Source organism: Pseudomonas sp. IPO3749 (assembly GCF_013386605.1).
Lineage (GTDB): Bacteria > Pseudomonadota > Gammaproteobacteria > Pseudomonadales > Pseudomonadaceae > Aquipseudomonas > Aquipseudomonas azotoformans_A.
Genome location: NZ_JACARN010000028.1, coordinates 1 through 50,652, shown reverse-complemented (window position 1 = coordinate 50,652; position 50,652 = coordinate 1). Strand labels below are relative to the sequence as shown.

Sequence of the window (50,652 nt, the reverse complement as noted above, 5' to 3'; positions counted from 1 at the left end):
TTGGTGGGGTCAGTAGCGGGGGCCGCAGTGGGGGGAAAGTATGGTGCCAAACTCGCTATCCGAGGCTGTCGTATGTTTTTGGGTATTGCGATGAAGGGACGCGGTGAGATTGCATGCGCAATTATTGGCGGCGCTGCGGGTGGGCAGACCGTAGGTAATGTTCTTGGTCATGAAGGTGCCTTATTGGGTGGAGAGATCCAAGAGGCTAACGGGGATATGATCTTTGTGCCGGAGGGAGCTTAACCGTGTCGTTTTTTCTTGTCTTCACCATTGTGCATTTTGCCGGGGCGTTTGTCGTTTTGGGGATCGGTTTTTTTGCCGAATATACAAAGCTCGACGAGGTGGAGAGTTACTTCCGCCAAAACGAAATGGTCTGCGGCAATAAGCGATTTTGGAGCCGAAACCGGTGGATCGACAGGCAATATCGCATGATGTTGATTGCTGAGTTACTTTCAGATTCAAAGCGCCATCTGAGGGCAGGGGTGGTGAGTGAAGCCGAACTGGCTTCTGTTCCTTTATCGCTTAAACGCTGGGTGGTTTGGCCCTATTACCTTGGGTTCATTTGGTTGATTGCGACAGCTGTTTGGGTCTTCTGGCGCTGGTGGTGCGACATCCCTATTCCATAGCAATGATTATTTTCATTAAAAAATACTGTACATCCATCCAGTCATATTCTACATTCCATCCCAGGTGACCGGATGTCACCTGACCTTCAGTTTTTAACTATGGATGGATAAAAAATGAAATCGAAAAAAGCCTTTATGCTGGGCGCGGCCATGGCGGCCTCCTGCTTCGTTTCGGCCTTTGCCCTGGCTGAGCAAACACCTCAGAAACTCAGCGCCGAAGCGGTCAGGCAGGCCGTGGAAAAAGCGCTCAAATCCGGCGGCACGCTGGACGCGGCGAAGGTGCCGGCCAGCCTCAAGCAAAAACTCCTGGCGGCCAAGACCGGCCAGTCCAAGGCCGTCACCCAGGCGGTCAAATCCGCGCCGTTCAACAGCGTAGTCAGCGAGTTGAAAAAACCGGGCCAGGTCGAGCCGAAAAGCGCTGCCGTCGCCGACTTTGTTCCGCTGTTCCCCACCCTGGATATCAATACCCTCTACACCATCGACGGTGTGGCCCAGGGTGAAGAGTTTGCCTACCACTTCAACCTCCCACAGAACGCGCGGGTCCAGGTGCAACTGGTCAACCAGAGCGCGGGCACCGACATGTCGCTGACCCTGTTCCAGGACGACGGCCAGGGCAACCTGAGCGTGGTGGGCTCCTCGGATGCCGCTGGCAATGCCGATGAGTATCTCAACGGCGTGCTACCGGCCGGTGATTACTACTGGTACATGGTCGCCAAGGTCGCCAATAACTCGCAATTCAGCTTTGGCGTGGCGGTGGATACCAACATCGACGCCTACGAACCGAATGACACGCCGCAAACCGCCTTTGTACTGCCGGACTCGATGAACAAGGTGACCGGTAACCTCGACAACGCCAACGATGTCGATTACTTCGACTTCAAGGCGGTGCGTGGCCAAAGCGTGAGCATGTACCTGGCCGGTGACGCGAACGGCAGTCGCAATCAGTGGATTTTCGATCGTTTTGACGGCGTCAATTGGGTCACCATCCCGGCCGGGTCGACCTCGACCTACCCGAGCGTTACGCCAGGTACTACGGTGAAGGTGCGTGTGCGGGCCAACCCGGCCGTGGTCCAGGATCCGACCAAGCAATACCAGTTGAGCCTGGGCTCCACGCCGCGCCTGAACACCTCGGATGTGAAGGGTGACAACATCGTGCGTGTACCTGCGTCGATCTTCTGGATGGCGACCCAGGCGGGACGTACGGTGAACTGGACCACCAACTGGTCCGACTCCACAGGCGCACCGCTGTTGGGTGTCACACCGGTCCTGCGCATCGACAAGCGCTTTGACGGTGCCGAGTTCCACTGGACCGACTTCAAGGCCACCACCAACAGTGCGGGCACTTCCCAGGCCAGCGCCGGCATCGGTGACTGCTTCGGCGAATACCGTGTGCAGTATCCGGATAACAGCACCGGCGTGACGTATAACTGGGACACCACCTTCAACTTCGGCGGCTGGCGTATCGAGCTGGACGAGTTCCCCGGTGTGGGCGTGGGTGGCGAGAACGTGCCTTACGTGACCTTCGGGCACATCTGCACCCAGAACATCGTTCACTGATCCCAAAGCGTGAGTGAGAAGGGGCAGCCTGACGAGGCTGCCCCTTTTTTATTCGCCCGCCAATGCCAGGTCCAACGGTAGCCGCGCCATGCTCGTGCCTTTCAACGAGCCCAGGTACAACCAGTTTCCATACTCCCGCGCGGTGGTGATCGGCGAATAATTCCCCGGGCTGCCATCCTGCAGGTTGGCGATGACCTTGCCCTCGGTATCCAGCCCCAGCACGAAGGCTTTGCGTTCGATAGGCTTGGGCACCACCATCAGCGCCCGCACCATCACCTTGCGCAACATCGGATAGCCGGCAAAGCTGTCCAGCAAGGGATTGCGTGGCGAATACAGCGCCACCCAGAAACGGTCCTGGCCGTTGAAGCTGAGGTTGTCCGGCAGGCCGGGCAGGTTGTCGATAAACAGGTCATGGGTGCCGGCGCGCTCGCCTTTGAGCCAGTAACGGCTGATGCGGTACGCGCCGGTTTCATTCACCAGCACGAAGGTTTCGTCCGGTCCTAATGCAACGCCGTTGGCGAATTGCAGTTGGTCGAGCAGCACGTCGGTGCTGCCGTTGCTGAAGTCATAACGCAGCAGCCGACCGTCGCCGCCATGCTCGATTACCGCTTCGCCATCCTGCCCATAGCCCCAGCGGCTCGACGCATCGCTGAAATAGGCATAACGCCCGCTGGCGTCCACGGTGACGTCATCGGTAAAGCCAAAGGGCACGCCGTTGGCGCGGGTGCTCAACGTCGTGAGTTGATGTTTTGCATCCAGGGCGAGCAAGCCCTTGATCCCGTCGGCAATGATCAGGCGCCCATCCGGGTGCAACGCCAGGCCCAGGGGCCGCCCACCGGTATTGGCCAATACTTCCAGGCTGCGGCTGTCGGGCGAGGTGCGGATGATACGTCCGTCATGTAAACCACTGATCAAAAAGCCCTGGGCATCCAGCAGCAAGGCTTCGGGCCCGGCGATGTCCTGGGCGCCGATTTTCTGCACGCCCTTGAGGCGCTGGTTCTCGGCGTAAGGGCCGCTCTTCATCGACGGCGCCTTGGGTGGCGTCCAATTCACCGGTTGCACCTTTGTGGGCATCAACAGCAGAAAGGCGACCACCGCCAGCAACAGGACAAACAACAGATGACGCAGTTTTTTGGGACGGGTACTCATGACGATTCCTGGTTGTCGTGGGGGCTCGGCTCCCAGTGCAGGGTGCCGAACAGGTAATCCATCAGGGGAAGGACGATGTTGAAGTTGCGCCCCTGCATCAGTTCACGGCGGTGATGCAGGGCGTGCAGTTGATGCATCTGGCGGATCCATGGCAGCCGTGCCACCGGGTGGCTGGCGGGCAGGTGCTCGCAGGCGTGAAACACTTCGTAAAGTAAATATCCGAGGATCATGCACCCGGCGAACAGCCCGGCGACATTGGGGCTCACCTGCTTGAGCAACCACCAGGCGGGCAGGGTGATTGCCAGACTGTGCAGCACGATCAGCCAGGCCGGGAACAGGATGACGCGCCAGTCGCGGGGGCTGTCGTAGGTCATGTGGCCGGGGGTGAAGAAACTGTGATGGTCGCCGGTGTGGCGTGCGTAGAACAGCCGGCCCAAAGCGTGCTTATGGTGGCCGAGGTGACGGTGCACGAGGTAGATGCAGAGGTTGAAAAACAGCAGGGTCAGCGGCACGGTCAGCCATTGCACAGCGCTGATCTGATGCGTGGAAGACCAGGCCAGGGCGATGCACACAAGGCCGTAGCCGAACACGAAACCAGCGTGCAGCCAAGGGTTGTAGCGGGGCGCGACAGCGGCGCGGTAGCGCGCGCGAAAGGTCTCGGTAGGGTGGTCCATTGCGGCTTGCTCGGTGTTTTTTTGTTGGAAAGTGAGCTTAGTTGGCGCCAGGGAATGTGCGAGTTTTGCAGTGACCGGCTTACCCGAAGCGACCAATGGGGGCTTGCACACCCCCCATTTCCTTGTTAGCTTCTCGCAAAATGTTAACGATAACATTTGCTCTAACAATAAAAACAAAACAGAGAACCACGCCATGAAAATGCTCCCGAAAACCCTGTGTTTATTGGCTGTAAGCATCACCCTAGGCACCGTCTCCCCGGCATTTGCCGACGCTGCCAAGCCGATCCGCATCGGCGCGTCCTTCCAGGAAATCAACAACCCCTATTTCGTCACCATGAAAAACGCCCTCGAAGAAGCCGGGGCGACCATCGGCGCGAAACTGATCATCACCGACGCCCGTCACGACGTGTCCAAGCAGGTCAGTGACGTCGAAGACATGCTGCAAAAAGGCATCGACATCCTGCTGATCAACCCCACGGACTCGGTCGGCGTGCAATCGGCGGTCAAGTCTGCCCACGCTGCCGGTGTCGTGGTCGTCGCGGTAGACGCCCAGGCCGACGGCCCGCTGGACTCCTTCGTCGGCTCGAAAAACTTCGACGCCGGCTTCCAGGCCTGCGAATACTTGGCCAAGAACATCGGCGACAAAGGCAATATCGCGATCCTCGACGGCATCGCCGTGGTGCCGATCCTGGAGCGTGTACGCGGTTGCAAAGAGGCCGTGGCCAAGCACCCGGACATCAAGATTGTCAGCATCCAGAACGGCAAGCAGGAACGTGACCAGGCGCTGACCGTCACCGAAAACATGTTGCAGGCCCAGCCCACCCTCAAGGGCATTTTCAGCGTGAATGACAACGGCTCCCTCGGTGCACTCTCGGCCATCGAAGCCAGTGGCCTGGACGTGAAGCTGGTCAGCGTCGATGGCGCGCCGGAAGCGATCAAGGCGATCCAGAAACCCGGCAGCAAATTCATCGCCACCTCGGCGCAGTACCCGCGCGACCAGATCCGCTTGGCCCTGGGCATCGCCCTGGCCAAGAAGTGGGGCTCGCAAGTGCCGGCCACCATTCCAGTGGACATCACCCTGATCGACCAGGCCAAGGCCAAGGACTTCAGCTGGTAAATCACCCAGGCCCCACGCTGTCCGTGGGGCCCAGGTCATCCTTCTGAATATGAGGTCGGCGGTATGAGCAGTCTTCTGAAGTTGGAAAACATCTGTAAGCGCTACCCGGGCGTACAGGCCCTCAAGTCCATCAACCTGCAAGTCGAGCGCGGTGAGATTCATGCCTTGCTCGGCGAAAATGGCGCGGGCAAATCGACGCTGATGAAGATCCTCGGCGGCGTCGAGCATCAAGACGAAGGCCAGATCCTGATCGATGGCCAGGCGCAGCAGTTCGCGACCTATCGCGACGCAATCGCCGCCGGCATCGGCATCGTGTTCCAGGAATTCAGCCTGATTCCCTACCTCACGGCGGTGGAAAACATCTTCCTCGGCCATGAGCTGAGTAACCGTTTCGGCCTGTTGCGCAAGCGCGAAATGGTCGAGGCCAGCGAGGCCTTGTTCAAGCGCCTGGGCGTGACCATCGACCTGCAATGCGCGGTCAAGCACCTGAGCGTGGCCGAGCAGCAGTTTGTCGAAATCGCCAAGGCGTTGGCCCTGGATGCGCGCCTGCTGGTGCTCGACGAACCCACCGCCACCCTCACGCCCAGCGAGGCCGAGCTGCTGTTCGAGATCATGCGCGAACTCAAGCGCCAGGGCGTGGCGGTGATTTTCATTTCCCATCACCTGGAGGAGATTTTCCAGGTGTGCGACCGCATCAGCGTGTTGCGCGACGGCGGCAATGTCGGCGTCACCGATGTGGCTGACAGTGATATCGACCGGCTGGTCGAGATGATGGTCGGGCGCCGCCTGGAATGCAGTTTTCCACCCAAACCCAGCACCGAGCGCGGCCCGCTGTTGCTGGAGGTCAAAGATATTCAGCTGGTGCGCAACGGCCCTCATAACAGCTTCCAACTGCACAAGGGCGAGATCCTCGGCTTTGCCGGGCTGGTCGGCTCCGGTCGTACCGAGTTGGCCCTGGGCATGATGGGCGCGCTGCCGTCGGTGAGCAAAGACGTGTGGCTACGTGGCGAGAAAATCACCCTAGACGACCCGGCCCAGGCCCTGGCCCACGGCATCGGCCTGCTGCCGGAAAGCCGCAAGAGCGAAGGGCTGATCACCGACTTCAGCATTCGCGAAAACATCTCGCTGAACAACCTGCCCAAATACCAGAACGCCTCGGGGCTGATCGACAAAAACCGCGAATGCGCCAGCGTCGAAGGCCTGATGAAGCAACTGTCGATCAAGGCCCCCAGCAGCGAAAGCCGGGTGTTCAACCTCAGCGGCGGCAACCAGCAAAAGGTGGTGATCGCCCGTTGGATCAACCATCACTGCGACGTGCTGGTGTTCGACGAACCCACCCGTGGCATCGACGTGGGGGCCAAGGCGCAGATCTACGCGCTGATGCGCAGCCTCACCGAACAGGGCTACGCAATCATCATGATTTCCTCCGAATTGCCGGAAGTCATCGGCATGTGCGACCGCGTCGCCGTGTTCCACAAGGGCGCCATCGTCAAGGTACTCGAGGCGTCTGCCGTCAATCCTCAAGAGGTCATGCGCCATGCAACAGGGGGCTCAAGTGAATACGTCCATTAGGACCGGCGACAGCAGCCGGTTGCGCCTGAACCTGGCGCGACTGGTGCGCTCGCCGGCGTTTTATCCGTTCGTGGGGCTGGTGGTGGTGACCCTGGTGATGATCCTCGCCAGCGACACCTTCCTCACCGCCAGCAACCTGTCGAACATCGCCCGCCAGGTGTCGATCAACGCGATCATCGCGGTGGGCATGACCTGCGTGATCCTCACCGGCGGCATCGACTTGTCGGTCGGGCCGGTGATGGCCTTGTCCGGCACGCTTACGGCCGGGTTGATGGTCGCGGGCCTGCCGCCCGGCCTGGCGATTGGCGCAGGCATGTTGATCGGCGTGGCCTTCGGTATCGGCAACGGTCTGTTCGTGGCCTACCTGCACATGCCGCCGATCATCGTGACCCTGGCGACCATGGGTATCGCCCGTGGCCTGGGCCTGATGTACACCGATGGCTATCCGATTTCCGGGCTGCCGGACTGGTTTGCGTTCTTTGGCCGCGAAAGCCTGTTCGGCATCCAGGTGCCGATCCTGATCATGTTGCTCACCTACCTGGCCGCCTACGTGCTGCTGCAACACACGCGCATCGGTCGCTACATCTACGCCATTGGCGGCAATGAAGAAGCGGTGCGCTTGTCCGGCGTGCGTGCGGCGCGTTTCAAGTTGCTGGTGTATGGGATCAGTGGCCTCACGGCGGCGATTGCCGGGTTGGTCCTCACCTCACGCCTGATGAGCGGCCAGCCGAATGCCGGTGTGTCGTTCGAGCTGGATGCGATTGCCGCCGTGGTACTCGGCGGCGCCTCGATTGCCGGTGGGCGCGGGGTGATCGTCGGTACGTTGCTCGGCGCCATGCTGCTCGGCGTGTTGAACAACGGCCTGAACATGCTGGGCGTGTCGCCCTACGTTCAGAGCGTGATCAAGGGCGCAATCATTTTGCTGGCGATTTTTATCAGCCGTCAGCGCCACAAATAAATACCTAACAAGAACAGGACCCGACACCATGGACAAGCACACCGAAATGCAAGCCGTCGTCTGCCACGGCCCGAAAGACTATCGCCTGGAACGCATCGGCAAACCCCAGGCGCGCGCCAATGAACTGGTGATCCGCATCGCCGCCTGCGGCATCTGCGCCAGTGACTGCAAGTGCCACTCGGGCGCCGCAATGTTCTGGGGCGGCGACAACCCGTGGGTCAAGGCGCCGGTGGTACCGGGGCACGAATTTTTTGGCTATGTGGTGGAAGTGGGCGAGGGCGCCGAAGAGCACTTCGAAGTCGCGGTGGGCGACAAGGTGATCGCCGAGCAGATCGTGCCGTGCGGCAAGTGCCGTTTCTGCAAGTCGGGCAAGTACTGGATGTGCGAAGTGCACAATATCTTCGGCTTCCAGCGTGAAGTGGCCGAAGGTGGCATGGCCCAGTACATGCGCATTCCCAAGACCGCCATCGTGCACAAGATCCCCGAGTCGGTGTCGCTGGAAGACTCGGCGCTGGTGGAACCGATGGCCTGCTCAATCCATACGGTCAACCGTGGCGATGTCCAGCTCGACGACGTGGTGGTGATCGCCGGCGCCGGCACCCTCGGCCTGTGCATGGTCCAAGTCGCTGCGTTGAAAACCCCGAAGAAACTGGTGGTGATCGACATGGTCGACGAGCGCCTGGAACTGGCGAAAAAATTCGGCGCCGATGTGGTGATCAACCCGTCGCGCGACAACGCCCGCGAAATCATCAACGGCCTGACCGACAACTACGGCTGCGACGTCTACATCGAAACCACCGGCGTGCCGGCGGGCGTGACCCAGGGCCTGGACCTGATCCGCAAGCTCGGGCGTTTTGTCGAGTTCAGCGTGTTTGGTGCCGAGACCAGCGTCGACTGGTCGATCATCGGCGACCGCAAGGAGCTGGACGTACGCGGCGCCCATCTCGGCCCGTATTGCTACCCGATCGCTATCGACCTGTTCGAACGCGGCCTGGTCACCTCCAAGGGCATCGTCACCCATGACTTCCCGCTGGACGACTTTGCCGAGGCCTTCGCGTTGGCCAATTCGACTAAGTCGATCAAGGTGCTGTTGAAGCCGGTGGCCTGAAAATGAACTACGTGATGGGTGTCGATATAGGAACCCAGAGCACCAAGGCGCTGCTGGTGGATGGTCAAGGCACGATCATCGCCCAGCACAGCCAGGGGTATCGCGTGGATACCCCGAAAGTGCGCTGGGCCGAACAATGGCCGCAGGTCTGGCTCGATGCCGTAGAGGCCTGTGTGGCGCATTGCATGGCCAAGGCCGGTGTGGCGGCGGAGCAGGTCAAGGCGCTCTGCATCAGCAGCTTGTACGGCGGCTCGGGGATTGCGGTGGATGCGCACATCACGCCGCTGCACCCGTGCCTGATCTGGATGGACCGCCGCGCCAGTGAGCAGGTGGCCTGGGTGCGCGAGCAGGTGGACCTGGAGCGGCTGTTCGCGATCACCGGCAACTCGGTGGACAGCTACTACGGCTTCACCAAGATGCTCTGGCTCAAGCAGCACCAGCCCGAGGTGTGGGCCAAGACCCGCTACCTGCTGCCGCCCAACAGCTACATCAACTGGTGCCTCACCGGGGCGTTGGCGGTGGACCACAGCAGTGCCGGCAACATCGGCGGCGTCTACGACGTGAAGGCGCGCGGCTGGTCTGGCGAAATGCTCGATGCGCTGGGCATACCGCAGGCGATGATGCCGGAGCGCCTGGTGTATTCCGGGGAAGTCGTCGGTGGGTTGCTGGAGGGTTGGGCTGAGCGCCTGGGCCTGCAGGCGGGCACACCGATTCTGGCCGGTGGCGTCGATGCGGCCATGGCAACCTTGGCGGCGGGTGTGACGCAGCCAGGCAACCACGTGGCAATGATCGGCACCAGCATGTGCTGGGGTTACCTCAACCAGCAAGTGGATGCGCACCATGGTTTGGTGAGCATGCCCCACGTCTACAACGGCCACCGCGACCTGTACATCTTCGGCGGCGCGATCACCGCCGGTGCCTCGGTCAGCTGGTTTCGCGAGCAGTTCTGCCAGGCCGAAGAACAGCAAGCCAAGGCCACCGGCCAGGACAGTCTGGTGCTGCTGGAACAGCGAGCGATGAGCATCCCGGCGGGCAGCGAAGGCCTGTTGTTCCTGCCGTACCTGATGGGCGAGCGCAGCCCGGTGTGGGATGACCGCGCCAGTGGCAGTTTTGTTGGCTTGAACCTCTACCACAGCCGTATTCACCTGTATCGCGCGGTGCTGGAGGGGGTGAGTTTTGCCCTGCGACACAACATCGAAGCGGGCACACGCGGCGCGCATTCCCTGGACCCACGCTTGATCGTGGTGGGCGGGGCGAGCCATTCGGATCTGTGGATGCAGATCATCGCGGATGTCACGCGCTACCCGGTGTACACCATTGTCCAAGAGGTGGAAGCGGCGTTGGGGGCGGCGTTGTTGGCGGCGCACACGGTGGGGTTGGTGAGTGACGGAGAAATGGACCAGGGCTGGGTGCAGCTGGAGTTACGGGCTGAGCCCAAGGCGGAAAATGTCGAGGCGTATGACCGGGCGTTTGCCGAGTACCTGAAGCTGTATCCCGCCCTGAAACCGATCATGCACAGCCTGCAGGAGAACTGAATGAACGCAGCCTTCGACTTCACCCACCACCGCATCCTCGTCACCGGCGCCAGCAGCGGCATCGGCCGCGAAATCGCCTTGCAACTCATCGCCAGCGGCGCCGATGTCTTTGCCCTCGGCCGCGACGCCCAAGCCTTGGCCGAACTCGGCTGCCACAGCTTGTGCCTGGACATCGCCGACAGCGTCGCCCTCGACAAGGCCCTGCACGACCTGCCGCCGCTGCATGGCCTGGTCAACTGCGCCGGCATCTCGCGCCTGGAGCCGGCTGCCGCCATCAGCGCTGAAGCGTTCGATCAGGTGATGCAAGTCAACGCCCGCGCCGCCGCGCAAGTCGCCAGCCGTGTAGCGGCCAAAATGATCGAAGCACAGATCGCTGGCAGCATCGTCAATGTCTCCAGCCAGGCCTCGCTGGTGGCCCTGGACGATCACCTCGGCTACTGCGCCTCCAAGGCCGCGCTGGATGCGATCACCCGGGTGCAATGCGCCGAGTGGGGCCGCTTTGGGATTCGCGTCAACAGCGTCAACCCCACGGTGACGCTCACGCCGATGGCGGCCATGGCCTGGTCCGAACCGGCCAAGCGCGACCCGGCACTGGCGGCGATTCCCCTCGGGCGTTTTGCTGAAACCGTGGAAGTCGCCCTGCCGGTGCTGTTCCTGCTGAGCCGCGCCGCCAGCATGATCAGCGGCGTCAGCCTGCCCATCGACGGCGGCTACACCAGCCGCTAACCGTTTTCCAACTGGCCGGCGATCACCACTTTATCCCGTGGCTTGAACGGGTCTTCCAGGCGGTCGAGCAACAGGCGCACCGCGCTGCTGCCGGCCAGGGACGCATCGTGGGCCACGCAGGCGATGGGCACGCCGAAGATATCGGCGAAGGGCAGGCGGTCGATGCCGCAGATGGTCAGGCTGTCATGGGCGATGTTGTGCATGCGCAGTGCGCGCAAGGCGCCGAGGGTGATCAACTGGTTGAAGCCCATGATCGCGTCCGGCGCCGAGTGTTCGGCCAGGTAGTCGAGGGTGTGCAGGTAGGACGGCATCAGCGTGTAGTCGCCGGCCTGCACTTCGACCTGCACCTGCGGGTGCTCGGCCAGCACTTCGCGCAGGCCCTTGAGGCGTTCGACGGTGATGCGCGAGTGCTCGGGGCCGGTCAGCACCAGCAAGCGCTTGAGGTTCGGGGTCTGGCGCAGCAGGTAATGCGCGGCCTGGATGCCACTGTGGTAGTTGTCGAGCACCACGCGGCTGAACGGGCTGTCGTGGAGCGTGCGATCGAGCAGCACTACTGGGGTCTTGCCGTTGCCCAGGCGTTCGAGATAGTCGGGCTGGTAGCTCGGCTCATCCGAGACCGGGGACAGAATGATCCCCGCCACGCGGTAGCCCAACAGGGTGTCCACGGCCTTGCTTTCCAGCTCTTCCAGCTCATCGGTGTCCACCAGCATGATGGTGTAGCCATGCTGTTTGGCCTCGCGGGAAATCGCCTTGATCATTTCGCTGTAGAACGGGTTGTCCACGGAGGCGGTGATCACGCCGATGATCAGGCTTTCACTGCGCTTGAGCCCGCGCGCGAAGGCGTTGGGTACGTAATCCATCTCCCGCGCCACTTCGAGGATGCGCGCCAGGGTGGCCGGTTTGACCAGGTCGGGTTTGCTCAGTGCGCGGGACACCGTGATGGTGGTCATGCCGACCCGCTTGGCGATGTCGCTGATGGTGACGGACTTTTTCTTGTTCATCGGTCAGGCTGCTAAAGGAAACACCCGCAGGCTAGCATGCGCGGTGCAGATTGTTGCTTCAAATCAGTGGGTCCCAACGCTGCGACCAGTCGCTTTCGGCCTTGACCACTTCACGCAGCAACCCCAGCGCCTGCTGCAACACCGCCGAATCCCGCGCCCGTGAGTACACCAGGTACGTCGGGAAGCTGAATTCCGGCGCCTTGGGCACGCGCTGCATCACGCCGCTGTCCAGGTAACTCTGTACCACGCGGGTGCGGAAATAGCCGGCGCCGCCGTTCTCAAGGATGTATTGCAATGCCAGCGGGCCCAGGTTGAAACTCAATGCGGCACGGGCCTTGTCGGGCAGGGCGGCGTCGTGTTGTTGGCGAAAGCCCGGTCCCCAATCGATATACACGTAGGGCGCTGGGTTGCTCACCAGCTGCACCAGGATCAGTTTTTCTTCCAGCACCTGTTCCACTTGCAAGCCTGGCCAGTATTGCGGCTGGAACACCAATGCAGCGTCGAGTACGCCCAGTTCCAGCTGGCGCAACAGGTAGTCGCCTTCGCGCACTTCGGTGCGCAGGGCATGGCCGGGGATGTGTTGGCGTAACGCCTGGGCCCAGGCGAGCATTAGCGGGTTGCACAGGCTGACTTCGCCACCGATATGCAGCACGTTGCGATAACCGTCCGGCAGCGGCAGGTCGCGTTTTGCGGCTTCCCAGGTTTGCAGCAATTGGTTGGCGTATACCACGAAGGCCTCGCCGTCGGCGGTCAGCCTGGCGCCTGCGCGGTTGCGCACGAACAGTGTGCTGCCTAGTTGGCTTTCGAGGCTCTTGACCCGTGCGGTGATGGCGGTCTGGGTGACGTGCAGTTTCTCGGCGGCTGCGGCCAGGCTGCCGCAGCGGGTGATTTCGAGGAAGGTGCGTGCCAGTTCGATGTCCATGAAGGCCCCTGGGAATGAATGGGGACAGTGTAATGGAATGTGGTTGAAACTGTGGGAGCTGGCTTGCCTGCGAAGGCGGTGGTGCTGTGTACATATCCGTTATTTAGGTAACGGCGGCTATGGGTTCCGCCCTTACGGCGGGTCACTTTGGAAAAGAGCCGGAATGCCGGCCCAGCCCAAAGTAACCAAAGGGNNGGGGGGCGCCGCCACGCGCCATCCATGGCGCGGGGCGGCTAAACCGGCATCCCTGCCGGTTTACCCCCCAAATCCCTGTCAGATTCCGGCCAGCGTGTTTGACGGGGCGCCTGAGATCAAGATCAAGATCAAAAGCAAGAGCACGGCGCCTGATAGCCGGCCTGAGTGGTTGGGTCAAAGGCAACTGCTGCAGGGCAGTGTATTTCAGGTTGAGGTTTGTGGGGCTTGGAGGTGCTGGGTTGGGAAGGCCTTTGTGTAGGCGTGGCACACTCGCAACACCTGCTCGTCGGCAAATCGCGCGCCTACTACATGCAACCCCACGGGTAAGCCATTTGCCGCCAACCCACACGGCACCGATGCCGCCGGTTGCTGCGTGAGGTTGAAGGGATAGGTAAACGGCGTCCACTCGGTCCACTCCTGCAAATCCGAGCCCGGTGGCACATCGTGCCCGGCAGTGAACGCGGTAATCGGCATCATCGGCGACACCAGCACATCGTAGTGCTCATGGAATGCCGCCATGCGTGCTACCAATGCGGCGCGGGCTTCGAGGGCTGCGTTGAAGTCGTCCAGGCTCAAGCGTTCGCCGCGTTGGGCGATGCGCAGCAGGCCGGGGTCGAGCAGTTGTTTTTGTGCCTCGCTCATGGCGCCGGTCAGGCGTGCCGCGCCGGCTGCCCACAAGGTGCTGAAGACGTCCAGCGGGTCGCTGAAACCGGGGTCGATCTGCTCGACGTGGGCGCCCAGTTGTTCCAGGCCTCGCACCGCCTCCGCGACCACCTTGGCCACTTGTGGGTCGACCTTCACGTAACCGAAGTTCGGACTGTAGGCCACGCGCAACCCTTTCAAATCCGTACCCGGCGTCAGCCATGGTGTGGTGCGTGGCGCACCGATCAAGCCATCCCGTGCGTCCGGCTGGGCGATGGTCTGCAGCATCAAGACGCTGTCTTCCACCGTACGGGTCATCGGCCCCAGGTGCGACAGGATGGTCATGGAACTGGCCGGCCATTGCGGCACATAGCCGAAGGTCGGCTTGATGCCGAAGGTGCCGGTAAAGGCACAGGGAATCCGGATCGAACCGCCCGCATCGCTGCCCTGGTGCAGCACGCCCAGGTTCAACGCCGCCGCCGCGCCTGCGCCGCCGGATGAACCGCCTGCCGTGGTGCGGGTATCCCAAGGGTTGCGGGTGATGCCATACAACGGGTTGTCGGTGACGCCTTTCCAGCCGAATTCCGGGGTAGTGGTCTTGCCCAGCAGCACCGCGCCTGCCTTGCGCATGAAGGCCGGGAAGGGCGCGTCGATGTCCCACGGCCCCTCGGCGGATGAGGTGCGTGAGCCCTTGCGGGTCGGCATGCCGTTGGTCAGCGTCAGGTCCTTGATCGAAGAGGGCACGCCGTCCAACGGGCCGCAGGGCTGGCCGTTGAGCCAGCGCTGTTCCGAGGCGCGCGCGGCGTTCAGCGCACCTTGCGGGTCCACGTGACAATAGGCGTTCACCACCGGATTGAAGCGTTCGATACGCAGCAGGGCATCCTCGGTGACTTCCACCGGCGATAGGGTCTTGTCGCGAAAATGCTGCAGCAGTTGCACCGCCGTCAGTTGGCCGATCTCGCTCATGCGATTTCCCCCTGTGCCGCATTGACCATGGCGCGCAGCAATACCGCGCATCCCGCCGCCAGGTCATCCGGCGCGGCGTTTTCGATTTCGTTATGGCTGATGCCGCCTTCGCACGGCACGAAGATCATCCCGGCCGGGCCCAGTTCAGCGACGAAAATCGCGTCGTGGCCGGCACCGCTGACGATGTCCATATGGCTCAAGCCCAAGGCTTCGGCGCCCTCGCGCACGGCGTTGACGCAGGCTGGGGCGAAGTCCAGCGGTGGGAAGTCGGCGGTTGGCGTCAGTTCATACGCCAACCCGTGCCTGGCGGCGGTGGTTTCGATTACGCCGCGCACTTCATCGACCATGGCGTGTAGTTTGTCTGCATGCAGGTGACGCAGGTCGAGGGTCATGTGCACCTGGCCGGGAATCACGTTGCGCGAACCGGGGTGCAGGCTCAGGCAACCGACCGTGCCGCAGGCGTGGGGTTGCTGTTGATGGGCGATGCGGTTGACCGCGCTGACCACCTCGGCGGCGCCGACCAGGGCGTCCTTGCGCAGGTGCATCGGCGTCGGGCCGGCGTGGGCTTCGACGCCGGTGAAGGTCAGGTCGAACCACTTCTGGCCCAGGCAGCCCATGACCACGCCGATGGTAGTGGCCTGGTCTTCCAGCACCGGGCCCTGTTCGATATGTGCTTCGAAGTAAGCGCCGACCGGGTGGCCGAGCACGGCGCGGGACCCTGCATACCCAATGCGTTGCAGTTCGGCGCCCACCGACAGGCCCTGGTCATCGACTTTGTCGAGGGTGTCCTGCAAATCGAACTTACCGGCAAACACCCCGGAACCCATCATGCACGGCGGAAAACGCGAGCCTTCTTCGTTGGTCCACACCACCACTTCAATCGGCGCTTGGGTTTCGATGTTCAAATCATTCAGGGTGCGGATCACTTCCAGTCCGGCCATTACCCCATAACAGCCGTCGAACTTGCCGCCCGTGGGTTGGGTGTCGATATGGCTGCCGGTCATCACCGGGGGCAGGGCCGGGTTTTGCCCGGCGCGGCGCGCAAAGATATTGCCGATGGCGTCGACCGTGACGCTGCACCCGGCGGCCTCGCACCATTGCACAAACAGGTCGCGGGCCTGGCGATCCAGGTCGGTGAGGGCCAGGCGGCATACGCCGCCTTTGGCGGTGGCGCCGAGTCGGGCCAGGTCCATCAGCGACTGCCACAGGCGGTCACGGTTGATCAGCGGGGCGTTGCTCTTGAGCGGTTGCGCAAAACTATTCATCAGCAGTCTCCGGTCAGGCACTCAGGGCCAGGTAACGGTTTTTGATGGTCGGGTCGGCGCGGAAGGCTTCGGCGCTGCCCTCGTAGACCACGCGGCCCTGTTCGAGCACGTAATGGCGGTCGGCGAGCTTGTCGCAGACCATCAGGTTCTGTTCCACCAGCAGCACCGGCAGGCCGTCGTCCTTGACCTTGCGCAGGATCTTCACCAACTCGTCGACGATCACCGGGGCCAGGCCTTCGGTGGGTTCATCGAGGATCAGTAGCTTGGGATCGTTGAGCAGGGCGCGGGCGATGGCGAGCATCTGTTGCTCGCCGCCGGACAACGCGTGGCCGGCGTTTTTGCGGCGCTCCTTGAGGCGCGGGAACATGGCGTACACGTCTTCGAGCTGCCAGCGGCTGGTCTTGCGTGCGGCGATGCGCAGGTTTTCTTCGACGGTGAGCAGGCGGAAAATCCCACGGTTCTCCGGCACCAGCGCCAGGCCCTGGCGGGCAATTTCGAAGATCTTCTGGCCCACCAATGCCTGGCCGTTGAAATGGATCTGGCCCTGGCGCGGGCAGATGATGCCGAGGATGCTGCGCAAGGTGGTGGTCTTGCCAGCGCCATTGCGCCCCAGCAGCGTCACCAGTTCGCCAGGGTTGACGGTCAGCGACACGCCTTCCAGCACGTGGCTCTTGTCGTAGTAGGAATGGATGTTCTCGACGATCAGCATCAGGCAGCCTCCCCAAGATAAGCGGTGCGCACGCGTTCATCGGCGCGCACGAATTCCGGCGTGCCTTCCACCAGGATCTGGCCGTGGCTCATCACCGTGATGCGTTGGCTGATGGACATGACGATGCTCATGTTGTGTTCGATCAGCAGCACCGTGTGGTCGCGACCGAGGTCGCTGATCAGCTGGGTCATGATCGGGATGTCATCGATGCCCATGCCCGAGGTGGGTTCGTCGAGCATCAACAGTTTCGGTTTGGAGCAGATCGACATGCCCACCTCCAGCACCCGCTGCTGGCCGTGGGACAACTCGCCGGCCAGGGTGTCGGCACGGGCGGTGAGTTGCAGGCGTTCCAGCACCTGGTCGGCCATCTCCAGGTGTTCGCGCTTGCTGTCGACGCGGCGCCAGAAATTCAAGGCGCGTGCGCCGTCACGTCCCTGGGCGGCCAGGCGCAGGTTTTCGCGCACGCTGAGGTTCTGGAACAGGCTGGTGAGCTGGAACGAGCGCGCCATGCCCAGGCCGACGCGGCCGTGGGCGGGCTTGCGCATCAGGTTCTTGCCGTCGAAATGAATCGCCCCGGCGGTGGCCTGGCGTTCGCCCGTGAGGCAGTGGAACAGGCTGGTCTTGCCCGCGCCGTTAGGGCCGATGATGGTGTGGATGGTGCCGGCCTCGACCTTGAGGTTCACGCCGTTCACCGCGTGGAACGCGCCATAGGCCAGTTCCAGGTCTCTGGTTTCCAAAAGGATGCTCATAGCCCTTCCTCCTTGGCGACAGCGGCCGTGTTGCGATGGCCGCGTACCTTTTCGAACAGCGACGCCAGGCCGCCCCACAAACCACCGCGCATGAAGATCACCACCAGGATCAGGATCACCCCCAGCAGCATCAGCCAGCGTGGCCACAGGTCGGAGAGGAAATCCCCGAGCAGCACGATGGAACCGGCGCCGAGCAGCGAGCCGAACAATGAGCCGGTGCCGCCGACGATGGTCATGATCAGGATGTTCTCGGACATCGCCAGGTCGATATTCGACAGCGGCACAAAGTGCAGCAGCATGGCGTACAGCGCGCCGGCAATCCCGGTAACGGCGCCGGACAGCACAAACACCAGGATCTTGAAGTGCCGCGTGTCGTAGCCGATGGCCGAGGCGCGGGTTTCGTTTTCGCGGATCGCCATCAAGGTGCTGCCGAATGGCGAGGCGATCACCCGGCGGGCGCCGATGAAGATCAACAGGAACAGCACCGCGACAAAGCCGTAAAAGGCGCGGGCGTCGGCCAGTGACAGCAGCACGGTTTCACCCACGCGGATCTCCGGGCGCGGCACGCTGAGCAGGCCGTTGTCGCCACCGGTCCAGTCGCTGAGGGTGTAGGCGACAAAGTAGGCCATCTGACTGAAGGCCAGGGTCAGCATCACGAAGTAGATGCCGGTGCGACGGATCGCCAGGGCACCCACCAGCAACGCCAGGAAGCCACCGGCCACGGCGGCGCCGAGCAACGCCGTGAACAGGCCCAGTTGCAGGTGGATCATCAGCAACGCCGCGCAATAGGCGCCGGCCCCGAAGAAGATGCCTTGGCCGAACGACAGCAGGCCGGTGTAGCCCAGCAGCAGGTTGCAGGCCAGGGCCGCCATGGCAAAGATCAGGATCTCGGTGGCCAGGGTCGCCGACGGCAGTATCAAGGGCAGGCCGATCAGCACCGCCAACACCCACAGCAACATCGCGCGCGATTGCGTCTTGGCAAACGGCAGGGGATTTTTCTCGCTCATGTCAGGCTCTCCCAAACAGGCCGTAGGGACGGACCAGAATCACCACGGCCATGGCGCCGTAGATCATCAAGCTCGCACCCTGGGGCCAGAGTGTGGTCATCAGGCTTTGCACCACGCCCACCAGCAAACCGCCGACCAGCGCACCGCTGAACGAGCCCATGCCGCCGATCACCACCACCACGAAGGCCACCCCGAGAATTTCCGGGCCGACAAAGGGCTGCGCGCCGCGCAACGGGGCGAACAGCACGCCCGCGACACCGGCCAGGGCCACGCCGAGGGCGAAGGTCATGGAGAACAGGCGGAAAATATTGGTGCCCAGCAGCGACACGGTTTCGGTGCTTTCACTGCCGGCCCGCACCAGGGCGCCGAAGCGCGTGCGTTCCAGCAGCAGCCACAGGCCCAGGCCGACCAGCCCGGAAAACACGATGAGAAACAGGCGGTAGTAGGGGTAGACGAAGTCACCCACCACCAGCACGCCGCGCAGCAGTTCCGGCACGGCGACGCTTTTGCCCACCGGGCCCCAGATCATCACGCTGGCTTCCTGGATGATCAGCGCGATGCCCAGGGTCACCAGGATCTGGAACATGTGCGGTAAGTGATAGATGCGCTGGATCAACAAGCGTTCGATGGCCCAGGCCAGCGCGGCCACCACCAGCGGCGCAATCAGCAGCGCCAGCCAGAAGTTGCCAGTGAGGCTCACGGCGGTGTAGCAGATGTAGGCACCCAGCAGGAAAAACGCGCCGTGGGCGAAGTTGACGAAGTTGAGCAGGCCGAAAATGATCGTCAGCCCGACCGCGATCAGGAAGTAGATCATCCCCAGCCCAAGGCCGTTGAGGATCTGGAACAGATAAAGATTAAGCATGCAGGAACCCTCTGCAGGAGGCCGCTTGCACGGCCCTGCGCTACCAAATTCAGGGGGATCAGCCGAGCGTGCAGCCCGTGGCTTCCACCGGCGGGAACGACTGGCCGGCGCTGAGCACCTTGGCCAGGTCGTCCTTGTCGGCCATGTCGGCGGTGGCCTTGCCGATCAGCAGGTAGTAATCCTTGATCACCTGGTGGTCGCCGGCGCGGATCGATTCCTTGCCGGTGGGCCCTTCGTAGCTCAGGCCCTGCAGGGCCTTGGCCACGGTCGGTCCGTCGAAACTGCCGGTAGAAATGATGGCTTCGAGCATGACCTTGGTGCTGATGTAATCGGCGGCCAGCGGGTAGGTAGGGTTGATGCCGTATTTGGCTTGGGTGAGCTTGACCAGTTCACGGTTGAGCGGGGTGTCGACCTGGTGCCAGTACTGCGCGCCGAGGTACACGCCCTCTAGCACATCGCTGCCCAGTTCCTGGAACTGGTCGAGGCCGGCGGACCACACCAGCAGCACCTTCATGCGTTCCTTGATGCCGAAGTTCACCGCCTGGCGCAGGGTGTTGGACGACTGGCTGCCGAAGTTGAGCAGCACCAGCACATCGGGTTTGGCGGCGATGGCGTTGGTCAGGTAGCCGGAGAATTCCTGCTCCTGCAACGAGTGGTAGCTGTTGCCGATGTGTTCCAGGCCGTTTTCCTTGAGCACATTCTTCGCACCTTCGAGCAGCGCTTCGCCGAACACGTATTGCGGGGTGATGGTGTACCAACGCTTGGCGTCCGGCAGCAGCTTGATCAGCGGCACCATGGTTTCGCGGATCGCGCCGTAGGTAGGCACCGACCAGCGGAAGGTTGCCTTGTTGCAGTCCTTGCCGGTGACTTCATCGGCGCCCACCGGGGTCATGAACACACCGCCGACCTTGTCCACTTCCTTGGCCACCGCCAGTGCCGAGGACGACAGGGTGCAGCCCTGGAAGAACCGCGCGCCATCCTGCTGGATGGCTTCCTGCACCTTGCGCACGGCCTTGCCGGCATTGCCCTCGGTGTCGATCACCTTGTAGTTCAGTGGGCGGCCGAGCAGTTCGGGGTGCTGCTCCACCGCCAGGCGCGAACCCATGTCGGCAAACTTGCCATAGCTGGCAAAGGCGCCAGACATGGACTTTAGGCCGTAAAAGGTAAAGGGCTCGGCGGCGAATGCAGACCGGATGCTCAGCGGGAGGCTGAGGGCGGCGGCTGCGGTAAGACTGGCTTTCAACAACGTACGACGCTGCATGGGGTGACTCCCTGGTTTAGTTATTGGCAGGAGTGGCAATGGCGATACGGTGGAGCAAGGGCCTGTGGGCAGGCCTTTTTATTGAGGTGAAACGCGGACAGAAACTGTGGGAGCGGGCTTGCTCGCGAATGCGGTGCATCAGCCACCGGATGCTTTGCTGACTCACCGCCTTCGCGAGCAAGCCCGCTCCCACGTTGGGTCTGTGGTGTTTTTTAAGAGTGATCGAACTCCAGTAGAAAATGCGGGCTGACCTGGCCTTCAAGGGCGGTCATGTGGTGTTCGGCATCGCACATGTGTTCATGCATCAAGCTACGCACCGCGCTTTCATCCCCGGCACGAAAGGCGATCAGCAGCTGCTTGTGATAGTCGAGGTTGGCGGCGTCGAACTGCTTGCGCTTGGGCTTGTAGGCTTTTTTCAGCACCACCAGGTCGCGCAGCAGATCGTTGAGGAACTGCGCCATGAAACTCAGCAAAGGGTTGGGACAGGCCTTGGCCAGCAGGTTATGGAACTCAAGTTCCGCCAGGCGCTGTTCACGCTGGCCGGCTTCACTGTCTTCGGGGGCGCTGCAAAAATCCACGTTGTCTTGCAGGGCCTGGTAGTCCTCTTCGCTCAAGCGCCCGAGCACCGATACCGCCAGTTCCACTTCGATGACTTTGCGCAGTTGGTACACCTGTTCGCCGTCCAGATGCTGGAAGTGCAGGTAGTTGCGCAACGCGCGGCTGGCCGGTTCGGTGCCGGCCTGGTTCAGGTAGGCGCCGCCGCTGGGCCCGGTGCGAGTGCTCACCAGGCCTTCCACTTCCAGCGCCTTGAGCGCTTCGCGGGCCGAACCTTTGGAGCACTGGAAGCTTTCCATCAGCTCGCGTTCGGTGGGCAGGCGGTCGCCGGGCTTCAAGGCGTCGGTGACGATGGAGCGCTTGACCGACTCGACAATCACATCGGACAGCTTCTGGCGTTTGCGTCGTAGCGGGCGGCTTAGCATAAGTTTGATTTATCGTATTAATGCGGATTAATAGCACTTAATAACGATCGAGGTGCAGCGTCAACGGCGGGTGTCGTTTTCGATGGCAACAGGTCGCAATCGAGTGGTTACTCGTCGTTGCCCGAATCCAGGCAGCGTGTGGATGGCGGAGGCTGCTTGCCGAAGACCAGGAAGTCGCCCACCCAGCGGTTGATGCAGCTGCTGGCATCCTGTTTGGCCAACTCTTTCAGGCGCAGTTGTTCGACCTGCGGTGAGGCCGATTCGGGCTGTGGCGCATTGACCAGCACCATGCGCGCCACTCGTTCGGGAAACAGCGCCGCGTACCGGTTGCCCAGGCGGGCAGCATCGGCATTGCCCAGGTAGAGCAGTTGGGCGTCGCCCAGTTGGGTGCGCACAAACTCCAGGTCCTGGGCGGCCTGTTCGACGCCATTGTCGTTGCCGAGGTCGCGGGGGCTGAGTTCGATGACGTCGTAGCGGTTGACCAGCGTGCGATACGCCGGGTTGGAGTAGGAGCCCCAGAGGCTGGTCAGGTGAATGACAAAGGTGCCGCCCTGGTTCCTTTTGGGGGCATCGCCAGCTTGGGCGAACACCACGCCTTCGCGGTTCAGCGGGTCACGGGCGCCGACGCGGGTCAGGTAGAGACGCAGATTGCCTTGCCGAGGCGCGGCGTAATTGCGCGGCACGCTCACGACCCCGCATTGGGTGCGTTGCAGCACTTCAGGGTCCAGGCGTTCAACGGTGGGCAGGGGGCAATCCAGCAGCCAGTCGATGGCGGTGGGGGGAATCAGTTCTTGGGCAGCACTGGCTGTTACCCAGAGACAGGCGCACGTCAGGTATTTTGCGACAGTCATCAAGAGGTCCTGGGCAACCGTGTGAGAGCGGTTTTTTTACCAAGGACCTTTGGTCGAAGAATGTAGGGCGAGAAGACAGCTGATGTACGAAAGCGGAGTTTTGTTTATCGGATCTGTGTCTGCCAGCCGCCGCCCAATGCCTTGTACAACGCGATGCTGGCCTGTAGGCGCGACAGCCGCAGTTGCACATTCTGGTCCTGGGCCGCGTACAGGGTGCGTTGGGTTTCCAGTACTGTGAGCAGGTCTTCGGCACCGGCCTGGTAGCGGCTTTCAGCAATTTGGAAGGCGGTCTGGGCCTGTTGCAGTTCTTCGCTTTGCCATTCGCGCTGCTGGTCGAGACGGGTGATGCTGCTGAGGGATTTTTCCACGTCGGCAAAGCCGTTGATGATCGCACCGCGATAGGTTTGCAGCAGTTCATCCTGGCGCGCGCGGGCCTTGTCACGTTCAGCACTTAAACGGCCGTTGTTGAAGATCGGCGCCACCAGCCCGGCGGTCAGCGTGTAGTAGGGGCTGCGCAGGACATCCACGGCCTTGTAGGCGTCGGAACCCAGGGTCGCGCCGAGGGTGATGGCGGGCAGCATGGCCGCGCGGGCCACGGTGACGTCGGCCTGTGCGGCCGCCAACTGCGCCTCGGCCTTGGCGATATCAGGACGGCGGCTGAGCAATTGGCTCGGCATACCGGCACCGATCGTTGGCCAAGTGAGTGCCTGGAACGGCTCTGCGCCCAGGTCCAACGTCTGGACCGGTTGGCCGAGGAGGGCGGCCAGCGTGATCCGCGACTCTTCGGCCAGTTGCTGGATCAGCGGCAGTTGACGTTGCTGGCTGGCCACCAGGCTTTTTTGCTGGGCCAATTCCAGGGCGGTGGCGGAGCCGGCGTCATAACGGGTCTGCACCAGGTCGAGCACGTTGCGCGCATTGGCCAGGTTCAGCTCGGCAATCTGCTGGCGCTGCTGCGCGGCCAGGGTTTGCGCGTAGCGGTCGGCCACGCTGCTGAGCAAGGTCAGCTCCACGGTGGCTTGGTCAAATTCGCTGGCGCGCAGGCTATGCAGGGCGCTGTCGCGGGCGGCGGCGCGGCCACCCCAGAAGTCCACTTCGTAGCTGGCGCTGAGGTTGGCGCCAAAGTTGTCGACGGCGTCATCGCTTTGCGTTGCGTCAAGGTCCGGTCCACCCGGGCCGCGCAACAGCTTCTGGCGGCTGGTGGTGAGGTTAAGCTTCACTTCCGGCAACAGCGGCGCGCCGGCAATCACTGCACTGGCTTGGGCCTGGCGCACGCGTGCGGTGGCGGCGGCCACGTCGAAACTTTCACGCCGGGCCTGTTCGACCAGACGGTTGAGCTGCGGGCTGCCAAACTGCGTCCACCATTGCTGGTTGGTGGCTTGGGCAGCGTCGCGTTCGGCAAATTGCCAGGCGGCAGGCGCTGCAATCCCGCTGTCGAGCGCGGGCGGGTTGCCGGTGCAGGCGCTGAGTAACACGCACAAGGCAGGCAGGTAGAAGGACTGTTTATTCACTGGTCAACGCCTTAACCGGATCGAGCCGGGCAGCTTTACGGGCCGGCATGAAGCCGAATACGACGCCGGTGACGAGTGCGCAACCAAATGCGCCAAACACCGCCAAGAGGGAGAACTGCACCGCCACCTTGGCCAGTACCAACACGCCGCCGACCAACAAGGCGAGGGCGATGCCACACAAACCGCCGACCACTGAAAGCATCACCGCTTCCGTGAGGAACTGGCGCAGGATGTCGCGCTGGCGTGCGCCGGTGGCCATGCGGATGCCGATTTCACGGGTGCGTTCGCGTACGGTCATCAACATGATGTTCATCACGCCGATCCCGCCCACCAGCAGGGAAATCGCCGCAATCGAACCGAGCATCAATGACAGCGTGTTCTGCGTGCGGGCCTCGGCCTGGATCATCGCGGCGTTGTTGGTCAGCTCGTAGTCGCGCTTGCCGTTGTGCAACTTTTGCATCAACTGATCAATGGCGACTTCGGCTTCGTGGACCTTGCGCGCATCCGCCGCCGCGATCACCACATATTCGGGGTTGTAGCTGCCGAAAAGGCGCACGCTGGCGGCGGTGTAAGGGATGGCAACGCGGTCGTCACTGTCCTTGTTGCCGGAGGCGGCGCCTTTTTCCGCCAGCACACCGATCACCTGGAACGGTACGTTTTCAATCAGGATGTACTGGCCGATCGGGTTGACCTCGCCCTTGAACAGCTTTTCGCGCACGCGATGACCGATCACCGCCACGGTGGCGGCGGCGCGCTCGTCGGCGGCCGTGAAGTAACTGCCCTCGACCACCGGCCAATTGAAAATCTCCGGGAAATTGGTGTCATTGCCGCCCACATACGCTATGTAGTCCACGTTGCCGTAACGCACCCCGGCTTCGCTGCCGTTGACCGGCATGATGCGCTGGACCTGGGGCAGGGCCGCCAGCGCGTGGACGTCATCGAGGGTAACAATGCCCAGCGGCGTACGCGGGTTCGGCGACGAGCCGCTGAGGTAGATGATGTTGGAGCCGAACGCGCCCATTTGCGCCATGACCTGGCGCTTGCTGCCTTCGCCCACCGCCAGCATCACCACCACCGAGGCTACGCCGATAATGATCCCCAGCAGGGTCAGCGCGGTGCGGAAGCGGTTGATCCACATCACCCGCCAGGCGGCTTGCACCGCATCCACCAGCTCGGCTTTCCACGCGCCATTGTGCTCGGCGCCGTCGGCCAGGCGCTGGCGCAGGTCCACGGCTTGCAGGGCGCCGTTCGCCAATGCCGGTGCAACGTCGCTGCCGTCGGCTGAATCGCTGATGATCAAACCATCGCGGATCTCGATGATGCGATTGGCCCGCGCCGCCACTTCGCGGTCGTGGGTAATCAGGATCACCACGTGGCCCTGGCTGGCGAGTTCGTCGAGCAGCGTCATGACCTCGGCGCCACTGTGGCTGTCGAGGGCGCCGGTGGGTTCGTCGGCGAGGATGATATGGCCGCCGTTCATCAACGCGCGGGCAATGGACACCCGCTGTTGCTGGCCACCGGAAAGCTGGTGTGGACGGTTGCCGGTACGCTCCGCCAGGCCCAGGCGGGTGAGCAGGGCATGGGCGCGGGCATGGCGCTCGGCGGCGCTGATACCGGCATAGATCGCCGGCATCTCGACGTTTTCCTGGGCCGAGCCCGACGGGATCAGGTGGTAGCCCTGGAACACGAAGCCGAAGGCTTCGCGGCGCAGCCAGGCGAGTTCGTCGCTGTCCAGGTGGGCGACGTTCTCCCCGGCGAACAGGTAGTCGCCGGTGCTTGGACGGTCCAGGCAGCCGAGGATATTCATCAACGTGGACTTGCCGGAGCCCGAGGCGCCGACGATGGCGACGAATTCCCCGGCATGGATCGACAGGTCGATGCCGCGCAACACGTCGACCTGCGGGCTGTCGCCGCCGCCGTAGGACTTGCGGATGTGCTTGAGTTCGATCAGGGGCGTGGTCAACTCAACCCCCGTTGCCGTTGGCCGGGCCGATCAGCAGTTGATCACCTTCGTTCAGGCCGTCGAGCACCTGGACGCGCAGGCGGTCGCTGATGCCTACCTGCACCTGGCGTTGTTCGATGCGGCCATTCTTGCCCACGACCTGGGCGATCTGTTGGTTGGCATTGGCCGTGCCCGACAACGCGGCGACCGGTGCGGTGAGGGCGTCCTTGACCTGGCTGGCGACGAAAAATACCTGGGTGGTCATTTCGGCCATCAAGGCGTTGTCGCTGTTGTCCACGTCCAGCAGCACGGTATACAGCACCACGCGGCCGCTGCCACTTTTGCTGGTGCTGTTGGGGCTGCCGCTGCCCTGGGTTTCATTCAACGGCTTGGGCGGGATCGGCAGGATCTGGCGCACCGTGCTGGTCCAGCGCCGGTTACCGCCGCTCAGGGTAGTGAAATAGGCGGTCATGCCCGGTTTGACGTGGCCGATGTCGGCTTCCGAGACTTCCGCCCACACGGTCATCGGCGACAACTTGGCGATGCGCAGGATCAGCGGCGTCTGCTGCTGTGCGTTGAGGGTCTGGCCGACCCGCGCGTCTACCGCCACCACGGTACCGGTCATCGGCGCGTAGATGCGCGTGTAGCCCAATTCCGCTTCGTCACTGCGCAGGCTGGCCTGGGCTTGCTGGATCTGCGCCTGGAACATGTCGACCCGCGCCTGGGTGGCGCTCAGTTCGGCCTTGGCGGTTTGCACGTCTTCTTCGCGGGTGGCGTTGCCGGCGGCCAGGCGTTGCTGGCGCTGGTACTTCTGGCGCGCCAGTTCGTGCTGGGCCTTTTGCTCCTGCAACTGGGCCTTGAGGTTTTCGATGGCGTAGCGGCTGGCATCCAGCTTGGCTTTTTGCGTGGAAGGGTCGATCTCCACTAGCAGTTGGCCTTCCTGGACCTGGTCGCCCGCCTCGACGTGGATCTTGCGGATCTGTCCGGAGGCCTGGGCGCCCACGTCCACGTAACGGCGCGGCTGCAGGGTGCCCAGGGCGGTCACGCTGTTTTCGATACTGCCGCGGGTGACGGTGACGGTGGTGAGGGTGTCACGCCCCGGTGGCAGCACTTGCCAGGCCGCGATGGCGATAATGGGGATCAGGCACGCGATAACAAGCAAGGCGCGTCGGGCAGGTCGAGGGCGTTTCATGCTTTGGTTCCAGCCAGGAAAGTTCGGACCGCAGTTGCGGGGAGCTGACAAGTAAACGAGGGAATTGCGCGGGGATTTAGGCAGTTACATAAGCAGTTACAGCTCCTTTGAAGAAAAAAATCGTCCGTTGATGCAAGTCTGCTTTAAAAGTAGATGAGAATTACTATAAATTGCACGCACTCAAACTGCCATCACCTGAAGGCTGTCTTTATTTGCACCCAAGGACCTAATGCCGCCACCCGGCGGTCGGGAGTCATGTTGGAAAACTACTATCGCGAGCTGGTGTGTTTCCTCAACGCCAAGCTGGGCAACCGTCAGGTGGCCGAGGATGTGGTGCATGACGCTTATGTCCGGGTGCTGGAGCGTTCCAGCGATACGCCGATCGAACAACCCCGTGCCTTTTTGTACCGCACCGCGCTCAATCTGGTGATCGACGGCCATCGGCGCAACGCCTTGCGGCAGGTCGAACCCCTGGACGTGCTGGATGCGCAAGAGTGCTTCGCCAGCAGTTCGCCCCATACCAGTCACGACCACGGCCAGCGCCTGGAACTGCTCGAACGCGCCCTGGCCGAGCTGCCGGCGGCCTGTCGCGACAGCTTCCTGCTGCGCAAGCTCGAAGGCCTGACCCACCTGCAGATCGCCGAACGCCTGTGCATTTCCCGCGCCCTGGTGGAAAAACACATCGTCAACGCCATGAAGCACTGCCGGGTGCGGATGCGCGAGTGGGAAGCGCACTGATCAATGATCAGTTAAATTTTATTTCACTGTCCTCGTTTCCTATCAACACACGGCCTGTTGTTCAGGTCTTGAAGGTATTCCCGCCCCACCGCCAAGGGGCTTATCCAGAGGACACTGGAATGACACAGGCAATTGCTTCGCCCGCGGTTCACGACCTGATCGGTATCGGTTTCGGCCCTTCGAACCTGGCGCTGGCCATCGCCCTGCAGGAGCGCGAAAAGGCCCAGGGCAAACTGGACGTGCTGTTTCTCGACAAACAGGCTGACTACCGCTGGCACGGCAATACCCTGGTGACCCAGAGCGAACTGCAGATCTCGTTCCTCAAGGACCTGGTGACCTTGCGCAATCCCACCAGCCCGTATTCCTTCGTCAACTACCTCAAAGCCCACGACCGCCTGGTGGACTTCATCAACCTGGGCACCTTCTACCCGTGCCGCATGGAGTACAACGACTACCTGCGCTGGGTCGCCGGGCAGTTCCAGGCCCAGGCGCGCTATGGCGAGGAAGTGCTGGCCATCGAGCCGATCCTGCACCAGCAGCAGGTTGAAGCGCTGCGCGTGATTTCCCGCGATGCGCTGGGTGAGCAACATGTGCGCACCACCCGTTCGGTGGTGGTCAGCGCCGGCGGCACGCCGCGTATTCCTGAAGCGTTCAAGGCGCTGAAGGGCGACAGCCGGGTGTTCCACCATTCCCAATACCTGGAGCGCATGGCCAGTCAGCCGTGTGTCGAGGGCAAGGCCATGCGCATCGCCATCATCGGCGGTGGCCAGAGCGCGGCAGAAGCCTTCATCGACCTGAACGACAGCTTCCCGTCGGTGCAGGTCGACATGATCCTGCGCGGTTCGGCGCTCAAGCCCGCCGACGACAGCCCGTTCGTCAACGAAGTGTTCTCGCCGGCCTTCACCGACCTGGTGTTCCAGCAAGAGGGCGCCGAGCGTGAGCGTCTGGTCGCCGAATACCAGAACACCAACTATTCGGTGGTGGACCTGGACCTGATCGAGCGCATCTACGGCATCTTCTACCGCCAGAAAGTCTCCGGCATCGCGCGCCAGGCGTTCCGCACCATGACCGTGGTCGAGAAGGCCACCCCAGGCCCGCTGGGCATCGAACTGGTGCTGCGCAACAACGCCAACGGCGATACCAGCATCAATCACTACGACGCGGTGATCCTGGCCACTGGCTACGAGCGCCAGACGCACCGCGCCTTGCTCGCGCCGCTGGAAGACTACCTGGGTGACTTCGAGGTGGCGCGTGACTACCGCATCGTCACTGACGAGCGTTGCAACGCCGGTATCTACATCCAAGGCTTCAGCCAGGCCAGCCACGGCTTGAGCGATACTTTGCTGTCGGTATTGCCGATTCGTGCGGATGAGATTGCGGCGTCGTTGTATGCGCTGGACCGTGGGCGCGGCAAGGGGCGCTCGGTGCAGGACCTGTTGCTCGCCACGGCAAGCTGACAGGCTGCACTTGTGACCCGGAGGGTTGGCTGATACTGTACAAAAAACCAGTATCGGTAACCCTCCATGCAGTTGATCGAAAAACTCAGCATCCTCGCCGACGCCGCCAAGTACGATGCGTCCTGCGCCAGCAGTGGCGCACCCAAGCGCAGCTCCGAGGGCAAGGCGGGGCTGGGTTCCACCGATGGCATGGGCATTTGCCATAGCTACACGCCGGACGGGCGTTGTGTGTCGTTGCTCAAGGTGTTGCTCACGAACTTCTGTCTGTACGACTGCCAGTACTGCGTCAACCGCCGCTCCAGCGACGTGCCCCGCGCGCGTTTCAGCCCGGAGGAGGTGGTCACCCTGACCCTGGATTTCTACCGGCGCAATTGCGTCAGCGGGCTGTTTCTCAGTTCCGGCATCATCCGTTCGTCCGACTACACCATGGAGCAACTGGTGCGGGTCGCCAAATTGCTGCGCGAAGAGCATGACTTTCGCGGCTATATCCATCTCAAGACCATTCCCGACGCCGATCCGGCGCTGATCGCCGAAGCCGGAAAGTATGCCGATCGCCTGAGCGTGAACATCGAACTGCCTACCGAGGCCAGCCTGCAGACCCTGGCGCCGGAAAAAAAGATCGTGTCGATCAAGCAGGCCATGCAGACCATCTACACGGGCGAGCAGACGGTCCGCAACGAACCGCGCGCGCCGCGTTTTGCCCCGGCCGGGCAGAGCACACAACTGATTGTCGGCGCCGACGACACCGATGACAGCACCATCCTCCACGGCGCCGAGGCGTTGTACGGTAACTTCAAGCTGCGCCGCGTGTATTACTCGGCGTTCAGTCCCATTCCCAACAGTCCGAAAAGTGTGCCTTTGGCAGCACCGCCCTTGATGCGCGAGCACCGCTTGTACCAGGCGGACTTTTTGCTGCGCAGTTATGGCTTCAGCGCCAACGAGCTTTTCCAAGGCCCCGGCCACCTGGCCCTGGATATCGACCCCAAGCTGGCCTGGGCCCTGGAAAACCGTGAGGTGTTCCCCCTGGACCTGAACCGCGCCGAACCGACCTTGATCGCGCGTATACCAGGCATTGGCCTGCGCACCACCCAGCGCCTGGTGGACCTGCGCCGCGAGCGCAAGATCCGCTTCGAAGACCTGGCGCGCATGCGGTGTGTGCTGGCCAAGGCCAAGCCGTTTTTCATCACCAGCGACTACCACCCGCAACAGGCCGACAGCACCAGTGTGTTGTTGCGCGAGCAATTGCGCGACCGTCCGCAGCCGCAGCAAATGGGCTTGTGGGGATGATCAGCCTGGAGTGCAACAACCTGTTCAGCACCTGGCGCGAGCAGGCGCGCTGGCTGCTGAGCCATCAAGTCGACCCCAGCCAGGTGAGCTGGGGCGAGGCTGAGGTGGCGGACCTGTTTGCCACCGACGAACCGATTCCCGAAGGCTTGGGGCCTTACCAGACGCGGGTGCCCAAGGCCCTGCTGGAATTGCTGGAGTCGGCGGCCTGCTACCACGGGGACCAGCGCTGGAGCCTGTTGTATGAAGTGTTGTGGCGCGTCAGTCATGGTGACCGCACGGCGATGCTGGCGGGGGACAAGCTGGGCAGTGAGTTGCAGCGGCGGATCAAGCAGGTCAGTCGCGAGGCGCACCATCTGCATGCGTTTGTGCGATTTGTCGCGCTACCGGCCGGGGCGGGGCTGGAGTTGCCGGAATATGTGGCCTGGCATGAGCCGGCCCACGACATCCTGAAATCGGCCAGCCAGCATTTTGTCGGGCGAATGGGGCGTCATCGCTGGATGATCGCCACGCCGTTGGATGGGGTGTATTACGACGGCGAGCAGCTTGTTCATCAGCGCGAGTGCCCCGAGGCTTGGCGCCAGCTGGCACAGAATGTCGAGGACCCCCACAGTGCGATGTGGCTGACCTATTACAGCCACATCTTCAACCCGGCGCGCTTGAACCCCAAGGTGATGGAGGGGCATCTACCGAGCCGGTTCTGGAAAAACCTGCCCGAGGGCAAGTTGATTCCGGGTTTGATCACTGAGGCGCGGACGGGGAAGCAGAAGGACGGGCAGGCAAAATTGATTGGGGCAAAGCCGGGTCGCCAGATTGCCAACCCCCACCGAGCGCGGTGACCAACCCCACGCTCGCCTGCAACTGACGGGTCTGTACCGCCTGCAACGTGCGTTGTGCCTGCAGGGCTGCCGTCTGTGCGGTGACCACGTCCAGGTAGCTTACCGCGCCGGCCTCGTAGCTGTTCATCGCCAGCGTTTGTGTGTGTTGCGCTGCATCCGCCGCCGCTTGCTCATCCTGGGCTTCCTGTTGCAGGTCTCGTAGCTGCGCCAGGTTGTCCTCGACTTCGCGCACCGCTTTCAACACATGGCTGCGGTAGTGCGCCGAGGCTTCTTCAAACTCGGCTTTGGCTTGGCGTTCATTGGCGCTCAAGCGGCCGCCATCAAAGATCGGCAAATTGACCAGTGGACCCAGCGCCCAATAGCGATTGCCCGCCGACAGCAGGTTGCCGACGCCTTGCGTCTGCCCACCGATCAGCCCGGTCAGGCTGAAGTCCGGGTACCACGCGGCCTTGGCTACGCCGATATTGGCATTGGCTGCAAACACCCGGCGTTCCGCCGCCGCGATATCTGGCCGACGTTGCAGCAGGTGGCTCGGTAGCTGCGAAGGAATCCCCGGCAGCGCAATCAACCTCTCGCTTGGCGACAAACTGAAATTGCTGGCGGCCACGCCCACCAATTCGCCTATCGAATGTTCGGTGAGGTTGCGTTGGCCCTGCACTTCATCCCATTGCGCCTTGGCTTCGGCCAACTGATTCTGCGCGCGCGTCAGGTCGAGCTCCGACGCAATCTGGCCCTCATATCGGCTGCGAGTCAGTTGCAATGCCTGGCTGAAATCATCCAGCGAAGTGCTCAGAATCCGCGCCTGGGCATCCAGCCCGTTGAGCTGCACGTACAAGGTCGCCAACTGATGTTGCAGGCTCAAGCGCGCCACCGCCAAATCATCGCCGGACGCCTGTGCCTGTGCATCACCGGCCGCCACTTGGTTGCGGATTTTGCCCCACAGGTCCAGGTCGTAGCTCAGTGAAAACCCTGCGGTGTTGCTGTTGTACACCGATGGCTGCGTATCCCCTCGCAGCGGCCGCGAGTCCGATTGCCGCTGGCGCAATGGCTGCGCGCTGGCGGTGATCTGCGGGAACAACCCCGCATGCAATTGGCTGGCATAGGCCTGGGACGCATCGAAGTGCGCGAGTGCCGCCGCCAAGTCGGGGTTGGCCTTGAGCAGTTGCTGTTGCAGGTCGTTCAGGCGCGCATCCTGGTAGAGCGTCCACCATTCGGGGGCCAATTGATCGGACGGTTGCGCGCTGTGCCAGGGACCGTCGCTGGTCTGTTCGCGATACCCGGCCGGCAGGTCAACAGTAGGCACCTTGTAGGTCGGCGCCATCGAGCAGCCCTGCAACGCCAGCAGCATCAGCGCTGCCAGGGGTTTAAGCCTTAGGCGCATGCGCACCTCCGGCGGCGGCCAGTTGCACTGGGTCGCCTTCACGCAGGGCGTCCGGCGGGTTGTCGACCACGCGGTCGGCGGGTTTCAGGCCTTGGTCGATGACCAGGCGTTCGCCTAGGTCGAGGCCGATGTGAATGTCCTGCAGGTGCACGTGATTCTGCGCGTCCAATACCGCTACTTGGGTGCCTTGGGCACGGAAGATCAACGCGCTGGCCGGGATGCTCACGCCATGGGTATCCGCCGGAATCGGCAAGGTGGCTTCGGCGTAGTCACCGGGGAGCAATTCGCCATTAGGGTTGTCGGCCACGAACTGCGCAAGCAGGGTGCCGGAACGGCGGTCGATGGCGGTGGAATCACCGATCAGGCGCGCCTTGAAGTGTTCTCCGGGGTGTTCGGGCACGGTCAGCTCGGCTTCAAGGCCGGGGTGGATGACCGCCGCGTAGTTCTGCGGCACGGGCACATACAGGCGCAATTGATGGGTGTCGGCGATGTTGAACAGCTCGGGATCGCTGTCGGTGTCGGCCTTGATCAATTGGCCGATATCGGTGTTGCGTGCGGTGATGGTGCCGGCGAACGGCGCGCGGATCGTCTTGTAGCTTTCCAGTGCGGACAGCCGCGCATAGTCGGCAGCGGCGGCTTCGGCGTTGGCTTTTGCGGCGGCGGCGTTGGAGGTTTTTTCATCGGCCTCCTGGCGCGATACCGAATGGCTGGCGAGCAGGTTTTGCCAGCGCGTCGCGGTGGTTTCGGCCAGGCGTGCGTTGGCCTGTTCCTGTATCAGCCGTGCATGGGTTTGCGCCAGTTGCTGGTCCAGGTCGGGGCTGTCGATCTCGGCAAGGATTTGCCCGGCTTTGACCTGGGTGCCGATGTCGGCTTTCCAGTCTTTCAAGTAGCCGTTGACGCGGGCGTGAATCGGCGCCTTGCTCCAGGCTTCCAGGTGCGCCGGCAAGCGCAGGGTGTCGCCGGCGGCATTCTGCTGCGGTTGGAACACCATCACCTGCGGGACGGCGGCGGTTTCGGTCCAGGCGGTGACCGATTGTTCGTGCAGCGTGCGGGCGTGCAGGCCGTTGGCGACCAACAGGGCGGCCAGGGTCAGGCCGCCGACACCCATGAGCATCAGACGCTTGCGCGAGGGTTTGTGATCAGACGACATGAGGCGTTTCTCCAGCAGTGGCGCGAGTAGGGTGACGGCCGTGGACCAGGCTGAAGACCACGGGGACAAACAACAGGGTGGCGGTGGTGGCGAGGATCAAGCCACCGATCACCGCCCGGCCGAGCGGGGCGTTTTGCTCCTCGGAAATCGCCAGGGGCAACATGCCGATGATCATCGCCAGGGCGGTCATGCACACCGGGCGAAAGCGCGTGTAACCGGCTTCCAGCGCGGCCTTGAGCGCATCGCCATGTTCGGCCAGGCGTTCACGGCAGAAGCTCACCACCAGGATCGAGTTGGCGGTGGCCACGCCCATGCACAGGATCGCGCCGGTCAAGGCGGGCACCGACAACGAGGTGCCGCTGAGGAACAGCATCCACACGATCCCCGCCAGTGCGGCCGGCAAGGCGGTGATGATCACGAACGGATCGACCCACGACTGGAAGTTGACCACGATCAGCAGGTAGATCAGCACCACCGCGCCAAGCAAGCCAAAGCTCAAGCCGCTGAAGGCTTCGTGCAACGCATCGATCTGCCCGTGCAGGCTGATCACCGCGCCTTTGGGGCGCATGGACGCCGTGTCATCCAGCACTTTCTGCACATCACGGGCCACGCCGCCGAGGTCGCGACCTTGCACGTTGGCGTACAGGTCCAGGGTCGGTTCGATGTTGTAATGGGTCACCACTGCCGGGCTTTGCACACGGGAGATGGTGGCCACGCCGCCAAGGATCTGCGACTGGCCATCGGCGCCGGTCACCGGCAGCGCTTCCAGCGAAGGCAGGCTGTCGAGGCGATATTGCGGGGTGGCGGCGACGATCGAGTAGGACACGCCGTTGGCGGGGTTGAGCCAGAAGGTCGGTGCCACTTGGGAACTGCCGGCGAGGGAGGCGACCATGCTGTTGGTCACGTCACGTTCGGTAATACCCAGGCCATTGGCGCGCAGGCGGTCGACGTTGACCTGCAAGGACGGGTAGCCGGTGGACTGCTGGATGCGCAGGTCGGCGATACCGGGTACGTGTTGCAGGCGTCGCTCCAGTTCCACCGCATACGCGCGGTTTTCTTCATCGCTGCGTCCGGAGATTTTCACGTCCAGCGGGGCCGGGGCGCCGAAGTTGAGGATCTGGCTGCTGATGTCGGCTGGCAGGAATGCGAAGTGGCTGCCGGGGAAGCTTTCCGGCAGGGCTTCGCGCAGTTTCTTCACGTAATCGGCGGTGGGCGCGTGGTCTTTTTTCAGGGTGACCTGGATGTCGCCGTCCTGCGGGCCGATGGTGCCGCTGCTGCTGTAGGCCATGTCGATACCGCTGAGCGGGATGCCGATGTTGTCGACGATGGTGTCGAGTTCTTCGGCGGGAATCACCTCGCGAATCCGCGCTTCGATACGGTCGAAGGCGGCGGCGCTTTCTTCGATGCGCGTGCCCAGTGGCAGGCGCACGTGCAGGGCCAATGCACCCGCGTCGGTGGCCGGGAAGAAGTCCTGGCCGAGGCTCGGCAGCAACAGGAACGACGCCAGCACGCAAGCCAGGAAACCGACGATAAAGCCCTTGCGATTACCCAAGGCCAAGGTCAGCAGGCCATGGTAGGTGTCGCGGATATTCGAGAAGTGCCGTTCAAAGCCCTGCTGGAAATTCAGCACCGATTGCAGCACGCGATTGCGCGGTTTCTTGTGCTGCTCGCCCTCGTGGTGGTTGATGAATGCATCTTCCGGATGATGCCCGGCGCCTGGCTCCGGCGTGTGCGGCTTGAGCAGGAACATCGCCAGGGTCGGCACCAGCGTACGCGAAAGAATGAACGAACTGGCCATGGCAAAGATCACCGCCAGGGCCATCGGCCGGAACAGGTAGCCGGCGATGCCTTGCAGCAAAAACATCGGCACGAACACGATGCAGATACACAGCAGCGAGACGAACGCCGGGCCGACGATCTGTGCGGCGCCGTCGAGGATCGCGGTCTTCACCGCCTTGCCTTGCTCAAGGTGCCAGTTGATGTTTTCGATGGTCACCGTGGCGTCGTCCACCAGGATCCCCACCGCCAACGCCAGCCCACCGAGGGTCATCACGTTGAGGGTTTGCCCGCTGACCGCCAACAGTGCAATAGCCGACAGCACGGCCAGGGGAATCGAGGCGGCAATAATGATCGTGGAACGCCAGCTGCCGAGGAACAGCAGGATCATCGCACTGGTCAGCAGCGCGGCAATGATGCCTTCCTGGGCCACGCTGCCCACCGACTGTTTGACGAACACCGAGGCATCACCCAGCAGCGAGGTCTTCAGCGACGGCGGCAGGGTCTCGTTGATGCGCGGCAGCATCTGGCGGATGCCGTCGATGATCGACAGGGTGGAGATGCTGCCGTTTTTCAGCGCTGGCATGAGGACCGCGCGGTGGCCGTCGACGCGCACGATATTGGTCTGCGGCGGCGAGCCGTCGCGCACGTGGGCGACTTGGCCGATGGTGATCAAGGCTCCGTCGACGGTCTTGATCGGCAGGTCATTCAGCTCATCGATGGCCTTGGGGCTGTTGTTGAGCAGGATCGTGTATTCGTTGGGGCCGAGTTTGGCGGTGCCCACCGGGATGATCTGGTTCTGCAGGGCCAAGGCGTTGCCCACGTCCTGGGCCGACAGGCCTTTGGCGGCCAGCGCCTGTGGGTCAAGGTCCAACGTGATCTGGCGCTGCTTGCCGCCCATGGGCGTCGGCATGGCCAAGCCGGGCAGGGCGCTCAGGGGCAGTCGGATGTTGTTCTGCACCAGGTCGCGGATCTTGGCTTCCGAGAGGCTGGGGCTGGAGAACGCCATCTGCAAAATCGGCACCGTGGAGGCGCTGTAGTTGAGGATCAGCGGTGGCGTGATGCCCGGCGGCATCTGCTTGAGGACGGTTTGTGACACCGCTGTCACCTGGGCGTTGGCGGTGCGGATATCCACGCCGGGTTGGAAGAAGATCTTGACGATGCCCATGCCGGGCAGGGATTGCGATTCGATATGCTCGATGTCGTTGACGGTGGTGCTCAGGGAGCGTTCATAGGTGTAGATCACCCGACCGGCCATGGCGTCCGGCGACAGGCCATTGTACTGCCAGACCACGGCAACCACGGGGATGCCGATGTCCGGGAAAACGTCAGTGGGGGTGCGCAGGGCCGCCATCGGCCCGATGATGCAGATGAATATGGCCAACACGATAAACGTGTACGGCTTTTGCAGTGCGGTCTTTACCAGCCCGAGCATGCGTGAAACCTCCTTCGGTGCAGGATTGCAAACCCCGGCAGTCTTGCCCGACCCACCTAACACGCACCTTTCAGCCAGGTGAAGGAACATTTAGGAAGGGGCTGAAGATCGTTTCATATGTATTCATTTGTTCTACAAAGGGTGGCTCCTCAAGCTTGTAGCCCATCGGACACATCGTCCCTATTTGTTGGAGCCCTGCCATGTCACTCAAACCTCTGTTATTGATTCCCGCCCTCGGTGCTGTGCTGTTGTTGTCGGCGTGCGCCGGCCCGGTCCCCAAGGCCGACCCGAGCGAAGCGTGGATCGGTCTGAAAGAAGAGGCCCCCAACGACCTGATGGCCGAACGCGTTGACGGCAAGCGCGTGGATGACGGACGTTTCTTTGAAGTGACGCCTGGAGACCATCGCCTGGATGTGACGCTGTTCGAAGAAGAGCCCGGCGACGACAACCAGCAGGACTGCCAAGGCCGGGTCGAGTACAAGGATTTCAAGGCAGGTGAGCACTACACCCTGGTGGAATCGAGCCTGGGCACCACCGTGCGCGCATCCTTGATGGATGGTCACGGCAAGGAAGTCGCGGCGACTCAGGACTTCAATTGCATGCCGGGCTAGGCGTGATGTACCGCCACCTTATGGGGTTTGGCGGGTGCAGCGGGTTTGACGTGGGGGTGATGGTGCCGACGGGTGATGCGCAACACCCCCCACAACATGGCGCCGGCTACCGCCAGCCAACCGCAGATCAACAGGATAATCGTTGTTGCAAGGCTCATTCGGGCCTCCTTTCGCCCCGCAGGGGGCACACACAGTCTTCTCAATGGACAGTCTAGCTACCTGGCGGTTGCCTGCTATTGACCAATGGTCGTGTCTGTCCAACTTCTTTGCTCTATCCGCGTCCGTTACTAAGCCTGCGGGCTATACCCGCGTGGCAGAGCGTCCTATGATCAGGGCCCTTACCGGCAGTTGATCAAGAGAGTAGAAAATTGCGGTTACGGTCGAACCTGAAAACATCCTTGTTCCTCGCGTGTGCCTTGGGCCTTGCGGCGTGTTCCTCCACTCCGTCGAGACTGGCGGGCCTGCCGGAGCGCGTCGAGCTCAATGGCGTGCCGACGTTTCGCAGCGAGGCTTATCAGGGCGGTCCTACGTCTTTAGCCAGCATGCTGTCGCAACAAGGCATTGTCATGACACCGGGGCTGTTGGATAAGCCGCTGCATCTGCCGGGCGGTGAAGCCGACCTTGAGCGCAACATGCAGGTGCTGGCGCGTGAGTACGGGCTGATGGTGTATCCGCTGGAGGCCAAGCTGACGGCAGTGCTGGCCCAGGTGGCGGCGGGCTATCCGGTGATGGCGCGGATTGGCGGCGGGCTGTGGTCGGACGCGCACTACGTCGTCGTGGTGGGGTTCAACCAGCAGAAAAGCACGGTGTTGTTGCGCTCGGGGATGGATCGGCGCTTGCTGATGAGCTTCAGCGACTTTGAGTCCAAATGGAAAAGCGCCGGCAGTTGGGCAATCCTCACCCAGCGCCCGAGCCAGTTGCCGGCGAATGTGGATGCACAACGGTGGCGGGACTCGGCGAATGCGACGGCCCAGGCCGGGCAGGAGCGGGCGGCGGCGCAGGCGCTGAAGGTGTTGGCGGAACGCAAATAAATAAACACCCGCTATCCAGTGTGGGAGCGGGCTTGCTCGCGAAAGCGCAGTGTCAGTCAGCGAATGTGTTAACTGGTACACCGCATTCGCGAGCAAGCCCGCTCCCACATTAAGGCATTGTGTTTAGCGACGGGCTTCCGCAGCGTTGGGGCGATTCTTCAGGTTCTTGTCGGCCTTGTAGCGCAGCGCCACATCCGGCACCGAACCGCTCTTGCCGGTCTCGACCCAATTGCGGATACGGCTGGCATCGGCAAAGTGAGTGAATTTGCCGAAGGCATCCAGGATCACCAACGACACCGGACGGTTGCCCATGCTGGTCACCAGCACCAGGCAGTGGCCGGCTTGGTTGGTGAAACCGGTCTTGGTCAGCTTGATGTCCCAGTTGGCGCGGTTGATCAGGTGGTCGGTGTTGGAGAAGCCCAGGGTGTAGTTGGGCTTGCGGAACGACACGGTCTTTTCCTTGGTGGTGCTCAACTGGCTCAGCAACGGGTAGTGACGCGCGGCGGCCAGCAGTTTGCTCAGGTCACGGGCGGTGGACACGTTGTGGATCGACAGGCCCGTGGGTTCTACATAATGAGTGCTGGTCATGCCCAACGCCTTGGCCTTGGCGTTCATCGCCGCAATAAAGGCTGGGTAGCCGCCTGGGTAGTGGTGGGCCAGGCTGGCGGCGGCGCGGTTTTCCGAGGACATCAGGGCGATCAGCAGCATCTCCTTGCGCGGCATTTCGCTGCCGATTTTCACGCGGGAGAACACGCCTTTCATTTCCGGCGTGTCCTTGATGTTGATATCGATGTACTCATCCATGTTCTGCTTGGCTTCCAGCACGATCAGGCCAGTCATCAACTTGCTCACCGAGGCGATGGGCACCACCACGTCAGGGTTGCTGGAGTAGATGACCTTATTGGTCTGCAGGTCCACCAGCATGGCGCTGCCGGAAGCGATTTGCAGTTTGGACGTGTCACGCGGGGCCTGGGTGGTTTCGGCGGCGTGCGCGAAGGTGCCTGTGATAGCAAAAAATAGGCTGACGAGAGAAAGACGAATTTTCACGCGGATGAACTCGCTAAAAAGTAAGGAAATACCGTTCAAGAACGGGTTTTTGATAAATGCCGTTACATTTTAGGAGTATGGATCAGAAACTGTCGAATGTTCTTCTAGAACCCGATGAAAGTTCTTAAAAACTAAGAAAAAACAGGATTTATCGCGGGCAATAAAAAGCCCTGCGCTAAAGCAGGGCTTTTTTAGTACACCGGGTTATTAAGCGTGCAGGTTCTCTGCGGCGTACAGGGTATTTTCCAGCAGGCAAGCACGCGTCATCGGGCCGACGCCGCCTGGTACTGGGGTGATCCAGCCGGCACGGGGCAGGGCGGTTTCGTACACCACGTCGCCTACCAACTTGCCGTCGTCCTGGCGGTTGATGCCCACGTCGATGACGATGGCGCCTTCCTTGATCCATTCACCTTTGACCAGTCCTGGCTTGCCGGCAGCAACCACAACCAGGTCGGCGCGGCCAACGTGGCCGGCGAGGTCTTTGGTGAAGCGGTGGGTGACGGTCACGGTGCAGCCGGCCAGCAACAATTCCATGGCCATCGGGCGGCCGACGATGTTGGAGGCGCCGACCACAACTGCATCGAGGCCGTACAGGTCGACACCGGTGCTTTCCAGCAGGGTCATGATGCCTTTTGGCGTGCACGGGCGCAGCAGCGGGATGCGCTGGGCCAGGCGGCCGACGTTATAAGGGTGGAAACCGTCGACGTCTTTGTCGGGGCGAATGCGCTCCAGCAATTTGGAGGCGTCCAGATGCTCGGGCAATGGCAGTTGCAGCAGGATGCCATCGATCTTCGGGTCGTCGTTGAGGCTGTCGATCAGGTCGGTCAGGGCCTGCTGGGTGGTTTCGGAAGGCAAGTCGTAGGCCTTGGAAATAAAGCCGACCTCTTCACAGTCTTTACGCTTGTGCGAGACATAAACCTGAGAGGCAGGATCGCTGCCGACCAGGATCACCGCGAGGCCAGGCGTGCGCAGGCCTTGCTGGCTGCGCTCGGTGACTCGTTTGGCGATCTGCTGGCGCAGGCTGGCGGCGATTGATTTGCCGTCGATAAGTTGTGCAGTCATTACGCGTGATTAACCATCGAGAGGGGGAAGAAAAGTGCGCGCATTCTCGCATGCCAGGACGTGAGGGCAAAGGCGCTTGGTCTGCAAATTGCCCTAACCCCTTAAATAAAATCAGTTTTTTTCAAAAAAGATTTGACGGGTTTCGAGGGCGTCTATACTATTCGTCGCACTTGTCGGGCACAGCCTAGCACTGGTTAAGAAGGTCGAGCAGAATAGCGTGTTGTTCTGCAAGGCTGGAAGCACTTAGTTTGTAATCCTCCAAGAGTACAGATTAATCAGGCGCCCGTAGCTCAGCTGGATAGAGCATCCGCCTTCTAAGCGGATGGTCGCAGGTTCGAGTCCTGCCGGGTGCGCCATTAGGCAGCTTTGGCACAAGTAGCGCTATATGGTGGGCGTAGCTCAGTTGGTAGAGCACGGGATTGTGACTCCCGTTGTCGAGGGTTCGATCCCCTTCGTCCACCCCATATTTTAAAAGGCGCCAGATTAATCGTCTGGCGCCTTTGCTTTAAGAGCTTCAAGCGCGGATGTGGTGGAATTGGTAGACACACTGGATTTAGGTTCCAGCGCCGCGAGGCGTAAGAGTTCGAGTCTCTTCATCCGCACCAAATAAAGCTTGGTCCCGTCGAAAGGCAGGGCAGGGCTCGACAAAGAAGTGGTTTGGTTTCTTTGTTAACGCAATATGGTGGGCGTAGCTCAGTTGGTAGAGCACGGGATTGTGACTCCCGTTGTCGAGGGTTCGATCCCCTTCGTCCACCCCATATTCGAAAGGCGCCAGATTTAACAGTCTGGCGCCTTTTTTGGTTTCAGCGGTTCGAAATATCCAGCGGCTGCAGGTAATGGGGCGCGACGGCAGGGCGTTTCGTCGTATTTATGTATCTCGATGATGCTGCGCTGCCTGCCAGCCCTGTTTGCGGGGTTGGCCGTCAGGGAGATGGATGACGACTTCTTCTATATATAGAAGGGGCGGCGCAGAGCCCTGGCGTGATGGGTTGTATTTGTCACCGGGGCGAGGTGCATCCGTGCCTTCGTACCGATAAATTGCCGGCTGTTTTCGGGCGTATTTGCAGTAGGGTGACTTCTTGAGTTTGACCCACTAGAATGCATGCCCTTGATTGGGGTCGGAAATGGCCGGCTAACGTCTGTGCAACGAGGAATATCCATGCAAGTTTCTGTTGAAAATACTACTGCTATCGAGCGTCGCCTGAGCATCACCGTGCCGGCTGAGCGCATCGAAACTGCGGTCAACAAGCGTCTGCAGCAGACTGCCCAGAAGGCCAAGATCGCTGGTTTCCGTCCAGGCAAAGTGCCAATGAGCGAAATCAAGCGCCGTTTTGGTGCCGATGCGCGCCAGGAAGCTGTCGGTGACGTGATCCAGGCTTCGTTCTACGAAGCTGTTGTCGAGCACAAGCTGAACCCAGCAGGTTCTCCTTCGATCGAGCCTAAGTCCCTGGAAGCTGGCAAGGACCTGGAATACGTTGCTGTATTCGAAGTGTTCCCTGAATTTGAAGTGGCCGGTTTCGAAGGTATCGAAATCGAGCGTCTGAGCGCCGAAGTGGCTGATTCGGACCTGGACAACATGCTGGAAATCCTGCGCAAGCAGAACACCCGTTTCGAAGTGGCCGACCGCGCTGCCCAGAACGAAGACCAGCTGAACATCGATTTCGTTGGCAAGGTTGACGGCGAAGTGTTCGCTGGCGGCTCCGCCAAGGGTACTCAGCTGGTGCTGGGTTCCAACCGCATGATCCCAGGCTTCGAAGACGGTCTGGTTGGCGCCAAAGCCGGCGAAGAGCGCGTTCTGAACCTGACCTTCCCTGCTGACTACCAGAACCTGGACCTGGCTGGCAAAGCCGCCGAGTTCACCGTGACCGTCAACAGCGTTTCCGAGCCTAAGCTGCCAGAGCTGAACGAAGAATTCTTCGCTCAATTCGGCATCAAGGAAACCGGCATCGAAGGCTTCCGCACCGAAGTTCGCAAGAATATGGAGCGCGAGCTGCGTCAGGCCATCAAGTCCAAGGTCAAGAACCAGGTCATGGACGGTCTGCTGGCCGCCAACCCGATCGAAGTGCCTAAGGCCCTGCTGTCCAACGAAGTGGATCGTCTGCGCGTTCAAGCTGTTCAGCAGTTTGGTGGCAACATCAAGCCTGACCAACTTCCGGCCGAGCTGTTCGAAGAGCAAGCCAAGCGCCGCGTCGTGCTGGGCCTGATCGTGGCTGAAGTGGTCAAGCAGTTCGACCTGAAACCCGACGAAGACCGCGTTCGCGAAATGATCCAGGAAATGGCTTCGGCCTACCAGGAGCCAGAGCAGGTCGTGGCTTGGTACTACAAGAACGATCAGCAACTGAACGAAGTGCGTTCGGTTGTGCTGGAAGAACAAGTTGTGGATACTGTTCTGCAGAAGGCTAAGGTGACCGATAAAGCGGTCTCTTACGAAGAAGCAGTCAAACCGGCGGAAGCAGCACAAGCCGACTGATTGTCCAACTCGTTGGAAATACAACCATAAGCCAGCCTCGCGCTGGCTTATGCGTTTTCAAGACATGACTATTTGGGAGTAACTGCAGAGCATGTTCCGTAATTCCTATATTCAGCAGAACTCTGATGTCCAGGCCGCTGGCGGCCTGGTCCCGATGGTTGTCGAGCAGTCCGCTCGTGGCGAACGCGCCTACGACATCTACTCGCGCCTGCTCAAGGAGCGAGTGATCTTTCTGGTGGGCCCCGTAGAGGACTACATGGCCAACCTGATCTGTGCGCAGCTGCTGTTCCTTGAAGCGGAAAACCCGGACAAGGACATCCATCTCTATATCAACTCGCCGGGCGGTTCGGTGACAGCAGGTATGTCGATCTACGACACCATGCAGTTCATCAAGCCGAACGTCTCGACCACGTGCATCGGCCAGGCCTGCAGCATGGGTGCATTCCTGCTGACCGCCGGTGCCGAAGGCAAGCGTTTCTGCCTGCCGAATTCGCGCGTGATGATTCACCAGCCACTGGGCGGTTTCCAGGGCCAGGCGTCGGACATCGAAATCCACGCCAAGGAAATCCTGTTTATTCGCGAGCGCCTCAATACGTTGATGGCCAAGCACAGCGGGCACACCTTGGAAGAAATCGAGCGCGATACCAACCGCGACAACTTCATGAGTGCCGAAGCTGCGAAAGCATACGGGTTGATCGACGACGTGATCAGCCAGCGCCCCGCTTAATATAAGCTGCTCAAAATAGGGCTGGTCGGCATGTCCGACCACTGGCGGGCTTGAAAAAGCCCGCATAAGCCTTCATCTTGTGTTGCAAGCCTATCGGATTTGGATCGAACGAATGACTGACACCCGCAACGGCGAGGACAACGGCAAGCTGCTCTATTGCTCCTTCTGTGGCAAAAGCCAGCATGAAGTGCGCAAATTGATTGCCGGCCCCTCGGTCTTTATCTGCGACGAGTGCGTCGACCTGTGCAATGACATCATCCGTGAGGAGGTGCAGGAAGCCCAGGCCGAAAGCAGCGCGCATAAATTGCCTTCGCCTAAAGAAATCAGCGGCATCCTTGACCAGTACGTGATTGGTCAAGAGCGTGCAAAGAAGGTTCTGGCCGTAGCGGTGTACAACCACTACAAACGCTTGAACCAGCGTGACAAGAAAGGCGACGAAGTTGAACTCGGCAAGAGCAACATCTTGCTGATCGGTCCTACAGGCTCGGGTAAGACCCTGCTGGCAGAGACCCTCGCTCGCCTGCTGAACGTTCCGTTCACCATCGCCGACGCTACCACCCTCACCGAGGCTGGCTACGTGGGTGAAGACGTCGAGAACATCATTCAGAAACTGCTGCAGAAGTGCGACTACGACGTAGAGAAGGCCCAGATGGGTATTGTCTACATCGACGAAATCGACAAGATCTCGCGCAAGTCGGACAACCCGTCGATCACCCGGGACGTTTCCGGTGAAGGCGTGCAGCAAGCCCTGTTGAAACTGATCGAAGGCACGGTCGCTTCCGTACCGCCACAAGGCGGCCGCAAGCACCCGCAGCAGGAATTCCTTCAGGTTGATACGCGCAACATCCTGTTTATCTGTGGTGGTGCGTTCTCCGGCCTGGAAAAAGTCATCCAGCAGCGTTCGACTCGTGGCGGCATCGGCTTCAGTGCCGAAGTGCGCAGCAAGGAAGAAGGCAAGAAGGTTGGCGAGTCCCTGCGTGAAGTCGAGCCTGACGATCTGGTCAAGTTCGGTCTGATCCCGGAATTCGTGGGTCGTCTGCCAGTCCTGGCGACGTTGGACGAGCTGGATGAGGCTGCTCTGATTCAGATCCTCACCGAGCCGAAAAACGCCCTGACCAAGCAGTACGCCAAGTTGTTCGAGATGGAAGGTGTAGACCTCGAGTTCCGTACCGATGCCCTCAAATCGGTGGCCAAGCGGGCACTGGAGCGCAAGACCGGTGCACGTGGCCTGCGTTCGATTCTGGAAGGCGTGTTGCTCGACACCATGTACGAAATCCCCTCGCAGTCCGAGGTGAGTAAAGTGGTGATCGACGAAAGCGTCATAGAAGGTAAGTCCAAGCCACTGTATATCTACGAAAACAGTGAGCCGGCTGCCAAGGCTGCGCCTGACGCGTAAGCGTTCCGCAGTTTCGGTATAAACAAGGGGCCTCCAGGGGCCCCTTTGTTTTTACGACGTTTTTTACCCCATGGCGTTTACTGCGTTTAACTGCTGGCAATAAGCTTGTTTTTTTTGCATGCAGCCCCCATCTTGGTTTCAAGCTTATTTTTCATCTGTCATAGAGGCGAAATCATGAAGACCACCATTGAATTGCCTCTCCTGCCGTTGCGTGATGTCGTCGTCTATCCGCACATGGTTATCCCGCTGTTCGTGGGGCGCGAGAAGTCTATCGAAGCCCTCGAGGCTGCGATGACGGGCGACAAGCAAATCCTGCTGTTGGCCCAGAAGAATCCTGCTGACGATGATCCAGGCGAAGAAGCCCTGTATCGCGTCGGTACCATTGCGACCGTGCTGCAACTGCTCAAGCTGCCAGATGGCACCGTCAAGGTGCTGGTGGAAGGTGAGCAGCGTGGTGCGGTCGAGCGTTTCATGGAGGTGGATGGCCACCTGCGCGCTGAAGTGGCGCTGATCGACGAAGTCGAGGCCCCTGAGCGCGAGTCCGAAGTGTTTGTACGCAGCCTGCTCTCGCAATTCGAGCAGTATGTGCAGCTGGGCAAGAAAGTCCCGGCTGAAGTCCTGTCTTCCCTCAACAGCATCGATGAGCCAAGCCGCCTGGTCGACACCATGGCCGCGCACATGGCGCTGAAGATCGAGCAGAAGCAAGACATCCTCGAAATCATCGACCTGTCGGCGCGTGTCGAACACGTGCTGGCGCTGCTGGATGCCGAAATCGACCTGTTGCAGGTCGAGAAGCGCATCCGTGGTCGCGTGAAGAAACAAATGGAGCGCAGCCAGCGCGAGTACTACCTGAATGAGCAGATGAAGGCCATTCAGAAAGAACTCGGCGACAGCGAGGAAGGCCACAACGAAATCGAAGAGCTGAAAAAGCGCATCGACGCCGCAGGCCTGCCGAAAGACGCCCTGACCAAGGCCACTGCCGAGTTGAACAAGCTCAAGCAGATGTCACCGATGTCGGCTGAAGCCACCGTGGTGCGCTCCTACATCGACTGGCTGGTGCAAGTGCCGTGGAAGGCGCAGACCAAAGTGCGCCTGGACCTGGCACGTGCCGAAGACATTCTTGACGCCGACCACTATGGCCTCGAAGAAGTCAAAGAACGCATCCTCGAATACCTCGCTGTGCAAAAGCGCGTGAAGAAGATTCGCGGTCCGGTGTTGTGCCTGGTGGGTCCGCCTGGCGTGGGTAAAACCTCGCTGGCTGAGTCGATTGCCAATGCCACCAACCGTAAATTCGTGCGCATGGCCCTCGGTGGTGTGCGTGATGAAGCGGAAATCCGTGGTCATCGCCGCACTTACATCGGTTCGATGCCAGGAAGATTGATTCAAAAGATGACAAAAGTGGGTGTGCGCAACCCGCTGTTCCTGCTCGATGAAATCGACAAAATGGGCAGCGACATGCGTGGCGATCCAGCTTCGGCGTTGCTGGAAGTGCTCGACCCCGAGCAAAACCACAATTTCAACGACCATTACCTGGAAGTCGACTACGACCTGTCCGACGTAATGTTCCTGTGCACCTCCAACTCCATGAACATCCCGCCGGCGCTGCTGGACCGGATGGAGGTGATTCGTCTGCCGGGCTACACCGAGGACGAGAAGATCAACATCGCCGTCAAATACCTCGCGCCCAAGCAGATTTCGGCCAACGGCCTGAAGAAGGGCGAGATCGAATTTGAGGTCGAGACGATCCGCGATATCGTGCGCTACTACACCCGCGAGGCCGGTGTACGGGGCCTGGAGCGCCAGATCGCGAAGATCTGCCGTAAGGCGGTCAAGGAGCACGCACTGGAAAAACGCTTCTCGGTGAAGGTCACGGCCGACTCCCTGGAACATTTCCTGGGCGTGCGTAAATTCAGCTACGGCCTCGCCGAGCAGCAGGATCAGGTAGGGCAGGTGACTGGCCTGGCGTGGACCCAGGTGGGTGGCGAATTGCTGACCATCGAAGCCGCGGTGATCCCTGGCAAAGGTCAACTGATCAAGACCGGCTCCCTGGGTGACGTGATGGTTGAATCCATCACCGCCGCGCAGACCGTGGTGCGCAGCCGCGCCAAGAGCCTGGGGATCCCCCTGGACTTCCACGAGAAGCACGACACGCACATCCATATGCCGGAAGGGGCGACCCCGAAAGACGGCCCTAGCGCTGGCGTAGGCATGTGCACGGCCCTGGTGTCGGCATTGACGGGCATTCCGGTGCGCGCCGATGTCGCCATGACCGGGGAAATCACCCTGCGTGGCCAGGTATTGGCCATCGGTGGCCTGAAAGAGAAATTGCTTGCTGCACACCGGGGTGGTATCAAGACGGTGATCATTCCAGAAGAGAATGTTCGCGACTTGAAGGAAATTCCTGACAACATCAAGCAGGATCTGCAGATTAAACCGGTTAAATGGATTGACGAGGTCCTGCAAATTGCGCTGCAATACGCGCCGGAGCCCTTGCCGGATGTGGCTCCGGAGATAGTTGCCAAGGACGAAAAACGCGAGTCTGATTCCAAGGAAAGAATTAGCACGCATTAATGTGTTAAAGCCTGGGGGGCTTCCTTGACAGCTTTTTAGAGCCCTTGTTATAAAGCGGCTCTTAAGTGTCTGTAGGCCATTCAGCACTGGTTTTTGCTTTCACCAAAAAACTTAGAATCATACTCAATAGATATATAAGGGGACTTAGAGTGAACAAGTCGGAACTGATTGATGCTATCGCTGCATCCGCTGATATCCCGAAAGCTGCTGCTGGCCGTGCGCTGGATGCAGTAATCGAATCCGTCACTGGCGCTCTGAAGGCCGGCGACTCCGTGGTCCTGGTAGGCTTCGGTACTTTCTCTGTGACTGACCGCCCAGCTCGCACTGGCCGTAACCCACAGACTGGCAAAGCACTGCAGATCGCTGCTGCCAAGAAACCAGGTTTCAAAGCCGGTAAAGCCCTGAAAGAAGCTGTTAACTAAGCCTCGATCCAGCCTTTACCTACCCGGGACGAACGTAGGTTCGACCTGGGAGCGGAGCGGCAGCAGACCCACGTATGCATCGGGTCGCGAAGCCGGGGGGAGAACCAAAGCCCCCGTCCGCTCCGCCAGTTGCGAGAAGGCGCATCCTTGGATGCGCCTTTCTTATATCCGTACTCTACCCACGCTCCACGGTTGCCTATTCTTGAAGTTCAACCGTTTCTGGGGGACGCATGCTGCAAAATATCAGGGACAATTCACAAGGCTGGATTGCCAAGACCATTATCGGGATCATCGTCGCATTGATGGCGTTCACCGGTATCGAGGCCATTTTCCAGGCTTCGGGTAACAGTAAGCAGGACGTGGCCAAGGTCAACGGTGAAGAAATCACCCAGACCGAACTGAGCCAGGCCGTCGACATGCAACGTCGCCAGCTGATGCAACAGCTGGGCAAGGATTTCGATGCCTCCCTGCTGGATGAAAAACTGCTGCGCGAAGCGGCCCTCAAGGGTCTGATCGATCGCAAGCTGTTGCTGCAAGGTGCGGCTGACTCCAAGTTTGGCTTTTCTGAAGCTGCGCTGGACCAGGTAATCCTGCAGACACCGGAATTCCAGGTGGACGGCAAGTTCAACGCCGAACGCTTTGACCAGGTGATCCGTCAACTGGGCTACAGCCGTATGCAATTCCGTCAGATGCTGACCCAGGAAATGCTGATCGGTCAGGTTCGCGCAGGTATTGCTGGCAGCGGTTTCGTCACCGATGCCGAAGTGCTGGCATTTGCGCGTCTGGAAAAACAGACCCGCGACTTCGCGACCGTCAACATCAAGGCCAACCCTGACGCGGTGAAACTCACCGACGAGGAGGTCAAGGCTTACTACGACCAGCACGCCAAAGAGTTCATGACCCCGGACCAAGTGGTCATCGACTATCTGGAACTGAAGAAGTCTTCCTTCTTCGACCAGGTTGCCGTGAAGGACGAAGAGCTGCAGGCGGCCTATCAGAAAGAAACCGCCAACCTCGCTGAACAGCGTCGTGCCGCGCACATCCTGATCGAAGTCAACGACAAGGTCACCGACGCGCAAGCCAAGGCCAAGATCGAAGAAATCCAGGCGCGCCTGGCCAAGGGTGAGAAGTTCGAAGCCCTGGCCAAGGAGTTCTCCCAGGATCCGGGTTCGGCCAACAGTGGCGGCGATCTCGGCTTTGCCGGCCCTGGCGTCTATGACCCAGACTTCGAAACTGCCTTGTACGCGTTGAACAAAGACCAGGTCTCGGCACCGGTACGCAGCACCTTCGGTTGGCACTTGATCAAGCTGTTGGGCGTTGAAGCACCGCAAGTGCCGACGTTTGCCAGCCTGAAAGACAAGCTGACCAAAGAGCTCAAGACCCAGCAGGTTGAGCAACGTTTTGTCGAAGCGACCAAGCAATTGGAAGATGCGGCATTCGAAGCGTCTGACCTGGCCCAGCCGGCATCTGACCTGAAACTGACCGTTCACACCTCCGCGCCGTTTGGCCGTGAAGGTGGCGAAGGTGTTGCGGCCAACCGTGCCGTGGTCACCGCAGCGTTCAGCCCGGAAGTACTGGATGAAGGTGCCAACAGCACCGCCATCGAACTGGACCCGGAAACCATCATCGTGCTGCGTGCCAAGGAGCATCTGAAGCCTTCGCAACTGCCGCTGGAAAGCGTCAATGCGGCGATTCGCACGCAGATGGCCAAGGAGCGCGCCAGCGCGGCTGCCAAGGCTCATGCTGACGAATTGATCGCCAGCCTGCGTGATGGCAAGACTGCGCTGAACCAGCCGGTCGACGGCCAGGCGTGGAAAGTCACTGAAGCGGCCACCCGTGGCCAGGAAGCGATCGACCCTGCGGTGCTGCAAGCCCTGTTCCGCATGCCCAAGCCTGCGGCCAAGGACAAGCCGACCTTCACCACTGTGACCCTGGCAGATGGTAGCCTGGTGATCGTGCGCTTGAACGGTGTCAACGAAGCTGCTGCCCCAACGGACGAAGAAAAGGCGCAATACCGCCGCTTCCTCGCCTCCCGTGTTGGCCAGCAGGACTTCGCGGCCTACCGCAAGCAGTTGGAAACCAAGGCTGACATCAAGAAGTTCTGATGTCGGTTTGAACAAAAAGCCCCCGGCCTGAAAAGACCGGGGGCTTTTTTATGTGCGCTGTCCCGTCCTGAATAAG

Annotated in this window: 41 protein-coding genes, 4 tRNA genes and 2 pseudogenes; 25 read left to right on the top strand and 22 right to left on the bottom strand. The window is 61.2% G+C overall.

Annotated features, from left to right (window positions below; genetic code table 11):
• The 3 genes and pseudogenes from HX812_RS32010 to HX812_RS12780 all read left to right on the top strand — a co-directional run.
• Positions 1–243: pseudogene (locus HX812_RS32010) on the top strand (hypothetical protein); the annotation flags it as partial.
• A 2-nt stretch (positions 244–245) separates the two neighbouring features.
• Entirely contained in the window at positions 246–626 is a 381-nt protein-coding gene (locus HX812_RS12785) for a hypothetical protein (protein ID WP_038849060.1), read from the top strand.
• A 114-nt stretch (positions 627–740) separates the two neighbouring features.
• Entirely contained in the window at positions 741–2,183 is a 1,443-nt protein-coding gene (locus HX812_RS12780; protein WP_038849057.1) for a hypothetical protein, read from the top strand.
• Between the two features lie 48 nt (positions 2,184–2,231).
• Here HX812_RS12780 and HX812_RS12775 read toward each other — a convergent pair whose 3' ends face one another.
• Positions 2,232–3,332: an SMP-30/gluconolactonase/LRE family protein gene (locus HX812_RS12775; protein WP_038849055.1), complete on the bottom strand. Its 1,101-nt coding sequence runs from the start codon at positions 3,330–3,332 to the stop codon at positions 2,232–2,234.
• Positions 3,329–4,006 (bottom strand): sterol desaturase family protein, encoded by a 678-nt coding sequence (locus HX812_RS12770; RefSeq protein ID WP_038849139.1) that lies wholly within the window; start codon positions 4,004–4,006, stop codon positions 3,329–3,331. The genes HX812_RS12775 and HX812_RS12770 overlap by 4 nt, the downstream gene beginning before the upstream one ends.
• A 193-nt stretch (positions 4,007–4,199) precedes the next feature.
• Between HX812_RS12770 and HX812_RS12765 the strand changes: the two genes are divergently transcribed.
• The 6 genes from HX812_RS12765 (at position 4,200) to HX812_RS12740 (ending at position 11,022) form a co-directional block, all read left to right on the top strand.
• A complete protein-coding gene (locus HX812_RS12765; protein ID WP_038849054.1) occupies positions 4,200–5,123 on the top strand; it encodes a substrate-binding domain-containing protein in 924 nt (307 codons plus the stop codon).
• A 63-nt stretch (positions 5,124–5,186) separates the two neighbouring features.
• Positions 5,187–6,695: a sugar ABC transporter ATP-binding protein gene (locus HX812_RS12760; protein WP_038849053.1), complete on the top strand. Its 1,509-nt coding sequence runs from the start codon at positions 5,187–5,189 to the stop codon at positions 6,693–6,695.
• Positions 6,661–7,653: an ABC transporter permease gene (locus HX812_RS12755; protein WP_038849050.1), complete on the top strand. Its 993-nt coding sequence runs from the start codon at positions 6,661–6,663 to the stop codon at positions 7,651–7,653. Before HX812_RS12760 ends, HX812_RS12755 begins: the two co-directional genes overlap by 35 nt.
• A 28-nt stretch (positions 7,654–7,681) precedes the next feature.
• Positions 7,682–8,761 carry an alcohol dehydrogenase catalytic domain-containing protein gene (locus tag HX812_RS12750; RefSeq protein WP_038849047.1) on the top strand — a complete coding sequence of 360 codons (1,080 nt, stop codon included), beginning with the start codon at positions 7,682–7,684 and terminating at the stop codon, positions 8,759–8,761.
• A 2-nt stretch (positions 8,762–8,763) separates the two neighbouring features.
• A complete protein-coding gene (locus HX812_RS12745) occupies positions 8,764–10,296 on the top strand; it encodes an FGGY-family carbohydrate kinase (RefSeq protein ID WP_038849045.1) in 1,533 nt (510 codons plus the stop codon).
• Positions 10,297–11,022 (top strand): SDR family oxidoreductase, encoded by a 726-nt coding sequence (locus tag HX812_RS12740; RefSeq protein ID WP_038849043.1) that lies wholly within the window; start codon positions 10,297–10,299, stop codon positions 11,020–11,022.
• On the opposite strand, the gene HX812_RS12735 is transcribed toward HX812_RS12740, so the two are convergent.
• The 14 genes from HX812_RS12735 to HX812_RS12670 all read right to left on the bottom strand — a co-directional run bounded on the left by HX812_RS12735 (position 11,019) and on the right by HX812_RS12670 (position 27,074).
• On the bottom strand, positions 11,019–12,023 hold the full coding sequence (locus HX812_RS12735) for a LacI family DNA-binding transcriptional regulator (protein ID WP_038849041.1): 1,005 nt from the start codon (positions 12,021–12,023) through the stop codon (positions 11,019–11,021). The two genes, HX812_RS12740 and HX812_RS12735, sit on opposite strands and share 4 nt — an antisense overlap.
• A 58-nt stretch (positions 12,024–12,081) precedes the next feature.
• Positions 12,082–12,945 (bottom strand): LysR family transcriptional regulator, encoded by an 864-nt coding sequence (locus HX812_RS12730; protein WP_038849039.1) that lies wholly within the window; start codon positions 12,943–12,945, stop codon positions 12,082–12,084.
• Positions 12,946–13,344: 399 nt separating this feature from the next.
• Positions 13,345–14,748, bottom strand: a complete 1,404-nt coding sequence (locus tag HX812_RS12725) for an amidase (RefSeq protein ID WP_038849030.1) — start codon at positions 14,746–14,748, stop codon at positions 13,345–13,347.
• Positions 14,745–16,013, bottom strand: a complete 1,269-nt coding sequence (locus tag HX812_RS12720) for a Zn-dependent hydrolase (protein WP_038849031.1) — start codon at positions 16,011–16,013, stop codon at positions 14,745–14,747. The genes HX812_RS12725 and HX812_RS12720 overlap by 4 nt, the downstream gene beginning before the upstream one ends.
• Before the next feature lie 13 nt (positions 16,014–16,026).
• The gene (locus HX812_RS12715) at positions 16,027–16,722 is read right to left on the bottom strand and encodes an ABC transporter ATP-binding protein (protein ID WP_028617000.1); all 696 of its coding nucleotides are present in this window, start codon (positions 16,720–16,722) and stop codon (positions 16,027–16,029) included.
• Positions 16,722–17,471: an ABC transporter ATP-binding protein gene (locus tag HX812_RS12710; protein ID WP_038849033.1), complete on the bottom strand. Its 750-nt coding sequence runs from the start codon at positions 17,469–17,471 to the stop codon at positions 16,722–16,724. The genes HX812_RS12715 and HX812_RS12710 overlap by 1 nt, the downstream gene beginning before the upstream one ends.
• A complete protein-coding gene (locus tag HX812_RS12705; RefSeq protein ID WP_038849035.1) occupies positions 17,468–18,478 on the bottom strand; it encodes a branched-chain amino acid ABC transporter permease in 1,011 nt (336 codons plus the stop codon). Before HX812_RS12705 ends, HX812_RS12710 begins: the two co-directional genes overlap by 4 nt.
• A 1-nt stretch (position 18,479) precedes the next feature.
• Positions 18,480–19,340 (bottom strand): branched-chain amino acid ABC transporter permease, encoded by an 861-nt coding sequence (locus HX812_RS12700; protein WP_016974865.1) that lies wholly within the window; start codon positions 19,338–19,340, stop codon positions 18,480–18,482.
• A gap of 58 nt (positions 19,341–19,398) precedes the next feature.
• Positions 19,399–20,601: an ABC transporter substrate-binding protein gene (locus HX812_RS12695; protein ID WP_033903285.1), complete on the bottom strand. Its 1,203-nt coding sequence runs from the start codon at positions 20,599–20,601 to the stop codon at positions 19,399–19,401.
• Between the two features lie 212 nt (positions 20,602–20,813).
• The gene (locus HX812_RS12690; RefSeq protein WP_038847680.1) at positions 20,814–21,581 is read right to left on the bottom strand and encodes a FadR/GntR family transcriptional regulator; all 768 of its coding nucleotides are present in this window, start codon (positions 21,579–21,581) and stop codon (positions 20,814–20,816) included.
• A gap of 107 nt (positions 21,582–21,688) precedes the next feature.
• Positions 21,689–22,432 carry an alpha/beta fold hydrolase gene (locus tag HX812_RS12685; protein ID WP_038847679.1) on the bottom strand — a complete coding sequence of 248 codons (744 nt, stop codon included), beginning with the start codon at positions 22,430–22,432 and terminating at the stop codon, positions 21,689–21,691.
• Positions 22,433–22,536: 104 nt separating this feature from the next.
• The gene (locus HX812_RS12680) at positions 22,537–23,940 is read right to left on the bottom strand and encodes an efflux transporter outer membrane subunit (RefSeq protein WP_038847678.1); all 1,404 of its coding nucleotides are present in this window, start codon (positions 23,938–23,940) and stop codon (positions 22,537–22,539) included.
• On the bottom strand, positions 23,933–25,903 hold the full coding sequence (locus HX812_RS12675; RefSeq protein ID WP_038847677.1) for a MacB family efflux pump subunit: 1,971 nt from the start codon (positions 25,901–25,903) through the stop codon (positions 23,933–23,935). The genes HX812_RS12680 and HX812_RS12675 overlap by 8 nt, the downstream gene beginning before the upstream one ends.
• A gap of 1 nt (position 25,904) precedes the next feature.
• Positions 25,905–27,074 (bottom strand): efflux RND transporter periplasmic adaptor subunit, encoded by a 1,170-nt coding sequence (locus tag HX812_RS12670; protein ID WP_038847676.1) that lies wholly within the window; start codon positions 27,072–27,074, stop codon positions 25,905–25,907.
• 255 nt (positions 27,075–27,329) lie between these two features.
• On the opposite strand from HX812_RS12670, the gene HX812_RS12665 reads away from it, so the two are divergent.
• From HX812_RS12665 to HX812_RS12650, 4 genes are all read left to right on the top strand, one after another.
• Positions 27,330–27,812 carry a sigma-70 family RNA polymerase sigma factor gene (locus tag HX812_RS12665; protein ID WP_033903279.1) on the top strand — a complete coding sequence of 161 codons (483 nt, stop codon included), beginning with the start codon at positions 27,330–27,332 and terminating at the stop codon, positions 27,810–27,812.
• Between the two features lie 119 nt (positions 27,813–27,931).
• Positions 27,932–29,269 carry a lysine N(6)-hydroxylase/L-ornithine N(5)-oxygenase family protein gene (locus HX812_RS12660; RefSeq protein WP_016974872.1) on the top strand — a complete coding sequence of 446 codons (1,338 nt, stop codon included), beginning with the start codon at positions 27,932–27,934 and terminating at the stop codon, positions 29,267–29,269.
• Between the two features lie 66 nt (positions 29,270–29,335).
• On the top strand, positions 29,336–30,556 hold the full coding sequence (locus tag HX812_RS12655; protein ID WP_038847671.1) for a putative DNA modification/repair radical SAM protein: 1,221 nt from the start codon (positions 29,336–29,338) through the stop codon (positions 30,554–30,556).
• On the top strand, positions 30,553–31,392 hold the full coding sequence (locus HX812_RS12650) for a TIGR03915 family putative DNA repair protein (RefSeq protein WP_033903276.1): 840 nt from the start codon (positions 30,553–30,555) through the stop codon (positions 31,390–31,392). The genes HX812_RS12655 and HX812_RS12650 overlap by 4 nt, the downstream gene beginning before the upstream one ends.
• On the opposite strand, the pseudogene HX812_RS12645 reads toward HX812_RS12650, so the two are convergent.
• The 3 genes and pseudogenes from HX812_RS12645 to HX812_RS12635 form a co-directional block, all read right to left on the bottom strand.
• Positions 31,361–32,773, bottom strand: a pseudogene (locus tag HX812_RS12645) (efflux transporter outer membrane subunit); the annotation flags it as partial. The gene HX812_RS12650 and the pseudogene HX812_RS12645 sit on opposite strands and share 32 nt — an antisense overlap.
• Positions 32,757–33,923 carry an efflux RND transporter periplasmic adaptor subunit gene (locus HX812_RS12640; RefSeq protein ID WP_038847670.1) on the bottom strand — a complete coding sequence of 389 codons (1,167 nt, stop codon included), beginning with the start codon at positions 33,921–33,923 and terminating at the stop codon, positions 32,757–32,759. The gene HX812_RS12640 and the pseudogene HX812_RS12645, both read right to left, overlap by 17 nt.
• Positions 33,913–37,134 (bottom strand): efflux RND transporter permease subunit, encoded by a 3,222-nt coding sequence (locus HX812_RS12635; protein WP_016978008.1) that lies wholly within the window; start codon positions 37,132–37,134, stop codon positions 33,913–33,915. Before HX812_RS12635 ends, HX812_RS12640 begins: the two co-directional genes overlap by 11 nt.
• A gap of 200 nt (positions 37,135–37,334) precedes the next feature.
• Between HX812_RS12635 and HX812_RS12630 the strand changes: the two genes are divergently transcribed.
• Complete coding sequence (locus HX812_RS12630) at positions 37,335–37,745, top strand: hypothetical protein (RefSeq protein WP_038847668.1); 411 nt, start codon at positions 37,335–37,337, stop codon at positions 37,743–37,745.
• Here the strand turns inward: HX812_RS12630 and HX812_RS12625 are convergent.
• On the bottom strand, positions 37,742–37,903 hold the full coding sequence (locus HX812_RS12625; protein WP_177075369.1) for a hypothetical protein: 162 nt from the start codon (positions 37,901–37,903) through the stop codon (positions 37,742–37,744). The two genes, HX812_RS12630 and HX812_RS12625, sit on opposite strands and share 4 nt — an antisense overlap.
• Before the next feature lie 210 nt (positions 37,904–38,113).
• Here HX812_RS12625 and HX812_RS12620 point away from each other — a divergent pair, with 210 nt between their 5' ends.
• On the top strand, positions 38,114–38,776 hold the full coding sequence (locus HX812_RS12620; RefSeq protein ID WP_050572453.1) for a C39 family peptidase: 663 nt from the start codon (positions 38,114–38,116) through the stop codon (positions 38,774–38,776).
• Positions 38,777–38,899: 123 nt separating this feature from the next.
• Here HX812_RS12620 and pbpG read toward each other — a convergent pair whose 3' ends face one another.
• Both pbpG and folD read right to left on the bottom strand, forming a co-directional pair.
• The gene (pbpG, locus tag HX812_RS12615; RefSeq protein WP_038848413.1) at positions 38,900–39,823 is read right to left on the bottom strand and encodes a D-alanyl-D-alanine endopeptidase; all 924 of its coding nucleotides are present in this window, start codon (positions 39,821–39,823) and stop codon (positions 38,900–38,902) included.
• Positions 39,824–40,030: 207 nt separating this feature from the next.
• Positions 40,031–40,885, bottom strand: a complete 855-nt coding sequence (folD, locus tag HX812_RS12610; protein ID WP_038848417.1) for a bifunctional methylenetetrahydrofolate dehydrogenase/methenyltetrahydrofolate cyclohydrolase FolD — start codon at positions 40,883–40,885, stop codon at positions 40,031–40,033.
• Positions 40,886–41,164: 279 nt separating this feature from the next.
• Between folD and HX812_RS12605 the strand changes: the two genes are divergently transcribed.
• From HX812_RS12605 to HX812_RS12560, 10 genes are all read left to right on the top strand, one after another.
• Positions 41,165–41,241 (top strand) — tRNA-Arg (locus tag HX812_RS12605).
• A 32-nt stretch (positions 41,242–41,273) separates the two neighbouring features.
• Positions 41,274–41,349: transfer RNA gene (locus HX812_RS12600), tRNA-His, on the top strand.
• Positions 41,350–41,405: 56 nt separating this feature from the next.
• Positions 41,406–41,490: transfer RNA gene (locus tag HX812_RS12595), tRNA-Leu, on the top strand.
• A 77-nt stretch (positions 41,491–41,567) separates the two neighbouring features.
• Positions 41,568–41,643, top strand: a tRNA-His gene (locus tag HX812_RS12590).
• A 401-nt stretch (positions 41,644–42,044) separates the two neighbouring features.
• Positions 42,045–43,355, top strand: a complete 1,311-nt coding sequence (tig, locus tag HX812_RS12585; protein ID WP_038848420.1) for a trigger factor — start codon at positions 42,045–42,047, stop codon at positions 43,353–43,355.
• 91 nt (positions 43,356–43,446) lie between these two features.
• Positions 43,447–44,082, top strand: coding sequence for an ATP-dependent Clp endopeptidase proteolytic subunit ClpP (gene clpP, locus HX812_RS12580; protein ID WP_033903269.1), 636 nt, complete (start codon positions 43,447–43,449; stop codon positions 44,080–44,082).
• A gap of 112 nt (positions 44,083–44,194) precedes the next feature.
• The gene (gene clpX / locus HX812_RS12575) at positions 44,195–45,478 is read left to right on the top strand and encodes an ATP-dependent Clp protease ATP-binding subunit ClpX (RefSeq protein ID WP_010209414.1); all 1,284 of its coding nucleotides are present in this window, start codon (positions 44,195–44,197) and stop codon (positions 45,476–45,478) included.
• 174 nt (positions 45,479–45,652) lie between these two features.
• Positions 45,653–48,049, top strand: a complete 2,397-nt coding sequence (gene lon, locus HX812_RS12570) for an endopeptidase La (RefSeq protein ID WP_038848423.1) — start codon at positions 45,653–45,655, stop codon at positions 48,047–48,049.
• A 149-nt stretch (positions 48,050–48,198) separates the two neighbouring features.
• Positions 48,199–48,471, top strand: a complete 273-nt coding sequence (locus tag HX812_RS12565; RefSeq protein ID WP_003174819.1) for an HU family DNA-binding protein — start codon at positions 48,199–48,201, stop codon at positions 48,469–48,471.
• Positions 48,472–48,701: 230 nt separating this feature from the next.
• Positions 48,702–50,576: a SurA N-terminal domain-containing protein gene (locus tag HX812_RS12560; RefSeq protein WP_038848425.1), complete on the top strand. Its 1,875-nt coding sequence runs from the start codon at positions 48,702–48,704 to the stop codon at positions 50,574–50,576.
• Positions 50,577–50,652 lie beyond the last annotated feature (76 nt).

Coding starts and splice junctions, on each gene's coding strand:
- HX812_RS12780 (WP_038849057.1), top strand. CDS start 741: ATGAAATCGAAAAAAGCCTTTATGCTGGGCGCGGCCATGGCGGCCTCC.
- HX812_RS12775 (WP_038849055.1), bottom strand. CDS start 3,332: ATGAGTACCCGTCCCAAAAAACTGCGTCATCTGTTGTTTGTCCTGTTG.
- HX812_RS12770 (WP_038849139.1), bottom strand. CDS start 4,006: ATGGACCACCCTACCGAGACCTTTCGCGCGCGCTACCGCGCCGCTGTC.
- HX812_RS12765 (WP_038849054.1), top strand. CDS start 4,200: ATGAAAATGCTCCCGAAAACCCTGTGTTTATTGGCTGTAAGCATCACC.
- HX812_RS12760 (WP_038849053.1), top strand. CDS start 5,187: ATGAGCAGTCTTCTGAAGTTGGAAAACATCTGTAAGCGCTACCCGGGC.
- HX812_RS12755 (WP_038849050.1), top strand. CDS start 6,661: ATGCAACAGGGGGCTCAAGTGAATACGTCCATTAGGACCGGCGACAGC.
- HX812_RS12750 (WP_038849047.1), top strand. CDS start 7,682: ATGGACAAGCACACCGAAATGCAAGCCGTCGTCTGCCACGGCCCGAAA.
- HX812_RS12745 (WP_038849045.1), top strand. CDS start 8,764: ATGAACTACGTGATGGGTGTCGATATAGGAACCCAGAGCACCAAGGCG.
- HX812_RS12740 (WP_038849043.1), top strand. CDS start 10,297: ATGAACGCAGCCTTCGACTTCACCCACCACCGCATCCTCGTCACCGGC.
- HX812_RS12735 (WP_038849041.1), bottom strand. CDS start 12,023: ATGAACAAGAAAAAGTCCGTCACCATCAGCGACATCGCCAAGCGGGTC.
- HX812_RS12730 (WP_038849039.1), bottom strand. CDS start 12,945: ATGGACATCGAACTGGCACGCACCTTCCTCGAAATCACCCGCTGCGGC.
- HX812_RS12725 (WP_038849030.1), bottom strand. CDS start 14,748: ATGAGCGAGATCGGCCAACTGACGGCGGTGCAACTGCTGCAGCATTTT.
- HX812_RS12720 (WP_038849031.1), bottom strand. CDS start 16,013: ATGAATAGTTTTGCGCAACCGCTCAAGAGCAACGCCCCGCTGATCAAC.
- HX812_RS12715 (WP_028617000.1), bottom strand. CDS start 16,722: ATGCTGATCGTCGAGAACATCCATTCCTACTACGACAAGAGCCACGTG.
- HX812_RS12710 (WP_038849033.1), bottom strand. CDS start 17,471: ATGAGCATCCTTTTGGAAACCAGAGACCTGGAACTGGCCTATGGCGCG.
- HX812_RS12705 (WP_038849035.1), bottom strand. CDS start 18,478: ATGAGCGAGAAAAATCCCCTGCCGTTTGCCAAGACGCAATCGCGCGCG.
- HX812_RS12700 (WP_016974865.1), bottom strand. CDS start 19,340: ATGCTTAATCTTTATCTGTTCCAGATCCTCAACGGCCTTGGGCTGGGG.
- HX812_RS12695 (WP_033903285.1), bottom strand. CDS start 20,601: ATGCAGCGTCGTACGTTGTTGAAAGCCAGTCTTACCGCAGCCGCCGCC.
- HX812_RS12690 (WP_038847680.1), bottom strand. CDS start 21,581: ATGCTAAGCCGCCCGCTACGACGCAAACGCCAGAAGCTGTCCGATGTG.
- HX812_RS12685 (WP_038847679.1), bottom strand. CDS start 22,432: ATGACTGTCGCAAAATACCTGACGTGCGCCTGTCTCTGGGTAACAGCC.
- HX812_RS12670 (WP_038847676.1), bottom strand. CDS start 27,074: ATGAAACGCCCTCGACCTGCCCGACGCGCCTTGCTTGTTATCGCGTGC.
- HX812_RS12665 (WP_033903279.1), top strand. CDS start 27,330: ATGTTGGAAAACTACTATCGCGAGCTGGTGTGTTTCCTCAACGCCAAG.
- HX812_RS12660 (WP_016974872.1), top strand. CDS start 27,932: ATGACACAGGCAATTGCTTCGCCCGCGGTTCACGACCTGATCGGTATC.
- HX812_RS12655 (WP_038847671.1), top strand. CDS start 29,336: ATGCAGTTGATCGAAAAACTCAGCATCCTCGCCGACGCCGCCAAGTAC.
- HX812_RS12650 (WP_033903276.1), top strand. CDS start 30,553: ATGATCAGCCTGGAGTGCAACAACCTGTTCAGCACCTGGCGCGAGCAG.
- HX812_RS12640 (WP_038847670.1), bottom strand. CDS start 33,923: ATGTCGTCTGATCACAAACCCTCGCGCAAGCGTCTGATGCTCATGGGT.
- HX812_RS12635 (WP_016978008.1), bottom strand. CDS start 37,134: ATGCTCGGGCTGGTAAAGACCGCACTGCAAAAGCCGTACACGTTTATC.
- HX812_RS12630 (WP_038847668.1), top strand. CDS start 37,335: ATGTCACTCAAACCTCTGTTATTGATTCCCGCCCTCGGTGCTGTGCTG.
- HX812_RS12625 (WP_177075369.1), bottom strand. CDS start 37,903: ATGAGCCTTGCAACAACGATTATCCTGTTGATCTGCGGTTGGCTGGCG.
- folD (WP_038848417.1), bottom strand. CDS start 40,885: ATGACTGCACAACTTATCGACGGCAAATCAATCGCCGCCAGCCTGCGC.
- tig (WP_038848420.1), top strand. CDS start 42,045: ATGCAAGTTTCTGTTGAAAATACTACTGCTATCGAGCGTCGCCTGAGC.
- clpP (WP_033903269.1), top strand. CDS start 43,447: ATGTTCCGTAATTCCTATATTCAGCAGAACTCTGATGTCCAGGCCGCT.
- clpX (WP_010209414.1), top strand. CDS start 44,195: ATGACTGACACCCGCAACGGCGAGGACAACGGCAAGCTGCTCTATTGC.
- lon (WP_038848423.1), top strand. CDS start 45,653: ATGAAGACCACCATTGAATTGCCTCTCCTGCCGTTGCGTGATGTCGTC.
- HX812_RS12560 (WP_038848425.1), top strand. CDS start 48,702: ATGCTGCAAAATATCAGGGACAATTCACAAGGCTGGATTGCCAAGACC.